This window comes from Mesorhizobium sp. SEMIA396, from assembly GCF_024518615.1.
Classification (GTDB): domain Bacteria; phylum Pseudomonadota; class Alphaproteobacteria; order Rhizobiales; family Rhizobiaceae; genus Mesorhizobium.
Genome location: NZ_JANIFC010000011.1, coordinates 163,752 through 219,781, shown reverse-complemented (window position 1 = coordinate 219,781; position 56,030 = coordinate 163,752). Strand labels below are relative to the sequence as shown.

At 63.1% G+C, this 56,030-nt stretch carries 54 protein-coding genes (2 of these 54 cut by a window edge); 21 read left to right on the top strand and 33 right to left on the bottom strand.

The window, feature by feature from the left end; genetic code table 11:
- Window positions 1-904, top strand: the 3' portion of a protein-coding gene (locus NP503_RS25195; protein ID WP_127267377.1) for a glutathione S-transferase family protein. Its footprint begins 89 nt before the window's first position; only the last 904 of its 993 coding nucleotides appear in the window; the start codon falls outside the window, past its left edge; the stop codon is at window positions 902-904.
- A 1-nt stretch (window position 905) separates the two neighbouring features.
- On the opposite strand, the gene NP503_RS25190 is transcribed toward NP503_RS25195, so the two are convergent.
- The gene (locus NP503_RS25190) at window positions 906-1,400 is read right to left on the bottom strand and encodes an NUDIX domain-containing protein (RefSeq protein ID WP_127267378.1); all 495 of its coding nucleotides are present in this window, start codon (window positions 1,398-1,400) and stop codon (window positions 906-908) included.
- Window positions 1,401-1,453: 53 nt separating this feature from the next.
- Between NP503_RS25190 and NP503_RS25185 the strand changes: the two genes are divergently transcribed.
- Window positions 1,454-2,377: a metallophosphoesterase gene (locus NP503_RS25185; RefSeq protein WP_127267379.1), complete on the top strand. Its 924-nt coding sequence runs from the start codon at window positions 1,454-1,456 to the stop codon at window positions 2,375-2,377.
- On the opposite strand, the gene NP503_RS25180 is transcribed toward NP503_RS25185, so the two are convergent.
- The 4 genes from NP503_RS25180 to leuA all read right to left on the bottom strand — a co-directional run bounded on the left by NP503_RS25180 (window position 2,361) and on the right by leuA (window position 7,793).
- Entirely contained in the window at window positions 2,361-2,978 is a 618-nt protein-coding gene (locus tag NP503_RS25180) for a hypothetical protein (protein ID WP_127267380.1), read from the bottom strand. The genes NP503_RS25185 and NP503_RS25180 overlap by 17 nt on opposite strands.
- 114 nt (window positions 2,979-3,092) lie before the next feature.
- Window positions 3,093-3,896, bottom strand: coding sequence for an alpha/beta fold hydrolase (locus NP503_RS25175; protein ID WP_127267384.1), 804 nt, complete (start codon window positions 3,894-3,896; stop codon window positions 3,093-3,095).
- Between the two features lie 197 nt (window positions 3,897-4,093).
- A complete protein-coding gene (locus NP503_RS25170; RefSeq protein ID WP_127267381.1) occupies window positions 4,094-5,869 on the bottom strand; it encodes a M48 family metallopeptidase in 1,776 nt (591 codons plus the stop codon).
- Between the two features lie 196 nt (window positions 5,870-6,065).
- On the bottom strand, window positions 6,066-7,793 hold the full coding sequence (leuA, locus tag NP503_RS25165; protein ID WP_127267382.1) for a 2-isopropylmalate synthase: 1,728 nt from the start codon (window positions 7,791-7,793) through the stop codon (window positions 6,066-6,068).
- Between the two features lie 423 nt (window positions 7,794-8,216).
- Between leuA and NP503_RS25160 the strand changes: the two genes are divergently transcribed.
- Both NP503_RS25160 and NP503_RS25155 read left to right on the top strand, forming a co-directional pair.
- Window positions 8,217-9,383 carry an ATP-grasp domain-containing protein gene (locus tag NP503_RS25160; RefSeq protein WP_127271680.1) on the top strand — a complete coding sequence of 389 codons (1,167 nt, stop codon included), beginning with the start codon at window positions 8,217-8,219 and terminating at the stop codon, window positions 9,381-9,383.
- Window positions 9,384-9,387: 4 nt separating this feature from the next.
- A complete protein-coding gene (locus NP503_RS25155) occupies window positions 9,388-10,164 on the top strand; it encodes an esterase family protein (protein WP_127271710.1) in 777 nt (258 codons plus the stop codon).
- Between the two features lie 23 nt (window positions 10,165-10,187).
- Here the strand turns inward: NP503_RS25155 and NP503_RS25150 are convergent, their stop codons facing one another.
- Window positions 10,188-11,723: an MFS transporter gene (locus NP503_RS25150; protein ID WP_127271712.1), complete on the bottom strand. Its 1,536-nt coding sequence runs from the start codon at window positions 11,721-11,723 to the stop codon at window positions 10,188-10,190.
- Window positions 11,724-11,870: 147 nt separating this feature from the next.
- Here NP503_RS25150 and NP503_RS25145 point away from each other — a divergent pair, with 147 nt between their 5' ends.
- Both NP503_RS25145 and NP503_RS25140 read left to right on the top strand, forming a co-directional pair.
- The gene (locus NP503_RS25145; protein WP_127269787.1) at window positions 11,871-12,764 is read left to right on the top strand and encodes a LysR family transcriptional regulator; all 894 of its coding nucleotides are present in this window, start codon (window positions 11,871-11,873) and stop codon (window positions 12,762-12,764) included.
- A gap of 129 nt (window positions 12,765-12,893) precedes the next feature.
- Window positions 12,894-13,973 carry a siderophore-interacting protein gene (locus NP503_RS25140; protein WP_127269789.1) on the top strand — a complete coding sequence of 360 codons (1,080 nt, stop codon included), beginning with the start codon at window positions 12,894-12,896 and terminating at the stop codon, window positions 13,971-13,973.
- Window positions 13,974-13,980: 7 nt separating this feature from the next.
- Here the strand turns inward: NP503_RS25140 and NP503_RS25135 are convergent, their stop codons facing one another.
- The 6 genes from NP503_RS25135 to NP503_RS25110 all read right to left on the bottom strand — a co-directional run bounded on the left by NP503_RS25135 (window position 13,981) and on the right by NP503_RS25110 (window position 17,708).
- Window positions 13,981-15,084 carry an AbrB family transcriptional regulator gene (locus NP503_RS25135; RefSeq protein ID WP_127271715.1) on the bottom strand — a complete coding sequence of 368 codons (1,104 nt, stop codon included), beginning with the start codon at window positions 15,082-15,084 and terminating at the stop codon, window positions 13,981-13,983.
- Window positions 15,085-15,179: 95 nt separating this feature from the next.
- The gene (locus tag NP503_RS25130; protein ID WP_127270551.1) at window positions 15,180-15,566 is read right to left on the bottom strand and encodes a type II toxin-antitoxin system VapC family toxin; all 387 of its coding nucleotides are present in this window, start codon (window positions 15,564-15,566) and stop codon (window positions 15,180-15,182) included.
- Window positions 15,563-15,808, bottom strand: a complete 246-nt coding sequence (locus NP503_RS25125) for a type II toxin-antitoxin system Phd/YefM family antitoxin (protein ID WP_056595839.1) — start codon at window positions 15,806-15,808, stop codon at window positions 15,563-15,565. Before NP503_RS25125 ends, NP503_RS25130 begins: the two co-directional genes overlap by 4 nt.
- Before the next feature lie 161 nt (window positions 15,809-15,969).
- Complete coding sequence (locus NP503_RS25120) at window positions 15,970-16,278, bottom strand: putative quinol monooxygenase (protein WP_023809886.1); 309 nt, start codon at window positions 16,276-16,278, stop codon at window positions 15,970-15,972.
- A gap of 63 nt (window positions 16,279-16,341) precedes the next feature.
- The gene (locus NP503_RS25115; RefSeq protein WP_127270549.1) at window positions 16,342-17,121 is read right to left on the bottom strand and encodes an SDR family NAD(P)-dependent oxidoreductase; all 780 of its coding nucleotides are present in this window, start codon (window positions 17,119-17,121) and stop codon (window positions 16,342-16,344) included.
- A gap of 149 nt (window positions 17,122-17,270) precedes the next feature.
- Entirely contained in the window at window positions 17,271-17,708 is a 438-nt protein-coding gene (locus NP503_RS25110; protein WP_127270547.1) for a DsrE family protein, read from the bottom strand.
- Between the two features lie 102 nt (window positions 17,709-17,810).
- Between NP503_RS25110 and NP503_RS25105 the strand changes: the two genes are divergently transcribed.
- Window positions 17,811-18,914 carry a hypothetical protein gene (locus tag NP503_RS25105; RefSeq protein WP_127271717.1) on the top strand — a complete coding sequence of 368 codons (1,104 nt, stop codon included), beginning with the start codon at window positions 17,811-17,813 and terminating at the stop codon, window positions 18,912-18,914.
- Window positions 18,915-18,933: 19 nt separating this feature from the next.
- Window positions 18,934-19,140 (top strand): antitoxin, encoded by a 207-nt coding sequence (locus NP503_RS25100; RefSeq protein WP_032808618.1) that lies wholly within the window; start codon window positions 18,934-18,936, stop codon window positions 19,138-19,140.
- 199 nt (window positions 19,141-19,339) lie between these two features.
- Here NP503_RS25100 and NP503_RS25095 read toward each other — a convergent pair whose 3' ends face one another.
- Both NP503_RS25095 and NP503_RS25090 read right to left on the bottom strand, forming a co-directional pair.
- Window positions 19,340-20,287: a cation diffusion facilitator family transporter gene (locus tag NP503_RS25095; RefSeq protein WP_127271270.1), complete on the bottom strand. Its 948-nt coding sequence runs from the start codon at window positions 20,285-20,287 to the stop codon at window positions 19,340-19,342.
- A gap of 5 nt (window positions 20,288-20,292) precedes the next feature.
- The gene (locus NP503_RS25090) at window positions 20,293-22,482 is read right to left on the bottom strand and encodes an anthranilate synthase (RefSeq protein ID WP_127271719.1); all 2,190 of its coding nucleotides are present in this window, start codon (window positions 22,480-22,482) and stop codon (window positions 20,293-20,295) included.
- Window positions 22,483-22,521: 39 nt separating this feature from the next.
- Here NP503_RS25090 and NP503_RS25085 point away from each other — a divergent pair, with 39 nt between their 5' ends.
- Together NP503_RS25085 and NP503_RS25080 are read left to right on the top strand one after the other, a co-directional pair.
- Window positions 22,522-22,698, top strand: a complete 177-nt coding sequence (locus NP503_RS25085; RefSeq protein WP_164767439.1) for a hypothetical protein — start codon at window positions 22,522-22,524, stop codon at window positions 22,696-22,698.
- A gap of 103 nt (window positions 22,699-22,801) precedes the next feature.
- Complete coding sequence (locus NP503_RS25080; RefSeq protein ID WP_127273278.1) at window positions 22,802-23,572, top strand: isocitrate lyase/phosphoenolpyruvate mutase family protein; 771 nt, start codon at window positions 22,802-22,804, stop codon at window positions 23,570-23,572.
- 1 nt (window position 23,573) lies between these two features.
- On the opposite strand, the gene NP503_RS25075 is transcribed toward NP503_RS25080, so the two are convergent.
- The 4 genes from NP503_RS25075 to NP503_RS25060 all read right to left on the bottom strand — a co-directional run bounded on the left by NP503_RS25075 (window position 23,574) and on the right by NP503_RS25060 (window position 27,848).
- Window positions 23,574-24,629: a succinylglutamate desuccinylase/aspartoacylase family protein gene (locus NP503_RS25075; protein WP_127272312.1), complete on the bottom strand. Its 1,056-nt coding sequence runs from the start codon at window positions 24,627-24,629 to the stop codon at window positions 23,574-23,576.
- An 86-nt stretch (window positions 24,630-24,715) separates the two neighbouring features.
- Window positions 24,716-25,888 (bottom strand): MFS transporter, encoded by a 1,173-nt coding sequence (locus tag NP503_RS25070; RefSeq protein ID WP_127272313.1) that lies wholly within the window; start codon window positions 25,886-25,888, stop codon window positions 24,716-24,718.
- A gap of 125 nt (window positions 25,889-26,013) precedes the next feature.
- Complete coding sequence (locus NP503_RS25065; RefSeq protein WP_127272314.1) at window positions 26,014-27,390, bottom strand: FAD-containing oxidoreductase; 1,377 nt, start codon at window positions 27,388-27,390, stop codon at window positions 26,014-26,016.
- Entirely contained in the window at window positions 27,387-27,848 is a 462-nt protein-coding gene (locus tag NP503_RS25060; RefSeq protein WP_127266540.1) for a DUF4126 domain-containing protein, read from the bottom strand. The genes NP503_RS25065 and NP503_RS25060 overlap by 4 nt, the downstream gene beginning before the upstream one ends.
- 141 nt (window positions 27,849-27,989) lie before the next feature.
- On the opposite strand from NP503_RS25060, the gene NP503_RS25055 reads away from it, so the two are divergent.
- Window positions 27,990-28,547: a sugar O-acetyltransferase gene (locus NP503_RS25055; protein WP_127266541.1), complete on the top strand. Its 558-nt coding sequence runs from the start codon at window positions 27,990-27,992 to the stop codon at window positions 28,545-28,547.
- Window positions 28,548-28,552: 5 nt separating this feature from the next.
- Here the strand turns inward: NP503_RS25055 and NP503_RS25050 are convergent, their stop codons facing one another.
- Window positions 28,553-29,548 carry a GlxA family transcriptional regulator gene (locus NP503_RS25050; protein ID WP_127266542.1) on the bottom strand — a complete coding sequence of 332 codons (996 nt, stop codon included), beginning with the start codon at window positions 29,546-29,548 and terminating at the stop codon, window positions 28,553-28,555.
- A 127-nt stretch (window positions 29,549-29,675) separates the two neighbouring features.
- Here NP503_RS25050 and NP503_RS25045 point away from each other — a divergent pair, with 127 nt between their 5' ends.
- On the top strand, window positions 29,676-30,320 hold the full coding sequence (locus NP503_RS25045) for a cysteine hydrolase family protein (protein WP_127266543.1): 645 nt from the start codon (window positions 29,676-29,678) through the stop codon (window positions 30,318-30,320).
- Between the two features lie 66 nt (window positions 30,321-30,386).
- Here NP503_RS25045 and NP503_RS25040 read toward each other — a convergent pair whose 3' ends face one another.
- The 9 genes from NP503_RS25040 to NP503_RS25000 all read right to left on the bottom strand — a co-directional run bounded on the left by NP503_RS25040 (window position 30,387) and on the right by NP503_RS25000 (window position 41,315).
- The gene (locus NP503_RS25040) at window positions 30,387-32,066 is read right to left on the bottom strand and encodes a formate--tetrahydrofolate ligase (protein ID WP_127266544.1); all 1,680 of its coding nucleotides are present in this window, start codon (window positions 32,064-32,066) and stop codon (window positions 30,387-30,389) included.
- Window positions 32,067-32,379: 313 nt separating this feature from the next.
- Window positions 32,380-33,504 carry a DUF2333 family protein gene (locus tag NP503_RS25035; protein WP_127266545.1) on the bottom strand — a complete coding sequence of 375 codons (1,125 nt, stop codon included), beginning with the start codon at window positions 33,502-33,504 and terminating at the stop codon, window positions 32,380-32,382.
- A gap of 105 nt (window positions 33,505-33,609) precedes the next feature.
- Entirely contained in the window at window positions 33,610-34,914 is a 1,305-nt protein-coding gene (locus NP503_RS25030; protein ID WP_127272315.1) for a DUF6638 family protein, read from the bottom strand.
- A 67-nt stretch (window positions 34,915-34,981) separates the two neighbouring features.
- Window positions 34,982-35,392: an endonuclease domain-containing protein gene (locus NP503_RS25025; protein ID WP_127302072.1), complete on the bottom strand. Its 411-nt coding sequence runs from the start codon at window positions 35,390-35,392 to the stop codon at window positions 34,982-34,984.
- 69 nt (window positions 35,393-35,461) lie between these two features.
- Entirely contained in the window at window positions 35,462-37,372 is a 1,911-nt protein-coding gene (locus NP503_RS25020; protein ID WP_127266547.1) for an ATP-binding protein, read from the bottom strand.
- 24 nt (window positions 37,373-37,396) lie between these two features.
- Window positions 37,397-38,542, bottom strand: coding sequence for a hypothetical protein (locus tag NP503_RS25015; RefSeq protein WP_127266548.1), 1,146 nt, complete (start codon window positions 38,540-38,542; stop codon window positions 37,397-37,399).
- A gap of 31 nt (window positions 38,543-38,573) precedes the next feature.
- Window positions 38,574-39,662, bottom strand: a complete 1,089-nt coding sequence (locus tag NP503_RS25010) for a hypothetical protein (RefSeq protein WP_127266549.1) — start codon at window positions 39,660-39,662, stop codon at window positions 38,574-38,576.
- Between the two features lie 311 nt (window positions 39,663-39,973).
- Complete coding sequence (locus NP503_RS25005; protein WP_127266550.1) at window positions 39,974-40,363, bottom strand: cytochrome c family protein; 390 nt, start codon at window positions 40,361-40,363, stop codon at window positions 39,974-39,976.
- A gap of 94 nt (window positions 40,364-40,457) precedes the next feature.
- Window positions 40,458-41,315, bottom strand: a complete 858-nt coding sequence (locus tag NP503_RS25000; RefSeq protein WP_127266551.1) for a LysR substrate-binding domain-containing protein — start codon at window positions 41,313-41,315, stop codon at window positions 40,458-40,460.
- Between the two features lie 97 nt (window positions 41,316-41,412).
- On the opposite strand from NP503_RS25000, the gene NP503_RS24995 reads away from it, so the two are divergent.
- Entirely contained in the window at window positions 41,413-42,309 is an 897-nt protein-coding gene (locus NP503_RS24995) for a DMT family transporter (protein WP_127266552.1), read from the top strand.
- Between the two features lie 69 nt (window positions 42,310-42,378).
- Here the strand turns inward: NP503_RS24995 and NP503_RS24990 are convergent, their stop codons facing one another.
- On the bottom strand, window positions 42,379-42,990 hold the full coding sequence (locus NP503_RS24990) for a thymidine kinase (RefSeq protein ID WP_127266553.1): 612 nt from the start codon (window positions 42,988-42,990) through the stop codon (window positions 42,379-42,381).
- Window positions 42,991-43,248: 258 nt separating this feature from the next.
- Here NP503_RS24990 and NP503_RS24985 point away from each other — a divergent pair, with 258 nt between their 5' ends.
- The 4 genes from NP503_RS24985 to NP503_RS24970 all read left to right on the top strand — a co-directional run bounded on the left by NP503_RS24985 (window position 43,249) and on the right by NP503_RS24970 (window position 46,973).
- Window positions 43,249-44,184 carry a choline ABC transporter substrate-binding protein gene (locus NP503_RS24985; RefSeq protein ID WP_127266554.1) on the top strand — a complete coding sequence of 312 codons (936 nt, stop codon included), beginning with the start codon at window positions 43,249-43,251 and terminating at the stop codon, window positions 44,182-44,184.
- Window positions 44,185-44,307: 123 nt separating this feature from the next.
- On the top strand, window positions 44,308-45,162 hold the full coding sequence (choW, locus tag NP503_RS24980) for a choline ABC transporter permease subunit (RefSeq protein ID WP_127266555.1): 855 nt from the start codon (window positions 44,308-44,310) through the stop codon (window positions 45,160-45,162).
- A complete protein-coding gene (choV, locus tag NP503_RS24975) occupies window positions 45,159-46,340 on the top strand; it encodes a choline ABC transporter ATP-binding protein (protein WP_127266556.1) in 1,182 nt (393 codons plus the stop codon). The genes choW and choV overlap by 4 nt, the downstream gene beginning before the upstream one ends.
- Before the next feature lie 93 nt (window positions 46,341-46,433).
- Window positions 46,434-46,973 (top strand): hypothetical protein, encoded by a 540-nt coding sequence (locus NP503_RS24970; protein WP_236382896.1) that lies wholly within the window; start codon window positions 46,434-46,436, stop codon window positions 46,971-46,973.
- Window positions 46,974-47,075: 102 nt separating this feature from the next.
- On the opposite strand, the gene NP503_RS24965 is transcribed toward NP503_RS24970, so the two are convergent.
- Both NP503_RS24965 and NP503_RS24960 read right to left on the bottom strand, forming a co-directional pair.
- Window positions 47,076-48,482, bottom strand: coding sequence for an ATP-binding protein (locus NP503_RS24965; RefSeq protein ID WP_127266558.1), 1,407 nt, complete (start codon window positions 48,480-48,482; stop codon window positions 47,076-47,078).
- Window positions 48,479-49,195, bottom strand: coding sequence for a response regulator (locus tag NP503_RS24960; RefSeq protein WP_127266559.1), 717 nt, complete (start codon window positions 49,193-49,195; stop codon window positions 48,479-48,481). The genes NP503_RS24965 and NP503_RS24960 overlap by 4 nt, the downstream gene beginning before the upstream one ends.
- 252 nt (window positions 49,196-49,447) lie before the next feature.
- Between NP503_RS24960 and NP503_RS24955 the strand changes: the two genes are divergently transcribed.
- The 4 genes from NP503_RS24955 to clpS all read left to right on the top strand — a co-directional run bounded on the left by NP503_RS24955 (window position 49,448) and on the right by clpS (window position 51,107).
- Entirely contained in the window at window positions 49,448-49,750 is a 303-nt protein-coding gene (locus tag NP503_RS24955) for a hypothetical protein (protein WP_127266560.1), read from the top strand.
- 39 nt (window positions 49,751-49,789) lie between these two features.
- Entirely contained in the window at window positions 49,790-50,023 is a 234-nt protein-coding gene (locus tag NP503_RS24950; RefSeq protein WP_013529962.1) for a hypothetical protein, read from the top strand.
- Window positions 50,024-50,195: 172 nt separating this feature from the next.
- On the top strand, window positions 50,196-50,561 hold the full coding sequence (locus tag NP503_RS24945) for a hypothetical protein (RefSeq protein ID WP_127266561.1): 366 nt from the start codon (window positions 50,196-50,198) through the stop codon (window positions 50,559-50,561).
- A gap of 240 nt (window positions 50,562-50,801) precedes the next feature.
- Window positions 50,802-51,107: an ATP-dependent Clp protease adapter ClpS gene (clpS, locus tag NP503_RS24940; protein WP_127266562.1), complete on the top strand. Its 306-nt coding sequence runs from the start codon at window positions 50,802-50,804 to the stop codon at window positions 51,105-51,107.
- A 2-nt stretch (window positions 51,108-51,109) separates the two neighbouring features.
- Here clpS and NP503_RS24935 read toward each other — a convergent pair whose 3' ends face one another.
- Together NP503_RS24935 and NP503_RS24930 are read right to left on the bottom strand one after the other, a co-directional pair.
- On the bottom strand, window positions 51,110-53,188 hold the full coding sequence (locus NP503_RS24935; protein ID WP_127266563.1) for a hypothetical protein: 2,079 nt from the start codon (window positions 53,186-53,188) through the stop codon (window positions 51,110-51,112).
- A 63-nt stretch (window positions 53,189-53,251) separates the two neighbouring features.
- On the bottom strand, window positions 53,252-56,030 hold the 3' portion of the coding sequence (locus NP503_RS24930) for a DUF4159 domain-containing protein (RefSeq protein WP_127271984.1). It continues 44 nt past the right edge of the window; the window shows 2,779 of its 2,823 coding nt (coding positions 45-2,823); the start codon falls outside the window, past its right edge; it ends in the stop codon at window positions 53,252-53,254.

Below are 56,030 nucleotides of genomic sequence, written 5' to 3'. Positions count from 1 at the left end.
GCGCGACTGGGTCACCGTTGACGGGGCGCCTGCCGAAGGCCGGACGCGTGGTTTCAACGCCGAGCCCGGCCGCTATCACCTCTATGTCTCGCTTGCCTGTCCGTGGGCCCACCGGACGTTGATCTTTCGCGCGCTGAAGAAGCTGGAAGGCGTCATATCGGTGTCGGTGGTGCATCATTTCATGGGCGCCAACGGCTGGACGTTCGTGGCTGAGGACGGCGCCACGGGCGACATGCTCTATGGCCTCGACTTCCTGCACCAGATCTATGCCAAGGCCGATCCCGCCTATTCGGGCCGGGTGACTGTGCCGGTGCTGTGGGACAAAAAGGAGCAGACCATCGTCTCCAACGAGTCTTCCGAAATCATCCGCATGCTGAATTCAGCCTTCGACGAATGGGGCGACGCCAGCCTCGATTTCTATCCGAAGGCATTGCGCGGCGAGATCGATCGCATCAATGCGCTGGTCTATCCCGCGGTCAACAACGGCGTCTATCGCGCCGGCTTCGCCACCACGCAACGCGCTTATGAAGAGGCGTTCGGTGAAGTGTTCACAGCGCTGGATGCGCTGGAGGAGCGGCTGTCGAAGCAGCGCTATCTCGTCGGCGATCGTATCACCGAAGCCGACTGGCGGCTGTTCACCACGCTGGTGCGCTTCGATCCGGTGTATGTCGGCCACTTCAAATGCAATCTGCGCCGTATCGCCGACTACCCGAACCTGTCCAACTATCTGCGTGATCTCTACCAGGTGCCTGGTGTGGCCGGGACGGTGAACATGCATCATATCAAGGCGCACTATTACGGCAGCCACCAGACGATCAATCCGACGCGGATCGTGCCTGTCGGACCGGATCTGGATTATGCCGCATGGCACGACCGGGCGCGCTTCGAGAAAGCGGCAGCCTGATCTACCAGTAGGGCGAGGGCTGCTCGCCGTCAAAAACCTCGGCGATCCGGCGCAGCGTCGCCGGCGTCGTGCCCTGCGGCAAGCGGTCGAGCGGGAAGAAGCCGGCTTCGGCGATTTCGTGATCCGGCCGCTTCGGCGCCGTCTGGCTGAAATGCTCGAGCAAATAAAAGCCGACATGGTCGCGGCGGCTGGAGCGGCGGTTGAAATGCATCGATTTGAACACCGGCGGGGCGGTGAGAGCGATGTTGCCTTCCTCGGCCAGTTCACGGGCCAGTGCCTCGTTCATCGTCTCGCCGACTTCGACGCCGCCGCCGGGCAGCTGCCAGCCTGGTACGTAGGTATGGCGAATGAGGAAGACGGACTTGGACGCCCTGTCGTGGATCAGGCCGCGCACGCCAAGCGTCATCGGCCTCCGCAGCACGAAATAGAGATGGAACAGCCTGGCCCTCAAACCTGGCCAGCCGGTCTGGCGGAAGGCATCTTCAGGGCTCGTCATTGATAGCGAAACCGTGGGTGGAAAGCCGTGCGCGGGTCGCCTATGAAGGTTGTATGTTCAGGCTCGCGCATATTTCCGATGTCCATCTGGGGCCGCTCCCCGATGTATCCTATCGCGATCTCGCCTCCAAGCGCGTGCTCGGCTATGTCAACTGGCAGCGCAACCGCCGCCGCCATATGCATGATGCGGTCATCGACACGATCGTCGCCGACATCAAGGCGAACACGCCTGACCACCTCGCCGTCACCGGCGACCTGGTCAATCTGGCGCTCGACGGCGAGATCGAGATGGCCAGGCACTGGCTGGAGACGCTGGCACCGCCGCATGATGTTTCGGTCGTTCCGGGCAATCACGACGCCTATGTGCCAGGCGCCTTCGACAAGGTCTGCCGATCCTGGGCGGCGTGGATGAGCGGCGACGGCGTCAACACGCCGGTCGATCGTAACGCATTTCCCTATTTGCGCGTGCGCGGCAACGTCGCGCTGATCGGTGTCTCGACGGCGCGCGCCACGGCACCCTTCATGGCCAATGGTTTCTTCATGGAAGGCCAAGCGAAGCGGCTCGGCAAAATCCTCGGGGATACCGCCGGACAGGGGCTGTTTCGCGCCATCATGATCCATCATCCGCCGGTGCGCGGCGCGGTCCCGCAGCACAAGCGGCTGTTCGGCATCGCCCGCTTCAACAAGATCATTCGCCATCACGGCGCCGACCTTGTGCTGCACGGCCATTCGCATCTGCCGTCGCTGTTCTTCATCGGCGGTCGCGGCGTCAGGATCCCGGCGGTCGGTGTCGCTGCCGCCGGCCAGGCGCCGGGCGGCAAGAACCCGGCGGCGCAGTACAATCTGTTCGACATTGACGGCGAGAAGGGCAATTGGCGGATCCGGCTGACACGGCGCGGCCTGACCGGGCCGTCCATACCGCCATCCGATCTGCAGACGGTGGAGCTTGGCGCCGAGGCCGCTATGGCCGCAAATTGACAACCATGGCCACGATGCGGTCCCAGAACAGGACGACCGACACCACAAGGCCGACCAGTGCGCCGGCAGCGACCAGGCCAAGCCCGGACAGAAGGGCCGACCAGCGTTTGCCGCGCTCCGTTGCGCGCAGCGGCGGTTCGGCTTCCGGCACATACGCACGTTTCAGGCCGGCGACGGCGGGTTCGACGCCGCCTTCCAGCATCCTCTGACGCTCGACGATGCGCTCGGCGACATAGCGTGTCACGGAATCGGCAACCGGCTTCATCTCGGTGGATTCGGCAAGCACCACCCGGCCGATACGGGTGTCCTTGAGGAAGCGATAGGTCCGGCGGTCGCGCCCCATGGCGACATGGCTGATGGCGTCGATCCACAGGCGCGGCTGCAAGCCGGACGAGACGACAAAGTCGAAATTGTCCATATCGGCCGGAACATCGGCAAAAACCGGTGCCAGTTCGGCGGCGAGCAGATCGAGACGCATGCGATGCGCCTCGCGCATGTCGACGACGACGTCGTCGCGGTCGGCGAAGGCATTTTTGACATCACGGATGGCATCGGACAGTTTCTTGGACTGGTCGATGGTCTTCTCGCCTGCTTCCTTCATCGGCGTCCGCCTCGTAGGTTTGGTTAACACCGGGTTAACACAGCCGCCGGCAAAATGCACTGGCGAGATCGACGGCCCCGGGGTGTCCAGGAAGGTTGTCGTGCGCGAAAAAGGTCAGCTGGCTGCGGCGGCGAATTTCTGGCGGTGTGGCCTGGCGCGACGATTGGTGTTGCGGCGAATGATCTCGGCAACAAGGTCGGGGGCTTCCTCAGCCAGCATATGGCCGGCCTCCAGCACGTGGTGCACGTGAAAATGCGCCGGCAGGTCATCCGCCTGGGTAAAGGGCAGCACCGCATCGCTGATTCCCCATGCCACCATCACCGGCATGTTCAGTCCATCGAGGCGATCGTGCGGGATGACGCCTTGCCGACCGTCCACGGTCATGGCGGCTGCGATCTCGACGAGCTTTTCGAGTTGGCCGGGTCGCCTGCGCATTTCCCAAAGGGTGTCCACCGTATGTTCGAGCGGCGGGGCTGATGGTCCCGACATGACGGCGAGGCAGGAGCGGATCTCGGACCGATCCGCGGCTTCGGCATAGCGGCGCAACAGCGGTCCATTGATTTCGGGGCCAAGGCCGCCCGGCGCCAGAAGCGTCAGCGAGGCTATCTTTTCGGGCTCGGCCAGCGCCATCAGCGCCGCCACGGCACCGCCCATCGAGTGGCCCACGAGATGAACGCGCTTCAGGCGGCGCTCCGAGAGATCGGCGAGCACGGCCTTGGCTGCCACCCTGGCGGGACCGGCGGCGGGAAAATCGAGCGACAACCCGTGCCCAGGCAGATCATAGGCCAGCGTATGCGTGGAAGGCGTCAGGGCGGAAATCACCTCGTGCCATACATCATGGCAGCCGCCGAAACCGTGCAGCAGGACGATGGCCTTCGAGCCAACACCCTCTTCGGCGGCAAAAAGTGATGCGGTCATGAAAGCTGATTTTTTGTTATTGCAGAATGCGCGACACCCAATGGTGGCTGAATTGCTCCTAGTCCAACGTGATGACCAGTAAAATTTTCGCGATTTGTACGGTTGTGTACAGAACCTGGCGACCAATCGGCAATCTGCGATGGAGCGCAGGAAATCCATCGGGACGCGGCGCAGCCAGTGCGCGGACGTCGATGGTGTCAGCTTGGGCTGCCGAGCCCGGCAGCGCGGAGTGCCTGGACCAGCCGGTCGGTCAGGTCGGCCGGATATTTCCGCTCGACGAAAGTCGCCCGCGGATCGGCGGCAAATTTGGGGAACTCGGTGGTCAGTTGTTTCAGCAGCGTGCTCACCAGATGATCCTGTCCGGCAGCCTTGGCGCCGACCAGCCGCGCCGCCAGATAGTGTGATTTCGTTGCCGTCGTTCTCAATGCCATGCTGGCCGCGACCGCCTTGTTCATGTCGCCGAGCATGAACTCACCGACGAACAGCCCGTAATCCCACCATGTCGGGTGCCCGCTGAAGGTCTCCACCGCATGATCGAGGATCGGCGTTCCTTCAGCATATCGTCCGGCGAAGATCAGCCCGTAGCCGTAAGCGGCGGCCATGCCGAGATCGTAGGGGTTGAGTTCATAGGCCTTGCGCATCCAGCGGATCGCTTCGTCCGTATTGCCGAGGCGCGAACTGACATAGCCGTAGGAGCGATGCGCATAAGGGCTGGTCGGACCCATCTGCACGCCGCGATGGGCAAACTCGACGGCTGTCTCAATCGTCGCATTGGGCGGATAGGCGTAATGATCGGACACCGCCTCGAGATGCAGGGAAGCAAGCTCCGAATAGACGAGCGAGGACTTGGTTCCACCATTGGCCAGCTTCTCGAGGCATCGGTAGGCTGCCTCATGGGTCCTGGCGTTCTGGTCGAGGTAATATTTGCCGTTGAGCAGCAGGCATTGCGTCAGACCGTTTGGCGTGCCGGTCTGCTCGATATAGTTGTAGATGGTGCCGGAGGCGGGGAGTGCCGAGCTAAGCATATCGGCGATACGGTCTTCGACCGCTGCAGGTGCGCTGTCGGCGGGGGTGAGATTGCGCGATAGAAGCACCCGTCCGGACGCCATGCTTTGCAGTTCTATGGTGATGTCGCCCGCGTCCGGTCCAGATAGGACGTCGAATATGAAGCTCGTCGCGTCGTCGGCCGGATCGCCGACGGTGTCGCGGCCGATGAAGTCAATCGTATCGAAGCCACTCAGGCCGGCGCGCAGCGATGCGGCGACACGGCTGGCGTCGGGGCCGTCAGCCTTGAGTCCGATATAGACTTGCGGCAGAGCGTCAGCCCTTGCCGATGCCGTGATGCTTGCAGTTGCGCCAGCGATCTCCGGCATTGCCGAGATGTCGCCGCCTGCCAGCAAGGCAGTGCTGCCCTGGCGAAGGATCAGTACGCCCAGCATGGCGATGACCAAGGCGATCGCCATCCAGAAAAAGCGGAGATGGCGCGCCACCGAGGGGGCAGGCGAAGACGGTACGGAAGCCAGAGACATCGCCTCCAGCATGCCCGTGCCGGCTTCGTTTGACCGATCGGTGGATGCGGCGCCGTCCAGCCTGAGTTCGGGAACAGACTCGGCAATATCCGGCAGGCGGATCGCGTTCAATTCATAGGCAGGAACATAGCCGCCGCGCGGAATGGCGATGCGGACCGGCTCGGCAATTCCCTCATTGGCAAAATAGTGCTGCAGAAGCTCGCGCAGCCTGCCTGCCTGCACACGCACCACGGCATCGGTGGACGGATCGAAGTCGCCGTCCTTGCCGAAAACATCCATGGCAATGGAAAAGCCCTTGAGCCTGTCGGCTTCGCCGGCCTGTTCACGTTCGACAAGATAACGCAGCAGCTTGCGCGCGCGTTCGGATCGGCCGAACGTTTGGCTGGCAAGCAGTCGCTCCAGTGTCTCGCGCACTGCGGGGGCGGCAGGCGTGGCATGCTGCAAGTGTCGATCCTCTCGAAGTCGGCACAGGTTGAGGCGCGATCATATAGGTCCCGCACCACCACACAAGTATACACCCCGTTATGCGATCACGTACCCACCGGATAATTCCGCGGTGGTTAATGGCCCGAAAGATCGGAACCGATCACCAGATTGGGACGGTTCCGATCTTTGTTCCCGCCGGGCGTCAGCCGGCTTTTTAACCGACGATACGGTTCGCGGCAGACATCACTGCTTCCAGCGAGGCAGCGACGATGTTGGTGTTGATGCCGGCGCCGAACAGCTTGCCCTGGGGATATTCCATCTCGACATAGGAAATGGCCGACGCGTTCGAGCCGCGCTGCATCGAGTGCTCGGAATAGTCGAGCACCGACATCTCGACACCGACATGGAGCGACAGCGCATTGACGAAGCCATCGATCGGGCCGGTACCCGTGCCTGTAATCGTCACTTCCTTGCCGTTGTCGAGGATGACCGCCTCGACGACGCGCCGGCCCTTGATCTCGGTGCTGGGATAGGTGTGGTGATCGAGGAATTTCAGCCGCGCGCCGGGCTGGTCGACATAGGTCTCGATAAAGCGCTCGTAGATGCGCCTGGCCGGCACTTCCTTGCCCTCGGCATCGGTGATCGCCTGGATTTCCTGGCTGAACTCGATCTGCAGATTGCGCGGCAGGTTGAGGCCGTAATCTGCCTGCAGCACATAGGCGATGCCGCCCTTGCCGGACTGCGAATTGATGCGGATGATGGCTTCGTAGCTGCGTCCGACATCGGCCGGGTCGATCGGCAGATAGGGCACTTCCCACAGGCTCGTATTGGCCTTCTTCAGCGCCTTCATGCCCTTGTTGATGGCATCCTGGTGCGAACCGGAAAAGGCGGTGTAGACGAGTTCGCCGACATAGGGATGGCGCTCGGGGATCTTCAACTGGTTCGAATATTCGTAGACGTCCTTCATCCGGTTGATGTCGGAGCAATCGATCAAGGGATCGACACCTTGCGTGTACATGTTCAGCGCCAGCGTGACGATGTCGACATTGCCGGTGCGCTCGCCATTGCCGAACAGCGTGCCTTCGACGCGGTCGGCGCCGGCCATCAGGCCGAGCTCGGTGGTGGCTATGCCGGTGCCGCGGTCATTGTGCGGATGCAGCGAGACCAGCAGGTTTTCCCGGTTGTCGAGGTTGCGGCACATCCACTCGATGCGGTCGGCATAGATGTTGGGGGTCGACATCTCGACCGTCGAGGGCAGGTTGACGATCAGCTTGTTGTCCGCCGTCGGCCTGACGATCTCGGTGACGGCGTTGCAGATCTCCAGCGCCACTTCGAGTTCGGTGCCGGTAAAGCTTTCCGGCGAATACTCGAAACGAAAGCCTCCGCCGGCCTTGGCCGCCATGTCGGTGATCATCTTGGCGGCGTCGGTGGCGATGCGCTTGATGCCGCCGACGTCTTTTTCGAAGACGACGCGACGCTGCAGCTCGCTGGTCGAATTGTAGAAATGGACGATCGGGTTGGTGGCGCCCTTCAGCGCCTCGAAGGTGCGGGTGATCAGCTCCGGCCGGCACTGCACCAGCACCTGCAGCGAGACATCGGCGGGCACGTCGCCTTCCTCGATGCACCAGCGGGCAAAGTCGAAATCGGTCTGCGAGGCCGACGGGAAGCCGATCTCGATCTCCTTGAAGCCCATGTCGAGCAGCAGGCCGAACATGCGTGCCTTGCGCTCATGGCCCATCGGATCGATCAGCGCCTGGTTGCCGTCGCGCAAGTCAACCGAGCACCAGATCGGCGCCTTGTCGATCACCTTCGAAGGCCAGGTCCGGTCGGTGAGGCCGACGGTCGGATAGGGCTGATATTTGCGAGCCGCGTCGGGCATCCCTTTGGCCGAATCCGTGTCGGCTACCGCGGCATCGGAGCGGATTTCTTCTCGTGCGTTCATCGTCGGTTCTCCCGGCGGCTCATGGATCCACCTTCGGTGGATTGATGGCGAGCGGCGCCTTTACCAGAATTTCGTTCGCTTGATGTGATTGCCAAGGAGCATGCGCTTGCGCGGCGGTTCGACCGCCGGGCGCTCCTTCAGCGAACCCGGCGATCGCCGATAAGGCCGAGAAGAAGCAGGGTCGAAGCCAGCGCGCGCACGGCCTCGCCGGAAAAACCGGTCGAACGGGAAGCGTTGGTGGCGCGCGTGTTCATGGCGGTTCTCTTACAGGAGCCGCTTGTGAGAGGCAAGTGGGGGCCGCGTGGCGGGCCGTGATCTGTCGGATGTTGTCCCGAACATGCGCGCTCTTCCCCACGCGCGGCAAATGCGCCAGACTCGGGCATCGACAGGGTTTCGATGCCCCTGTCGCGGGAGGGGTCGTTCATGAATTTCGTGTTCTTCTCGCCGCATTTTCCCGCCAACGGCGCGGATTTCTGCGACCGTTTGAAGAAGGCCGGGGCCAGGGTGCTCGGTATCGGCGACGCGCCCTATGACGCGCTCGACGCCAAGCTGAAAGCAGCCCTTTCGGAATATTACCGCGTCGCCAACATGGAAGACTACGATCCGGTGTTTCGGGCGATGGGGCATTTCGTCCATAAATGGGGCCGTATCGACCGTTTTGAATCGCTCAACGAACATTGGCTTGAGCTGGAAGCCAACATACGCACCGACTTCAACATCTACGGCACCAAGCTCGATTTCGTGAAGAACCTGAAGCGCAAGAGCCGCATGCGTGCCTTCTTCCGCAAGAGCGGCGTCGACACCATCGCGCAGCGCAAATGCTCCGACCGTGCCGGGGCCATGACTTTCATCCGGCGCGTCGGCTACCCCGTCGTGGTCAAGCCCGACAGCGGTTCCGGCGCATCGAACACCTTCAAGATCTCCAACGCCAAAGAGCTCGACCAGTTCTTCCGGGACAAGCCCGAGGACGTGACCTTCGTCATGGAGCAGTTCATCGAGGGGCTGGTGGTGACCTTCGACGGGCTGGTCAACCGCGACGGCGAGGTGGTGCTGGCGGCCAGCCACCGCTACGACCAGAGCGTCATGGAGGTGGTCAACAAGGACCGCCATATGAGCTACACCTGCTTTCCCAGGATCAGCCCGGCGGTCGAGGAGGCCGGCCGCAAGATCCTGAAAGCATTCGACGTGCGCGAACGCTTCTTCCACATCGAGCTGTTCGAGACCAAGGACGACCGGGTCATCGCGCTGGAGGTCAACATGCGCCCGCCCGGCGCCTGGATGACCGATGCGATCAACTACACGTTCGACATCGATGTCTACGCGGCATGGGCCGACATGGTGGTCAGGGATGCCGCCGGCGGCCCTTACGAGGGGAAGTATTTCACCGCCTATGCCAGCCGCAAGCGACGCCTCCACTATTTGCACAGCCATGAGGACGTGCTAGCCGCGCAGCGTGACAAGATCGTCCACCATCAGGCCATCGAAGAGGTTTTCAGCCGCGCCATGGGAAATTACGCCTACCAGATGCGCTCGAAGGACGAAGCAGCGTTGCGTGCAGCGGTCGCGTACATCCACGCTGAAAAGGCGTGAGGCGATGGACATTTCCTATCACAAGAATTTCTCGAGCCAGCTCGGCCGCGACATGGAATACAAGCGCTACGGCCATGCCGGCCGGCCGGTGGTGGTGTTCCCGACCTCGCAGGGCCGGTTCTACCAGTTCGAGGATTCCGGCGGGGTGGGCGCACTGGCCGAATTCATCGACACCGGCCGCATCCAGCTGTTCACGGTCGACGGCGTCGATTCTGAATCCTTCTTCGACAAGCATGCCGACGCCGCCCACCGCATCGCCCGCCACGAGGCCTATTTCCGCTATGTGCGCGAGGAGGCGCTGCCGGACTTCCTGTCCACAGCCGAGCAGGCCAATGGCGGGCGCAAGCTGAAGCCGCTGTTCTCGGGCTGTTCGATGGGCGGCTATCACTCGTCGAACTTCGTCTTCCGCTTTCCTGAACTCGCCAGCGGCGTCATTGCCCTGTCGGGCGTCTATTCGGCGCGCGACTTCTTCGGCAAAGCGCTCGAGGGCGACATTTTCTACAACTCGCCGCTCGACTATCTGCCCGGCATCGTCGATCCCAAACTGCTGGCCCGGCTGAAGGCGCTCAGGCTGATCTTCTGCTGCGGCCAGGGCGCCTGGGAAGAGCGGATGCTGGTCGAGACGCGCAAGTTGGAACAGATCCTGCGCGACAAATCCATTCCCGCCTGGGTCGATTATTGGGGCGGCGATGTCAGCCACGACTGGCCATGGTGGCACAAGCAACTGGTCTATTTCTTCGGCCGTTGGCTGGATGAGGACCTGATGCACAGGCTCGACTGACAGCGGGGCTCGTCCGCTGACAGCTACCCTTCCTGGCCTGCCGGCAGAGCGACGGTCTCGTGTTCCGACGCCGATCCGCGACGCAGGCCAAGGAAGACGACGATGGCGGTCATGACGGTGATTGCCGCCAGCACGATCAGCAGCCTGTCGAACGCCGCCTCGTAGGCCTGGACCAGAACAATGGCTCCAGCCTGGGGCAGATGTTGTGCTGCTTCGCCGAGATTGCCGGTCACCAGCAGTTGGGCTGCCGCTGCTGCCTGCGTCGAAGATGCCGTTCCCTGTGCGGCGAGATGCGCGGCGGTAAAGCCGGAAAGGGTCGCCATGACGATCGCCAGCGCCACGCCCTCGCAAGCGACGCGGGTGGTGTTGAAGATGCCGACCGCCATGCCGGCGCGCTCTCTCGGCACGACACTGACGGCGAGCCCGTCCATCAATCCCCAAGGCAAAGCGATGCCGACGCCGATCAGCATCAGCGGCGCCACCAGCGCACTATCGACCGGTGGTGTCAGGCTTAGCCAGACAAGCCCGGCGGCAGCGACGAGCAGGCCGACGCCGCAGATCGTGGCCGGCGCGATCCAGCGCGCCAGCTGTCCGGCGAGCATCGGCAGGATCAGCAGCGGGCCTGATAGGCAGATCATCAATTGCCCGGCCTTGATCTCGCTCATACCCTCGATGCCGATGAAGCGGATCGGCAACAGGACGAGCAGGACGACGAAGGCGTAAGCGGGTGCCGCAGCCAGAAACTGGACGCCGACGAAGCGGGGATAGGCAAACAGCGTGAGATCGAGCATCGGCCGTTGTGCTCGCCGCTCGACAACGACGAAGGCGACAAAACAGATGGCAGAAGCGGCCAGAAGGGAGACGACGAGGGGATCGGCCCAGCCGCTCTGCGGGGCCTGGAGCACGCCATAGGTCAGCGACGCCAGCGCGATCGTGAAGGTGCCGGCTCCCGCCCAATCTAGGCCCGTCGCATCCGGGTCGCGCGATTCCCTGATGGTGCGCAGGCCGAGCATGGCGGCGGCAATCGCGAGTGCTGCAACCAGAAGAAAGATCGACCGCCAGCCGAATGCAGAGATGAGCAGGCCCGACGCGATTGGGCCGAAGGCGAGGCCGATACCGAAACTGGTGCCGAGGAAGCTGAAGGCGCGCAGCCGCAACGGCCCTTCGAATTCCTGGGCAAGTGCCGAGGCGCCGCCAGCGAAGGCGGCCGCACTGCCGATACCCTGCGCGGCGCGGAAAATGTCGAACCAGATGATGTCCGGCGCCAGCATCGCGCCCAGCGACGCCAGGACATAGAGGGAGAGGCCGACGAGGAAGAGGCGCTTGCGCCCATGATTGTCGGCCAGAGCGCCCGACGCCATCAGGGTGGCGCCGAAGGTCAGCATGAAGGCGTTTGTCACCCAGTTGAGCTCGATCGGACTGCCGCCGAGATCGGCCGCGATACGCGACAGAGCGACGGCCGGACCGGTGAAGGTCAAGGGCATCGTCATCGCGGCAAGGCACACGGACAAGAGCACGAGCCATCTCTCGGCAGAGCCGGTTGTGGTCCTGGAAGTCATGGATTTCCCTATCTGAAACAGTACTCGCCGGTGGCCCGCGCCATTGCGGAGCCGGTCGTGATGACAAGATAGGTCGTCGGCATTTCAGGAAAAATGGTGTTATATCTCCTGGTATATCGGACTGAAACGCTCGAATGGAATGACGCAATGGATCGTCTCAACGGGCTCCTGGCCTTCGCCCGCACCGCCGAATTCGGCAGTTTCGTCGCCGCCGGGCGGGCGCTTGGCATCTCGGCTTCCGCTGTCGGCAAAAGTGTCGCCCGGCTCGAGCAGGAACTCGGCGTGCGGCTCCTGCAGCGCAGCACGCGGCGCATTGGCCTGACGGAAGAGGGCAAGCTGTTCAACGAGCGGGTGCGCCGCATCCTCGACGACATCGACGATGCCGAGGCGATGCTGTCGCAGACACGGGAAACACCGCGTGGGCGGCTGCGCATATCCACCCCGATCGTCACCTATCATCTGCTGCTGCCGGTGCTGTCGGAGTTCATGGCACGCTATCCCGAGATCGAGCTCGACATCGATTTCAACGACCGGATCGTCGACGTCATCGACGAGGGTATCGATGTCGCGATCCGCAGCGGCGAACTGCCGGATTCGCGCCTTGTGTCGAGACCCGTTGCGCCCTTTCGCATGCTGCTGTGCGCGGCGCCCTCCTACCTGGACCGCCATGGCGCCCCCAGCGTGCCGGCTGATCTCATCAGACATTTCGGCATAAACTTCCGCTTCCTGAACAGCGGCAGGCTGCTGGAGTGGCCGTTCACTACCGGAAGCGCCGAACCGCAGATCCGCTCGATGCTGACCTGCAACAACATGGAAGCCTTGAAGGGCGCCACGCTCGCCGGCCTCGGCATAGCTTGCATGCCGGATTTCCTGGTGCGCGAGGCGCTGCACGAAGACAGGCTGCGTACCGTCCTCGATGGTCATGTCGACGGCCGTGGCCAGTTCCGGATGCTGTGGCCCTCCAATCGCCATCTGTCGCCGAAGGTGCGCGTCTTCGTTGATTTCCTTCCCGAGCGACTTGCTGCGACAAGCGGCTCGTAGCCAACTCATCGAATAAATATGATTATTATTGTCATGTTTATGTGGAAACATCGGAGCGGCTGTGGCATGCCGCTGACGGTGAGGGTGCCGCGCGGCGCCTTGCCCGAACCGTTTCGAAGGACTTGAGCGATGGACCAACTTAGCGCGCAAACCCGGATCAGCGACGCGGCGATCAGATCGGTGATGGACCGGCTGCGCGCAGAGCACAGCGAATTCGAGATCGACACTGGCGTTGCCGACCAGTGGGAGCTCCGCCTCTACTACGGCTCGTTGAGCGCTACGCTCGATGATGAAAGCGTGCTGATCCGCGTCGCGGCGACAGACGAAACCTGCCTGTCCTACATGAAGATGACGGTCGCCGGCCATGTCGCCGAACATCTCGGCACGACCAAGGGCATCCATTGGCAAGGCGACGGCAGCGACGCCGGTACTCCGGTCTTCTTCCGCGAGATCACGGTGATGTCGTCGACGCGGATATCGGCGCATATGCAGCGCCTGCGCTTCGCCGGCAAGGATCTCGGCCGATTTAGCCATGGCGGCCTGCACATGCGGCTGCTGCTGCCGCCGCCTGGCCGCCGGCTGGTTTGGCCGACGATGGGCGCTGACGGCTTGATCGTCTGGCCTTCTGGCGACGATGCGCTTGCTGTGCGGGTCTACACGATCCGGGCGCTGGATGCCGCAAGCGGTTGGCTCGATGTCGATTTCGTGTTGCACCCCGGCCAGAACACGCCCGCCGCCACATTCGCGCAAAACGCACGGGCGGGAGACGTCATCGGCATGATCGGACCCGGCGGCGGCGACGCCCCGGTGGCGCAGACCTTGCTTCTGCTCGGCGACGACACCGCGCTGCCCGCCATCGGCAGGATTTTGGAGCATCTGCCGCCATCAACACGTGCCGAGGCGCTGATCGAGGTCGATAGCCCGGATGACCGAATAGCGCTGGCGCAAGGGGACAATATCGACATCACCTGGCTTTACCGGCGCGGCCTCGAGGCCGGCACCGCGGGCCTATTGTCGACCGCCTTGCGTGAGCGCAATCACATGGCGCTTGCCGACGGCCTGTACGTCTGGGCAAGTTGCGAATTCGGCGATTTCCGGGAGATACGCAAGATCGTGCGCAAGCAGTGGGGCCTGCCGCGCGACCGGCACCTGGTTACGGCCTACTGGCGTCGGGATGCGCATAGCGTGGGCGAGGGCGGCGAGGACTAGTCGCTGCTTATTGCCTGACGCTTCTGGCCACCAGCCGAGCGACGCTCGGGCCGACCAGCAGCACGATCAGGAAGCGTGCCGATTGCAGGGCCATGACGAAGGAGATGTCGACGTTCTGCGCGGCGGCGGCGATGATGGCGATGCTGTCCATGCCGCCGGGGCTGGTCGCCAGATAGGCGGTCAGCGGATCGATGCCCAGGAGATGGCTGATCAGGAAGGCAAGGCCGCCGCAAAAGGCGATCAGCGCCACGATCGAGGCGATGATCTGCGGCAATGCGCGCGTTGCATGGCGCAGGATCGCCGTTGTGAAGTTCAGGCCGATCGACCAGCCGACCATGGCGTAGCTGACGGCCAGCAGCCATTGCGGCAATTGCATCTCCACGCCCAAGCCAAGATGGACGACGGTGCCGAAGATAAAGGTGCCGAGGAAGAAGGGCGAGGGCAGCCGGAAAATCTTTCCCGACAGGCCGCCAACCAGCGCGATGCCGATGGTGGCGGCGAAGGCCTGGCGGTCGATCGGCGGAAACCAGACGATGGGCGGGATTTCGACGCCCGAGGTGTCGACCCACATCTTGGCAACGAGTGCTGCGGTCATCGAGACGAATATGACGCGCAGATATTGCATGAAAGCGACGAGGCGCTGGTCGGCACCGAAGGCACCGGCCATCAGCACCATGGCGGTGGCCGCACCCGGCGACGAGCCCCAGACGGCGGTGGTGCCGGGCAGGATGCGCCAGCGGCTGATCAGCCAGCCGAGCAGGCTGGAGGCAGTGACGGTCGCCACCACGACGCCTAAAAACAGCGGCCATTCCTGGTAGAAGACCGGAAAGATGTCGGCCGAGATCGAGCTGGCGACGAGGCAGCCGACGATCGCCTGGGCGGCGCCAAACAGAAGACGCGGCACACGCACCGTGGCGCCATTGGTGCCGGCGACGATGGCCGCCAGCATCGGTCCGATCAGCAACGCCGCCGGCAGGGTGGCGAGTTCCAGCGCGCCGGCAAACAGCAGGGAAACAACCAGCAGGGCAAGCCACTGCCAGAGCTTGCGCATCCGCGCCATGCGCTCGAGTGTGGGCAGGTCCGGGGATGGCTGCTCGGCCGAGGAATCCATGTTTCGGTCTTAGACTTGAAGCGGGACGATGCGAACCCCCGCTTTGCCGAAAAAGGAAGCTGTGTGGCGCGCGAGTCACGCAGTTTACCAAGGTGTCAGAGCTTTCGGATAGGACCGGGATAACGGGCGACAAGATCGTCCATCGTCAGCAAGGTAATCCCCTCAATGGTTGCCTGGGCGACCAGGATTCGATCGAAGGGATCCTTGTGGATCGCCGGAAGTCCGTCGATGGCGAGGGCATGTTCACTGGTGATCGGCAAGTCGTGATAGCCATTGTCGAATAGGCCTCGCCGGAGCAAACGGGGATCGACCTGGAAATCATCCCGTCCCAGTCCTCGTTTGATTGCGATCTCCCAAAGGCTGGCGGGACTGAACAGCAATTCGTTCTCGGGGTCCTCAATCTCGGCGAGAGCCGCAGGTGTTAGCCGATCCGGTTCGCCAGCCGCCCACAGCAGCAAATGGGTGTCGAGTAGCAGTTTCAAGTGTTGACACCGAACAGTTGCTCAATCTCCTCGCCACCCATGCGGTCGAAATCGTCGGGAACGGAAAACTGGCCGGCCATAAAACCGACCCTTCGCGCCTGCGACGAGGCCGGCTGATCGATAGGCACGACTTTCACCAATGGTTTGCCCGCCTTGGCGATGATGAACGGCTCACCTTTGGCAGCTCGGTCAACGAGACGTGAAAGATTGGTCTTCGCATTGTGGATGTTCACGGTCTGCATCGCAGGTTTCTCCAAGTGGACTTAGTCCACAGAGCTTAGTCCATTTTCAGAGAATTACAAGTGGAGCGCGATGACTGGCAAAACCCGGGGTCGAGATTGTTCACCTGTCGATATTGCACCCTGGAGTGCGAACCTCGCCTCGGCATCAAGCCGTGGGCGGATCACCCCGTCTTGCCGTCAGCCAGCCCGAAGCCGCCGACGGGATGGGTCTCGACCTGGAATTCGAAGCCGGCGATGAATGGCCGCGCCTTGGCGATCGCCGCCTGGACTTCGGGAAGCTGCAGCGAGGCCTTGTGACTTTCGGCGTCGGTCCACACTTCGGTGACCCAGATCGCGTCGGCATCGGCGGGGTCGCGGGCGATGATATAGCTCAGGCAGCCTGGCAGGGCGCCTGTACTGTCGCGCAGAAGGTCCATGACCGCGTCGCGCTGGCCGCGCGCCGCCCGCATCTTGCCGATCAGTCCGTACATTCCGTTGTCTCCCTTTGAGGTTTTCGACAAGAACATGCAGACCGCCAGTATGCCGGTAGCCGTTCAAGGCATCAACTGGCCGCCATTCACCTCGATCACCTGGCCGGTGATGTAGCCGCTGAGAAGGTCCGAAGAGAGGAACAGATAGGCGCCGACGCAATCCTGCGCCGTGCCGGCGCGTCCCTGCGGAATGGTGGCGACCATGCCCTTCATCTGCTCGTCGGTCGAATAGCGCTCGTGGAACGGGGTGAGAATGGTTCCGGGCGCTACCGCGTTGACGCGGATGCCGAAGCCGATCAGTTCCTTGGCCATGCCGCGCGTCACATTGGAGACGAAGGCCTTGGCCGAGCCGTAAAGCCCGGCGCCGCCGCCGGCGCCGTTGCGCGCGGCGATCGAGGAGGTGTTGACGATGAAGCCGCCCTGTTTCTTCAGCCACGGGATCGCCTTGCGCGAAGCAGTCAGCACCGAGCGCGCATTGAGGTCCATCACAGCGTCGTAATGCGCCTCGGTCTGCTCGGCATAAGGGATGCGGCCAAGCATGCCGCCGGCATTGTTGACCAGCCCGTCGAGGCGGCCGAAATATTGCGCGCTGTCTTCGACGACGCGCTCGACATCGGCGGCAACGGAAAAATCGCCCTGAACGAGAAACACCTCGCCGCCCTTGTCGGCAATCGTCAGGCCGAGCTTCTCGGCGGCGTCTTGACTCGAATTGTAGTGCAGCGCCACCTTGCATTTCTGCGCTGCATAGGCCAGCGCGAGCGCCGCTCCGATGCCGGTCGACGCACCGGTGACCAGCACTGCCTTGCCGGCAAGATCGGGTATGCTGAGTGTGGTGGCTGGCACGGTTCTTCCTCCGGGAGGTCTGCCTGTCCTTCGTAGGCCCTTGCCACCCCGGTGTTCAAGCCTTTGAGCAATTCAAGGAAACGTGTGGAGCGGTTTCCCGGCAAAGCGAGTAGCGCTTTCCCTCGGGAATTTGCGCCCAACAAACCGCTCTACGGATGCAGATAGGCGTAACCCTGGCCTTGCAGTTCGGCGAGTTTGACGACGCCGCCCTTGTCGGCGGCATGAAACCCGGCGAGCAGGTCGGGGAGCGAAATATCCATGCCTTGCATGGTGTTGGCGCAGGCATGGGGTTCCAGCCCCTGCCGCACCAGGCCGGCGAAGCGCCCGGAAATCGCGGCCGATATGCCTTTCGACTTGAAGGCCGCGAGCGCGGGACCATGCACGACCAGCACGATGTCGACATTGCCGCCGGTGCCCTCATAGTGGTTCTTGATGTTGCCGAGCACGAAATTGACCTTGTCGGTGTCGCTCAAGTGGTAGGCGACTTTTTGCCTTGCGGGCTCGGTGGCGGCTGCCTGTGCTGCCCGCAAACCGAGAAGCGTTCCGGTTCCGGCAAGAACCGCGCGGAACATATCGCGCCGACGCATGGAATCCTCCTCCGCTTGGCGGCCCGCCGCGAATTGCGTGGCTGCGGCCGCAATACTAGCATAAATTGGCGTTGCGTCCTGTCGATGCGGAGGAGAGATCACATGGCGTTCAGGGCAGGGGAATGGAAGACAGTCGCCGGCGCCGGGTTTGGCGCGGCGCTGCTTGGCTTGCTTGCCGGATCGGCCTCCGCCGACGATGCGCTGAAGCTCACCGAACTCAGTCCGAACGGCGCTGATGCCTGTTTCGGCCGCGTCTATGATGCGGGGCATCTCAAGGCGCACCCGAAGCAGAAGGTGACGCGGATCTTCTTCTACTACGGCCATGATCCGGTCAGCCGGCCGAACGAGGAACCGACCGTGAATTCCGACACGTCCTACAATGCTTTCATCGCCACCACCGTGCGCGGCGCCAAGTCGCCGGAATGGGCCGGCGGCTGGTGCAATCATGCGTCAGAGGACGGCAAGACAGGCCCGGTTCATTGCGGCATGGAATGCGACCGGACGCTTGCGTCGCTGAAGGTCGACGACAAGGGCCGGCTGTTCCTCTCGGATCTGCAGCCCGACATCTATCTCGATGCCGGTTCGGAAGAAGAGCTTGGCGCTGCGGAATATAGCAGGCAGGCACTCGGCAAGGATGACGACAATTTTCGCCTCGACCCGATCCCAGCGGCGACCTGCAAGGCGGAGTTCGCGCGCATCGATCCGGTCGACCCGGCGCTAGGCCCGCCGCTGCGCGAGCGGCTGAAGCCGGACCAGGCCTTCTGCTATGGGCGCGACTACGATGCAGCGCATCTCGGCTCGCACCCCGATCAACTCACCCGGTCGATCCGGGTTTTCCGCGGCAAGGTAGAGCTGGCGTCCTTCGCCTCGGGTGGCGACGCCGCCAACTGGCCAGACGGCGCCGACATTGCCGTTACCGTCACCACACGGCAGAAATCGGCTGAGGTTACGCAGACCTATTCCTGCCAGGGCGAAGCCGATCAGTGGCGCTGCGCGGCCAGTTCGAAGATGAGCGATTCTTCCTGCGACATCGCGCAGAAGGAGATTTTCCTCAAGCGTGGCGCCAATGGCACGATGATGCTGGCCAACCCCAACAGCGCGCTCGCGATCGTCGACCTGTGTTCGAAGGCCGCCGACGGCAAGACGAAATCCGACGACAAGGTCTACCGGCTGCAGCCAATGCCGCAATCGGCCTGCTCGCCTTGAGCTTCAATGGAGGGCGCGAATGGATAAGGCAAAAGTCTTTTGGTCTGGCGGATCGCAAGCAGTACGCATGCCGAAGAAATACCGTTTCGATACCGGCGAGATTTCAATCCGTCGCGAGGGCCGAGCGGTCGTTCTCGAACCGCTTGCGCAGGATTGGGTCTGGCTCGACAGTTTGACCGGGCCACTTGACGACGATTTTGTTGAGGCAGCTTTGGAAGGCCGATAGAGACTGGCGGCGCAGACCATAGGATCCATGCGTGACATCTGAGCGCTGCTGCGGTGCAGAATTCTGTTCCGCTGCACTCTACGAAGGTCGCGGCATGGATCCTCGGGTCTCCGCGACGGAGCTTCGCTCCTGCTTCGCCCGTGGATGACGAAGTCGAGAAGCTTCGGTTAATTTTCCCAAGTCGCTACAGGAAATCGCCTCAGGCGAACGGCACGGCCGTCGTGCCCTTCGGCAGCTTGGCCTCGTCGTCGGGCTCGACATGGATGGTGACGCGCACCGAGGGGATTTCGGCCTTCAGCGCGTCCTCGATGCGGTCGCAGATGACATGGCTGGCGCCGACCGACATGTCTGCGTCGACGACCAGATGAAACTCGATGAAGGTGGCGCGGCCGGCGATGCGCGTCTTGAGGTCGTGCACCTCGAGCGCGCCCTTGCAATTGGCCGAGATGACGTCACGGATGCGCATGTGTTCCTGGGTGTCGACGGCGCGGTCCATCAGGCCGTTCATCGACGAGCCTATGACATGCCAGCCCTGCCACAGGATGTTCAAAGCCACGAGGACGGCAAGTGCGGGGTCAAGGATCTGCCAACCGGTCAGGATCGCTCCGACCAGGCCGCCGAAGACGCCGATCGAGGTGACCACGTCGGTCATGATGTGGTTGCCGTCGGCAACCAGCGCCGGTGATTTCTCCGCCCTGCCGGCGCGGATCAACGTCCAGGCCCAGAAGGCGTTGATGACCGTAGCGACGCCGTTGACGGCAAGACCTTCCCAGGGCTGTTCGAGCGGTGCCGGGGTCTGCCAGTGGCGCCAGACCTCGTTGAGGATCAAAAGGGCGGCGAGCACGATCAGCACGCCTTCCAGCACCGCCGAGAAATACTCGGCCTTGTGATGGCCGAAAGGGTGGTCCTGGTCGGCCGGCTTGTGGCTGACCTGGATCGCCCAGAAGGCTGCAACCGAGGCAATGACGTTGACGATCGATTCCAAGGCGTCCGAGTAGAGCGCCACCGAGCCGGTGACGTACCAGGCGGCAGCCTTCAGCGCGAGCACGACAAAAGCGACGATAATCGACCAGAAGGCAAGATTGGCGATTTTGCGCTTCGCGGCCGCCTTGGCCGCGGTCGCCATCGTGTTCTCGGCTTCAGCCATGATCGTCAGGCGGCCTTTTCCTTGGCCTTGCGGGGCAAGTGGGCGACGATGTTCTCGATGATGCGCATGCCGGCATTGTGGCCGAGCGTCATGATCGATTCCGGGTGGAACTGTACCGCGGCGATAGGCTCCTTGCGGTGTTCGAAGGCCATGATTATGCCGTCCTCGGTCTCGGCTGTGACGATGAAATCGTCGGGCAGGCGCACCGGATCGGCAAAGATCGAGTGGTAGCGGCCGACGGTCACTTCCTTGGGCAGGCCCGAGAAGATGATGCCGGGCTTGGAGACCCGGATGCGCGACGGCTTGCCGTGCATCGGTATGTGCAGCTGCCGCAGTTCGCCGCCATAGGCCTCCGCCAATGCCTGCAGGCCAAGGCAGACGCCGAAGATCGGCAGTTCGCGGGCGCGCGCCTTCTTGATGGTTGCGGCGCAATCGAAGTCCTTCGGCGTGCCGGGGCCGGGCGACAGCACGACGAGATCGGGTTTCAGCCGGTCGAAGACTTCCTCAGGCACCGGCGAGCGAACGGTCGAGACGTTGGCGCCGGTCTGGCGGAAATAATTGGCCAGCGTGTGGACGAAACTATCCTCGTGGTCGACCAGCAGGATGTTGACGCCGTCGCCGACGCGCGCGGTGGTTCGCTCGGTGCTGGCGGAATTGCCTGTCTTGGCGTCGCGGATGGCGGAGAGCATGGCGGATGCCTTCAGTTCGGTTTCTGCTTCTTCTTCCTCGGGAATGCTGTCGAACAGCAATGTGGCGCCGGCCCGCACTTCGGCAATGCCGTCCTTGATACGGATGGTGCGGAGCGTCAGGCCGGTGTTCATGTCACCGTTGAAATTGACCATGCCGATCGCACCGCCATACCAGGCGCGCGGGCTCTTCTCGTTCTGTTCGATGAAGCGCATGGCCCACAGTTTCGGCGCGCCGGTGACGGTGACCGCCCAGGCATGCGACAGGAAGGCATCGAAGGCATCCATGCCTTCGCGCAGCCGGCCTTCGATGTGGTCGACCGTGTGGATCAGGCGCGAATACATTTCGATCTGCCGACGGCCAATGACGCGCACCGAACCCGGCTCGCAGACCCGCGACTTGTCGTTGCGATCGACGTCCGAGCACATGGTCAGCTCGGATTCGTCCTTCTTCGAGTTGAGCAGTTTCAGGATCTGCTCTGAGTCGGAAATGGCGTCGTCGCCGCGCTTGATGGTGCCTGAGATCGGGCAGGTCTCGACGCGGCGGCCGTTGACGCGCACGAACATTTCCGGCGAGGCGCCGATCAGATATTCGCCTTCGCCCAGATTGATGAAGAAGGAATAGGGCGACGGATTGATGGCTTTCAGCTTGCGCGAAATCTCGGATGGCTGCGTCTCGCAGCGCTCGTAGAACATCTGGCCGGGCACGACCTCGAACAGGTCGCCGCGCTTGAACGAATCCATCGCCTTGCGCACCAGATCCGCGTATTCGCCCGGTTCATGGTCGCCGCGCGGCGGGATGCGGTCAGGGCTCTTGAACGGCTCGGCGATTTCGTCGCGCGGCAGCCCTTCGGTCGAAAAACCCTCGCCGGCATAGTCATAGCGGTCGGTCCAGGCCTTGGCGGAATAATGGTCGACGACCAGGATCTCGTCGGGCAGGAAAAGCACCAGGTCGCGCTGGCTTGGCTTGCGCTCGAGCTTGTAGTCGACCGGGTCGAACTGGAAGGCGAGGTCGTAGCCGAAAGCGCCGTAGAGACCGAGATTGGCGTCTTCCTCGGTCCTGAACAGAGCGGTGATGGCGCGCAGCACCGTGAAGACTGAAGGGACGCGGCTGCGCTCCTCCTCGGTGAAGACACGGCCGGGCTTGGCGACATCGAGGCGGATGAGTGTCTTCGACGTCTCGGCGATGGTGACATCCGCCTGGCTGGCGAGCGCCTTGCCGATGACCGGCAGCAGCGCCTCGCCACGGCGGTTCAGCGCCTCGATGCGCATGGCACGGCCGCGCGCCGAGACGACCAGTGGCGGATCGATGATGGCGGTGTCCCAGCGCGTGTAGCGGCCGGGATATTCATAGTTCGAGGAAAATACAGCGCCGCGGCGCGAATTCAGGCCGTCAACGTAAGCGTCGATCGCGCCCGCATAGGGCCGGTCGTGGCGCGCGCGCGTGATGGTGATGCCACCCGCGGTCACGAAACTTTCCGCGCCGTTTTCCAGAAGCTTTATCGTCATTGCCGTCTCCATCAGCGTCTTGGGGCAACGGACCCGGGAATGGCTTGGAAAAAACAAATGGCCGCCCGGACTTTCCGTTGCGGCCACCCTCTCTTTTCACGCGCACGTGTTCGAACAGGCCGCTGTCAGCAGGCCCACCACCAAATGGTCTTGATCGAACGCATGTTCATGGCGAAAATCCATAGCCGCGAAAAACCGGATGCGCAACTGATTTGAAAAGCCTGTCCGGTGGCCGCCGCTTCAGCGTCTCATGGCACATCGCCAGGGCGGACAGTGCCGCTTAGACTGTTCCTCTAACAGCAGGAGACGGGAAAACACCATGACCGAGCAGATCGAGCGTGCGCGGACGTTCCATTCCCTCCACGTCAAGGGAAACCCGATCGTTCTCTACAACGTCTGGGATCCGGGTTCGGCCAAGATCGTCGAGAAAGCGGGCGCCAAGGCGATCGCCACCGGAAGCTGGCCGGTGGCTGCCGCGTTCGGCTATGCCGATGGCGAGAAAATCCCGCTGGAGCTGGCGCTCGACAACATCAAGCGCATCGTCACTGCCGTCGACCTGCCGGTGACCATGGACCTCGAGGGCGGCTACGGCGTCGATCCGGAGATTGTGGCTCGCACGGTGACGTTGGCGCTACGGGCCGGCGCTATCGGTTTCAATTTCGAAGACCAGGTTGTCGGCGGCACCGGCCTGCACGACATTTCTGTTCAGGTAAAACGCATCGAAGCTGCGGCAGCGGCCGTCAAGGCCTCCGGCATACCGGCGTTCATCAACGCCCGAACCGACATCTTCCTCAAGGCGAAACCGGATGCGCATGACGACGTCCTGCTCGACCAGGCCATCGAGCGCGCGCAGGCCTTCGAAAAAGCCGGCGCACACGGCTTCTTTGCGCCGGGTCTTGGCGATGAGGACCTGATCGAGACGCTTTGCAAGGCAATCGCGTTGCCGGTCAACATCATTGCGCTGGGGCACGTGCCGCCGCGCCAGCGGCTGGCCGAACTCGGCGTCGCCCGCATCAGCCACGGCCCGGTGCCTTACCGGCAGATGGCGGAATGGCTGGAGGCGAAGGCGCGACTGGCTATTTCGGGTTAAGTCAGTCCTCCAGCGTTCCCGACCGGGCGTCGGTGCTCTTCCTGTCGCCGACCAGCTTCAGAAGATCCTCGCCGGCGCGGATGATGCGGCGCGAGCGGCGGGTCAGGATGATGCCGTCCTGCGGCGCGAACACCTCGGTGCGGCCGTCGGCTTCACCCGGTGCATGGACGATGGTGGCGAGGCGCGCGCCCCTGGCGACGCGGTCGCCGGGTTTCACGTCGTAGAGCACGGCACCGGCCCGTGGCGCCGGCATCATGTCGATGTTTTCCAATGGCGCCACGAAGCCGGTGAAAGGACCCGGCGCGGGCAGGGTGCTATCGGCGATCACGCCGCGCGCCACCAACAGCCGGTAGAGGCCGTCGGCGTCGGCGGCGGCCAGGGCACCGTCGACATCGAGGATGCCGCGATATTCGACGGTGGTGGCGACGCGGCGGTCGAGCTTGGCCACATCGGCGGGGACGTTCTGGTAGGGCATGATCGAGGCGCCCTCGAAGGTGCCGTCGGTGTCCTCGCTCCACAGCACGACCGCGTCGACGCCCATGGCGGCGGCGCAATCGGCCATGGCAGGCCACAGGCTGGTGTGGACGTAGAGGTAGGCGAGGCCCTCGTCATCGCAGTGCAGGTCGAGCACGATGTCATGGCCGAGCGAGAGCTGCACCAGCCGCGTCTTCAGCCGCTGGTCGACGCTGCCAAGGGTGGTGTCGGGCAAGAGCGCTGTGTCGGGCGCGGTGAGTAGCGGAAAGCCGCGGTTGAAATTGGTGCGCGTGCCCAGATGGAAGCGGCCCTGATGCTCGCCGAAATGATATTGCGCCCGGCCGATCGGATTGGCCCAGGGCACGACGGTGAGATTGCCCTTGATGCGGCCTTCGGCCTCCGCTTTGGCAAGCATCGGCATCAGCGCGTCGATGGCGACGACGCCCGGCAACTCGCCGGCATGGAGTGCCGCCTGTAGGTATGCCGAAGGAGCAGCCTTGTCGGAACCAGTGAAGCGGAACAGCGGGAATTCGTAGGAAACCCCTTCGCTTTCGCCGGCGATGCGCTCGATCGATTTCTGCATGACTTCCTCCATCAAGAGCGAGAGACATGCGATTTGAAGGCGCCGATGTCGATTGGTCCAGCCCGCCGCGCTATGGGCGCAAGAGGCTATTCAGCCGGAAGCGGGATGACCGGCGCGCGCCGGTCCAGCGCCTGCGACAGCACGGCGACGGTGACCGCCAACAAAGCGAGTGCTGCGCCGACCAGCGGCAAATTGGCATAGGAAACACCGGCGGAAAGGGCAACGCCGCCGATCCAGGCGCCGCTGGCATTGCCGACATTGAAGGCGCCCTGGTTCAGCGTGGCGGCGAGGTTCGGTCCCTCGGAGGCCGCCTCGACGACCCGGATCTGCAGCGGCGGCACGACGACGAAGATGAGCAGGCCCCACAGGAAGACGATGCCGACGGCAACGCTGGCGATTGCGCCGAACTGCCTGAAGCCAACGAAAAGCAGGGCCATCAGCAGCAGCGTGCCGATCACTGTCGGCATCAGTTTCCAGTCGGCCAGTCTGCCGCCGATAATGTTGCCGATGGTCATGCCCGCGCCGAACAGCAGCAGAACCCACGTGACTGCCGAGGTCGACAAGCCCGATACCTCGGTGAGGTAGGGTTTGATGTAGGTGAAGACGGTGAACAGGCTTGCGGAGGTCAGCGCCGCGATCAGCATGGCCAGCCAGACCTGCAGCTTGCCCAGCACGCGCAGCTCGCCGCGCAGGCCGCCACCGCTTGGCTGGGCGACATCGGACGGCACCAGCCAGGCGATCGCTGCCACCGAGATCAGGCCGATACCGACCACGGCAACGAAGGTGGAGCGCCAGCCGAACGCTTCGCCAAGTGCGGTTCCGGCGGGAACACCCAGGATGTTGGACAGCGTCAGCCCGGCGAACATCAGCGCGATGGCGCTGGCGCGTTTGTTGCGCGGCACCAGGCTGGCGGCAACGACCGAGCCGATGCCGAAGAAGGCGCCATGGCCGAAAGCGGTGAAAACGCGCGCGGCCATCAGCGTCCAGTAGTTGGGCGAGATGGCGCAAAACAGATTGCCGATGACGAACAGGACGGCCAGCCCGACCAGCACAGGCTTACGCGGCAAATGCGCGGTGGCCATCGCCACGATCGGCGCGCCGAAGACGACGCCCAGCGCATATCCGGTAACCAGCAGGCCGGCAGAAGGGATCGATACGCCGAGGTCGGCTGCGACCTCGGGCAGCAGGCCCATGATCACGAATTCGGTGGTACCGATGCAGAAGGACGCAATGGCAAGCGCAAGGATCGGCAAGGGCATGGGGCGTCCAGACTGAATCGGTTCAAATTGAGACTGCGCGAAGGACGCCACCGTGCGCAAGCTGCATTGCTGCATCGCAGCGATGCAGAAAAGGAAGAGCTTTGAAATGGGTCGCTAACAGGCTGTCAAACCAGCGGCTTCAATTCCTGGGCAATGGTTGGCAACAGCTCCGAGACATTCGGGTGGATGTGCACGGCACGCGCCAGCGTGTCGACGGGCGCCTTGGCGTACATCAGGTCGAGTACGCTATGGATAACCTCGTCGCCGCCGGGGCCGAGCACCGAGCAGCCGAGGATCTGCCTGGTGTCGGCGTCGACCAGGATCCTCATGAAGCCCTGCGTCTCGCCCTTTTCGATAGCGCGGCCGACGCGGGTCATCGGCCGCTGGCCGACCAGCGCGCGACGGCCGGATTTCTTCACCGCGGCCTCGGTCATGCCGCAGCGGCCGAGCGGTGGGTCGATGTAGAGCGCATAGGCTTCGATGCGATCACTGACCTTGCGCGGATCGTTGTCCAGCAGGTTGGCGGCGACGATCTCGTAGTCGTTGTAGGAGGTGTGGGTGAAGGCGCCCCTGCCGTTGCAGTCGCCCATCGCCCAGATGCCGGGCACGCTGCTGCGCAACTGGTCGTCTACAGAGACGAAGCCGCGCTTGTCGACCTCCACGCCAGCCCTCTCCAGGCCGAGGTCATCGGTGTTGGGCGTCCGCCCCAGAGCCAGCAGCACGTGCGAGCCGACCGCCGGCGGTTTGCCGGCGGAGAAGGTTACGGCAATGTCCTGGCCCTGTCTGGCGAAAGCGATGTCGTCGGCGCCGACATGGACCGTGATGCCCTCGTTTTCGAGGATCGACAGGATGGCGGCGGAGACATCCTCGTCCTCGCGGCCGGTCAGGCGTGGGCTCTTCTCGATGACGGTAACTTCGCTACCGAAGCGGCGGAACATCTGTGCGAATTCGAGCGAGATGTAGCTGCCGCCGACGACGATGAGATGGCGCGGCAGCACGTCGAGATCCATCATCGAGGAATTGGTCAGATAGTCGATGTCGTGGATGCCAGGCAGGTCTGGGACCGAGGCTCGGCCGCCGGTGTTGAGGAAGATCTTTTCGGCGGTCAGCAGATCGTCGCCGACGCGCACCGTGTTGGCGGATTCGAAACGCGCATGGCCGCGATAGAGGGTGCATTTGTCCATGCCGGCAATCCAGGTCTCGAGATTGGTGCGGGCGTCGATCGTCACCTTGTCCTTGCGCGCCTTGATCCTGGCATAGTCGACGCCGACGGGGCCACTGAGCGTCACGCCATAGTCGGCGGCGCGGCGCGCAAGATGCGCGGCGTAGGCGCTGGCGACCATGGTCTTGGTCGGCATGCAGCCGGTGTTGACGCAGGTGCCGCCGACCAGCTTGCGCTCGATCAGCGCCACGCTCATGCCGGCGGCCGTCAGTCGGCCGGCCAGCGGAGGGCCAGCCTGTCCGGCACCGATGATGATGGCGTCGAAGGTTTTCGTCGTCATGCCACCGCCGCTACGATCAGCAGGCCGCCGATGATCGCCACCGCGTCCTCGATGAAGGCGGCGGGCGGATCCTTGCCGAAGGCGGCTGCGAGCCGGCCGCGAGCTTCAGCGCCGCCCAGCGTGCCGATGACGGCGCCGATGGCGCCGGCAATCAAGCCGCCGATGGTGGCACCGCCTGTCGCGCCGATCACCGCGCCGGTGAAGGCGCCCATGACGATGCGGGCGCCGAATTGCTGCGGCACTTTACGGCTCGGCGTCGACGGCAACTGGTCGGTGACCAGTTCGACGATGGCCAGGATGGTGAAGATGCCGACAGCCGCCCAGTGACTCATGAAGCTCGCCCAGGTGCCGGCAACCGGCAGCCAGCCGAGATAAGCGCCCCAGGCAACGGCAGCCGGCGCCGTCATGGCGCGAAGACCGGCAACGACGCCGATCAGAAGTGCGAGAATGTAGAGCATGGTCGATCCCCCTCGATCACCGGGCCAGGACGGCCTTGAGACGCAGGCTACCATAGGTCCAATATTTGACCAGTACTTGCATCGGCGCTTTTCTGTTGGCCGCACTTGTGCTTTTGAAGGACGTGAACTGGAGACCGCGTCATAGCCGAAAGCGAGCGCGTGAAGATGGCGGCCGGCGAATGGTACACCTGCCTCGATGATGAGCTGGAGTCCTTGCGTGTGGTAGCGCGTGACGCGGTGTTCGAGCACAATTGCCTGCCGCCGCGGCAGCGCGGCAATCTCGGGTCGGGCTTGAAAGCTTTACTCGGCAACGCCGGCGAGGGTGCCCGCATCGAGGCGCCGTTTCACTGCGCCTATGGTTTCAACATCTTTCTCGGCGACGGCGTCTTCCTCAATGCCGGCTGCACCATCCTCGACACGGCGAGTGTGCGCATCGGCAAGGGAACGCTGCTCGGTCCCAATGTGCAGATTTATTGCGCCGAGCATCACAAGGAGGTCGCTGGGCGGCAAGCTGGACTGGAGATCGCCAAGCCGGTCGAGATCGGCGCCAATGCGTGGATCGGCGGCTCAGCCGTCATCCTTGGCGGCGTCAGCATCGGTGAAGGTGCCATCGTCGGCGCCGGCGCGGTGGTGACGCGCGACGTGGCTGCGAACACCACGGTGGTCGGCAATCCGGCACATCAGGTCAAGCGGGACTGAATAGATCAGGACGACAGAACGTACGTCATGCGCTCGCCCTGGTCGGTCCTTCTGGAGAATTCGCGCCGATATTGCGCCGGCGATGTCCTCAGCCTTGCGGCGAAATGCTGGCGCAGCGAGGTGGCGCTGCCGAAGCCGGCTTCGAAGGCGACCATGTCCATCGACTTTTCGGTCGCCTCCAGCAACCGTTGAGCCAGTTCTATCCGTTGGCTGGTCAGCCAATCGCCGAAACTGGTGCCGATCGATTTTTGGAAGCGGCGGGTAAAGGTGCGCCGGGTCAGGCCGGCGGCCTCGGCGACGCTATCCAGGCTATGCGTCTCTCCGAGCGCCGCGCGAACCGCGTCGAGGGCTTGGGTGAACCGGTCGGCGTCTGCGCTTCTTTCCACCGGATGCTCGATGAATTGCGCCTGGCCGCCCTGCCGATGCGGAGAAAGGACGATCTGGCGGGCGAGCCGCAGTGCCGCTTCCGCGCCGTAGCGGGCGCGCACGATGTGGAGACAGCAGTCCAGACCGGCGGCGACGCCGGCCGAGGTCACGATGTCACCATTGTCGACATAGAGCACCGAGGCATCGACGGCGACGTCGGGGTGGAGTTTCTGCAACTGTTCGGAATAGGCCCAGTGCGTCGCGGCACGACGGCCCGAAAGCAGCCCGGCCGCGGCAATGGCGAAGGTTCCAAGGCACAGGCCGACGATCAAGGCGCCGCGTTGGTGCGCCCGGCGCAACGCCTCCATCAGCGGCGGCGATGCCGGTTCGCCGAGATGATGCCAGCTTGGAATGATGACGATATCGGCGCCGTCGAGCCCTTCGAGCCCATGCGGCGCGGCAATTGTCAGTCCGGCCTCGGTGTGGATCGGGCCGGGCTTGACCGCGCAGATGCGGAAGTCGAAGCGCGGCAGGCCAAGCGCCGTCCTGTCCTCTGCGAAGACCAGGCACGGTACGGAAAGGTGGAACGGGCTGATGCCGTCGAAGGCGAGTACGGCAATGATCGGGTCGGTCATGGGTGCTTCCGGCAGTTGAATGCGGATTGTCCCAATTCTTTCGAATGATGTCAATCGGGCCACTTTCGACTGTCGCGGAGTCCGCCTATTTTCGGTCCATCACATTCAAGCCGGAAAGGAAAACACCATGTCTGACCCAGCCAACACCACGCCACGCCGGGCGCTGATCGTCGTCGATGTGCAGAACGATTATGATGGCGGCAGTCTTGCCATCCAGCATCCGCCGTTCCGCGACAGCGTCGTCCATGTGGCGCGGGCGATGGATGCAGCGACTGCTGCCGGCATCAAGGTGGTGGTCGTCAAGCAGATGGCGCCCGAGACATCGCCGATCTTCGCCGGGGGAAGCCATGGCGGCGAACTGCATCCCGAAATCGCCAGGCGTGGGCGCGACCATTATGTCGAAAAGAACCTGCCCTCCGCCTTCACCGGCACCGACCTCGAGGACTGGCTGCGCGCCAACGCCATCGATACGATCACGGTGGTCGGCTACATGACGCACAATTGCGACCTGTCGACCATCATCCACGCCGTGCATATGGGCTTTGCCGTCGAGTTCCTGTCGGATGCGACCGGATCGGTGCCTTACGCCAACAGCGCCGGCTACGCCTCGGCCGAGGAGATCCACCGCGTGGTCACGATCATCCTGCAGTCGCGCTTTGCCGCCGTGCTCAAGACCGCCGAATGGGTCGAGTGCCTGAAGACCGGCGCGCTGCCGGAACGCGACACCATCTTCGGCTCCAACCAGCGGGCGCTGTCACGCAGCGCCGCGTAGGGACTATCTGAAAACAGAAAGGGCGCCGCATCGCTGCGGCGCCCTTTCTGTTCGAATAGAAGGATTCTAGAACAGGCCTTCGATCTGGCCCATCTCGTTGAGGAAGATCTTTTCCGAGGACGGCGCCCTCGGTAGGCCGGGCATGGTCATGACCTCGCCGCAGATGATGACGACGAAGCCCGCACCTGCCGAAAGCCTGACCTCGCGCACCGGCACCGTGTGGCCGGTCGGCGCGCCGCGCAGGTTCGGGTCGGTCGAGAACGAGTACTGCGTCTTGGCCATGCACACCGGCAGGTGGCCGTATCCGGCGTCTTCCCAGGCCTTGAGCTGGTCGCGCACCGACTTGTCGGCGATCGCTTCCGAGCCGCGATAGATACGCTGGACGATGGTGTTGATCTTCTCGAACAGCGGCATCGCATCGGGATAGAGCGGCGCGAACTGCGAAGCACCGGATTCGGCCAGTGCCACCACCTTGTTGGCGAGATCCTCGATGCCGGCCGAGCCGTGCGCCCAGTGCTTGCACAGCATCGCCTCTTCGCCCATCGAGGCGACATAGTCCTTCATCGCCTGGATTTCGGCGTCGGTGTCGGAGTAGAAGTGGTTGATCGCAACCACCGCCGGCACGCCGAACTGGCGGATATTCTCGATGTGGCGGCCGAGGTTGGCGCAGCCCTTCTTCACCGCCTCGACGTTCTCCTTGCCGAGGTCTTCCTTCTTGACGCCGCCATTCATCTTCATGGCGCGCACGGTGGCGACAATGACGGCCGCCGCCGGTTTGAGGCCTGCCTTGCGGCACTTGATGTCGAAGAACTTTTCAGCACCCAGGTCGGCGCCGAAGCCGGCTTCGGTGACGACGTAGTCGGCGAGCTTGAGCGCCGTCGTGGTGGCGACGACCGAGTTGCAGCCATGCGCGATGTTGGCGAACGGGCCGCCATGCACGAAGGCCGGGTTGTTCTCCAGCGTCTGCACCAGGTTAGGCTGCATGGCGTCCTTGAGCAACACGGCCATGGCGCCGTCGGCCTTGAGGTCGCGGGCATAGACGGCCGACTTGTCGCGGCGATAGGCGACGATGATGTCGCCGAGGCGCTTTTCCAGGTCCTTCAGATCGGTCGACAGGCACAGGATAGCCATCACTTCCGAAGCAACGGTGATGTCGAAGCCGCCCTCGCGCGGGAAACCGTTGGCGACGCCGCCGAGCGAGCAGATGATCTCGCGCAGCGCCCGGTCGTTCATGTCCATGACGCGGCGCCAGACGACGCGGCGGGTGTCGATGCCGAGCTCATTGCCCCAGTAGATGTGGTTGTCGATCAGCGCCGAAAGCAGATTGTGCGCCGTGGTGATGGCGTGGAAGTCGCCGGTGAAGTGGAGGTTCATGTCTTCCATCGGCACGACCTGCGCATAGCCGCCGCCGGCGGCACCGCCCTTGACGCCGAAATTCGGGCCGAGCGAGGCCTCGCGGATGCAGACGATCGCCTTCTTGCCGATGCGGTTCAGGCCGTCGCCAAGGCCGACCGTAGTCGTGGTCTTGCCTTCGCCGGCCGGCGTCGGGTTGATGGCGGTTACGAGGATCAGCTTGCCGTCCTTGTTGCCCTTCACCGACTTGATGAATTCGGCTGATATCTTGGCCTTGTCGTGGCCGTAGGGCAGCAGGTGTTCGGTCGGAATGCCGATCTTCTGGCCGATCTCCTGGATCTGCTTTTTCCTGGCGCCGCGCGCGATCTCGATGTCGGACTTCACTTCGGCCATGACGGCTTTCCTCTGGATTGGACGGTGGAGGGGACGGGTTTGATCTTACTGGCAAGCAGGTTGGAACCGGGCGCGGGCATGTTCTAACCCTGTCGCTGCCACGGCGTCAACTTGTATGCAACTATGTTTCCTCTGGAGAAAGTTCCTCTGCGGACCGGCCGACCTGTCGTCGGTTCTTCCCGGCTCCGTTGCCGCGCCGTATAGAAGCCAGAGGACGCGCCGTTCCGCCGTCTCAAAACAGCCGCACAATGCACGGAATGCGACAGAGGCGACGGCGCAAATTCGCCATCGCCTGGTCCCTAATGGAACAGCGCTACTGCGTCAGAACGTTGCTGATTTCGACCATGTTGGAGCGCACCCTGAGCACATAGAAGCCCATCGTCGTCAGATGCGTCGGCAACAGCCAGCCATCCTCGCGGCCATTGGCGATGATGAAGGGCTGGATGCGCAGCGCCGAAACGAACTGCGAGTCCATCGTGTCCCACAGGTTCTGCAGATGCTTTTCCTTGATGACGTCCTCGAAGTCGGCCTGGGCTCCCTTCATCAGGCCGTAATAGCCGTAGAGCTGGCCATAGGCGAACCAGTAGCGGTCGTCGGCGCGGAAGTCGAACCAGCCATTGTTGTGGTTCTCGGCGCGTTCCTTGAGGATCGCCGAGGTCGAGCCGATGTCGGACGAGATGCGGTCGATATACTGTTTCAGATTGTCGGCGCGGGCGTCGAATGTCGCCTGGCAGGTGGCAAGGCGGGCGTTGAAGGAACGCAGCATGCGCACGGCGTCGCGATAGTAGCTTGGCGTCGGCGTCTTGGGGCCGAACGGGTTCAGGCCGAAATACCAGGTCTCTTCGTCGAACTGAAGGTTGCCGCGGGCATTCTGCAGATCGCTGTCGATCTGCGAGGTGGTGCGGACGCGGCCGAGATTGTCGGCAAGTTCGGTCGCCGTGCGCCGCACCGCCTGGTTGATGCCGCGCTGGAAGGAGGCCTTGTTGTCCATCCACGGCGTGTGGTCCCAGTCGATGCCGAACAGGCCCAGCTTGTAGAGGATCATCGACGAGATCCAGGCATTCTGGTTGACGTTGAAGTCGGTCAGGTCAGCGGCGATCTGGGCTATACCAGAGTTGCCGCAGGTCTTGGCGGTGTCCGTGCCGGCGCCGGCGGCGACCTGTTCGCCGGCGGAGACATTGCGCTTCTCGAAGGTGTATGTGTCGGGATAGTTCGGGTTGAAATTGTTCCACCACTGGGTGGCGTAGAAGAAATTGGCATAGAGGCCGATCAGCACCAGCAGAGCGAGGCCGACCGCCGCCTTGAGGATCCAGCCGCGCTGCGTATACCAGCGTCCGGCCCACAGGAACGGCCACAGGACGACACCGATCAGGAGGCCGATGCCGCGGCCGATCCACTGGAAAATACGGGTGAAGAAATTCACGATCGGATCGAGCATGGCTGTGTCACCCCCTCAAAGCATGATGCCAAAAAGTTGCAGACTTTTTGGATAACATCATACGCCAAAACAAGAAGTTAGAACGAAATAACGGTTCATTTCGTTCTAGTCAGTCAGGCCGTAGAGGCGTGTGCGAAACGCCACCTTGTCCTTCAAATATGTGGTTTTGAGAACGTCCACAACATGCGATCGCCAGGCGTCGCTGAAGCCGTCATAGTCCTTGTAGAAGCCGTCCTTGTTGAAGATGTAGCGCGAGACGAAGTCCGACGGCACGAAATCCGAGATCAGCCGGTTGGTCAGCCAGGCGTCGGGGTGGTCTGGCTTGGCGCGGATCACCAGGAAACGCTGCTGCGGGAAGACATCCTCGATCTTCAGGTGGCCAAGCTGGGCGATCTCGCGCTTGGCGGCGTTGAGGAAAGGAAAATTGCCGTCCCTGGTGATCAGGTCGGCATGGCTCTGGATCCAGGTCTGCAGCCAGACCTTGTCGACATTGGTCAAATTGCGGTTCGGCTCGGCGTCGCGGATCAGCGCGCGCACCACCATCTCGGCCCGGTGCTCGAGATAGCCCGAGGTCTCGACCCAGGAGGCACGCGGCAGCTCGATGCGGCCGGTGGTGGCGAGGAACTTGAACACCTTGTCGGCGTCGTTGATCGAGAGATAGCTGACCTGCCACGGCCGCGAGCGGCGAAAACCGGGGGCGGCCGGATCGCTGATCACCGTCGTCACATCCGGATCGACGAACACGTAGAGGCCGCCGAAATGGCTGGTCCAGTAGGCGTTGTGTCGGAAGATCACCTGGTCGGGTACCAGCGCGTTCTCGCGGATGTCGCCGCAGATCTTGGCGAGCTCGACCATGCGGGTCAGCATGGCGTTGTCGCGCCAGGCATCTGGCTCCTGCTTCAGCCGGTCGACGAGCTTGCCGAGTTCGGCTGCCTTGCCCAGCACATCCTCGGCCGACAGCACCTTGAATTCGACCTGACTGATCGACAGCAAGTCCTCGATGTCGTTGACCTTGGGAATGGAATCCTCGATCTCGCCGTAGATGACGTCTTTGATCGTCAGCGCATCGATGGCGCGCCGGTTCCTGGACATGAACTCGAACATCAGTTGCGAGGTGTTGGAGAAGGCGGTGTGCACCACCGGCAGGTCAATCTGCGACGGCGTCAGGATGATGAAACGGCGGTTGACCTCATTGGGATCGAGATAGTCATAATCATCGCATTCCTCGGCCACTTCGGGCGAGAAGCCGGTGCGGTCGATCTGGAAGCTCTTCAGTTTCGTCGGCTTCAAGCCGAACGCGGCCAGCGCCTTGTTGTAGCGCTGGATGAGGTGCGGCTCGTCGACCGTCAACAGCCGGCCATAGATCAGCTCGTTGTCGCGCAGGAGATCGGGTTTCTTGGCGGGGCTCATCTTCCCTTCTCCCCGTTTACGGGGAGAAGGTGCCCGAAGGGCGGACGAGGGGCGGCGCAGACGCTCATCATCTTTCCTCCGACGTTGAAGCTGGCAAAAACTTCACATCGACAGCAATCATTTTCCGATCGAGTCGACCATCCAGCGCAGCAACAATCGTATCCAGCACGCTCTTACGGCTCGTCAAAACATCAGCGTGCCAAACCCTCAACACCGACCAGCCGTTCCTGTTCATCGTCTCATCCCTGTATCGATCGTGGGGCCGATTTGCATGCTGACTTCCATCGACTTCCACAACCAGATTAGCCTCACGGCAGGCGAAGTCTGCGAAATATGGGCCGACCGGGAGCTGACGGACAAACTTGTGGCCATTCAGCCGCCTTCCACGCACTTCGTGCCACAGCCATTCCTCGGCATCATTCTCGACTTTCCGAAGCTGCCGGGCCCTTGCTACCTTTGGCTCATTACTGCCTCGCACAGCGCTGCCCCTCATCCGCCCTTCGGGCACCTTCTCCCCGTGAACGGGGAGAAGGAAGAGGTGCCAGGCTCACGCATTCCATAGCCCCTTTTTCTTCATCTCCTCCATCTCGCGCGCGGCTCGCTCGCGCAGGCGGGCGTCGCGCAGCAGCTTTTGCACGGCGGAGTCGTCGGACTTGTCGGAATAGCGGAACTCCGAGTCGGCATAGCGGTTGATCTCCTGCATGACCATGTCCATCGAGAACGGCCCGCGCAGTTCCTCGATCATCGCTTTCTTCTCGTCGTAGCCCTTGTGCATGAAGACTTCCGGCTTCTCGAACCAGTCGTCGGGAAGCTCGATGTCCATGGCGCGCATCTTGATGGCGTCGGTGACGTTCTTGATGGCGCGGCCGGTGAAGCGGGGCTCGGCATCCTTGATCAGGTGCAGATAGGTGCCGATGTCGGCCATCGATTTCGGCGCGCCGTTCTCCTTCATGTAGCGTTCGTAGACCTTCATCAGCCCGTCTTCTTGCGGCTTCTCGTGCTCCTCATAGGCTTCGGTCACGGCGCGCTGGATTTCCTGCGCGGCGTAGAGATCGTGGTCGCCGAGCGGGATCTTGTGGTTTTTTCCCGCCAGCAGGACAAAAATGTCGATGTAGTCGTTGCGGCTCTGGGGCCCGTCGACCAGCCAGCGGGCGCCGGCGCGCTGGCGCAGCGCGTCGTCGACATTTTCGGGATAGTTGGAGAACATGCCGAACGAGCAGTTGCCGCGCACCACGGTCGCGGCACCGGCGAAGGCATCCATCAAGACGCCGGTGATTTCCTGCTGGCCGGCCGAGGCGCGGTCGTCTGAGCGGCGCGCCGCCACCTGGTCGATGTCGTCGATGGTGCCGAAGCCGATGACGCGCGGGTTCAGCACATTGTTGATGAACTGGCGGCAGTTCTGGCCTGATTTGCCCTGATAGGACGAGATCTGGTCGACGCCGAAATTCTCGTAGGCAAAGGGATAGCCGGCGACCTGGCAATAGCCGTTGACGAGGCCGGCGATCATCTGGATCAGCGTCGTCTTGCCGGTGCCGGGGGCGCCGTCGCCGATGAAGGTGAACAGGAAGCCGCCGAGTTCGACGAACGGATTGAGTTCGCGCTCGAAGTCGTAGGCCATCAGCATCTTGGCGAGCTTGACCGACTGGTATTTGGCGATGTGGTTGCCGACGACCTCTTCCGGCTTCTTGAATGTCATCACCAGCGGTTTTGAACGCTTGCCCGGCGCGACGTCGAAACCATCGAGGGTGAAATCGTCGGCATCGATACGGATATGCGCGTTCTCGAACGGGCCGATGCCGTCGAAGCGGCCCTTGCGGGCCAGAAGCCCGTCGATGGCGACGCGGGCGAAGGCGCGCGCCCTTGTCATCAGGTCGGCGTCGTCGGACGATCCCGAGATCGCCTTGTCGAGGCCTGCCAGGATCGACTTCACCGCATCCTGCGGCGTGTCGAACAGGAAGTCCGGTTCGGGACTATCGTTGGGCGCCTCGCCGTCGCTGTCGATCAGCTGGAACAGGTAGGAGGCGAGGCTGAAGGCCGAAATGTAAGCCGAGGCCGACAGAAGCTTCTTGAAGGTGGACGCCTCGTCGCCCTCGAGCGGCGCGCGGGTGTTCTTGGCCTGCAGACTTTCAAGGTCCGAGCCCTCGGCAAAGACGTCCGATATTGCCAGCGCGATCGCCGTGCCGCGCCGGGCGCGAAACAACAGCGTGTGCTGCGGGATGGTCAGCAGCTGGTCGTCGGGATGAACGGCGCCGACGGTCTTCGACAGCTCGACCTCGCGCGTGCGGCGCACCGAACCGACCGAGACGGTCGAAACGAAGCGGCGATTGGTGCCGGCAAGTGCTGTGCCGGAGGAGCTAGACGGGTCCTCCAGCACGACGACACGGGTGATGAAGCTCTGCGCGGTAGCGCGGTGCTTCTCGATGGCGGCTTCCGGGATGGTGGTCAGGCCGGTATCCATGAAGGGTGCTCCGTGGTGTGACGGTCAGACGTCTGAGATGACCTGTCCGTTCGACAGAATGTGAACCTTGTAGCCGGCAAAGATCTTCTGCGCCTCGCCGGCGGCGTAGAGCGCCTGATAGGCCTCGTGCGGGATCAGCGCATGGTTTTCGTAGCTCGACACGCCCTGGCGCGCGGCTTCCAGATCGTCGGTATTGATGAAGAATTCCTGCGTCGTCTTCTCGCTGGAAAACAGCCCCTTGCGGCCGGGTTTCTCGGCCTTGGAATAGACCTCCTGGATGGTCCAGGTCAGCAGCCAGGCATTTTCGGGCTTGCGCACCTTGGCCAGGACTTCGGTCACCGTCGAATTGTTGTCGGTGATGCCAGCCGAATAGAACGGGCCGAGCACGACGCGGCGCAGCTGCTTGGGATGCAGCGGCTCGAAATCCTTGTCGAGATTGACCGCGATGGTCGCCGGCGACAGCGTGTAGGCGGAGTTCTTCTCGGTGAAATCGTCGAAACGGTGGGCAAGCTCGGGATTGAGCAGGCCATCGACCGGCAGAGGAATGTCGATCGTCTCGTTCAGCTTGCCGTTTCTGTCGACGAGCTGGCGGATCATCGTTTCGGACGAATCCTCCACCGTCACCATGTAGACCAGAGGCAGGTTGGCGCTGCCGTCGAACGTCGCCCAGTGGACGAGATAATAGGGCCGCCCCGTCTTCGGATTGACCGAGACCTTGGCCGTTTGCGCCAGGGTGAACGGGCCGAACGTGTTCTCGCTTTTCACGTCCTCGAGATAAAGCCGCTCGGCTATCGACTTCTGCAGCGCCGCGGGGAATTCCTTGTGGCGCAGGATGAAGTCGGCCATTTCCTCGCGCAACTCGCCGGCGAGCGGAATGTTGGCAAGCCGCGCGTCGGCCTGGCGTCGGTCGTTTTCCAGTTCGAGCAGGTTCTGGAACACCGGAAATCCGCTTTCGGCGCGCGAAATGCGGAATGTGTCCATGAAGCCGAGCCGGTTGCGCCAGCAGGAAAACGACTTGTCGAGCCTGGCGATGTGTTCGGCGACGATCTTGGCGACGATGCCGTGCCGGTAGAGCGGCGAGCGATCGTCGCGCATGAACACTTCAAGGCCGCTGAGCGCGGCCGTGATGGCGGAAAAATACCGTGCCGCCGCTTCGTTTTCGGGGGTCATGCCTGGTCGCTCGCGGGCAGTGCTGTCACCCTTAAGACTGCACGTAGTTAGCCGAATTGTGCTTCTTCAGCACCTCGTCGAAGCGGCGGGCGAAGGCATCGTCGGCCAGCTTCTTGCGGCGCTGGATATCGGCGGTGGCGACCATGTTCTTCTCGTGCATCTCAAGCAGGTCACCGATGTGCTTTTGCGAAGCAGCACCGATACCGGCCATGGTTTCCTCGGCGGTGTTGTCGACCTGGCTGCCCAGCGTGTTGATCTTGTGGGCGACGTCCTGCTGAGCTGCGGTCTTCAGCGAATCTTCCAGCGCCTTGTAGAGTACGATGCGCTGCTCGGTATCGATGGTCAGCTTGTTGATCAGCGTCGATTGCGCGGCGATCTGGTTGTTGAGCGAATCGACGAAGGTCTGGAACATCGAGGTGTAGCGCTCGAGCGTCTGGCTCTCGGCCAGCAGTTCCTGCTCCTTGGCCTGCTTTTCGTTGTATTCCGTCGCCAGCTTGGAGCGTTCGCCTTCGAGCTGCGTGCGGTCCTTCTGGCTGGTCGAAGCGGCGATCTTGTTTTCGATGTCGAGCAGCATCGGGTTGAGCTCCTCGATGCGCTTCTGCACGGCTTCGAGGTTGGTCATGGTGGTCTTGCGGCGCTCGATCACCTGCGACAGGCTGGTTTCCGAGGTCTTGTAGCGTTGGTCGAGAACCTCTTTCTGCGCCTTCAATATGCCGACGATGGTGTCGGATTTGACCAGCAGTTCCTGCAGATTGCCGGCCAGCGACATGTTGCGAACGCGGTCGGTGCGCATGCGCTGCTTGCTCTGGCTGGAGAAGATGCCAATGAATTTTTCCCAGCCGGTGTAGTTCTTCATGCTCTCGAACTCGGCGCCGAAGACGTTGGTGGCGTCCTCCAGCCCGATGATCAGGTCGGCAATGTTGCCTTCCATCACCTTCTGCTGCTTCAGCACATCCTCGATGCGGGCGTTCTCGAGGTCGAAATTGGCGTCGCCGATCTTCTTGTCTGATGTGGCAAGCGTATCAAGCATGGTGCCGGATTGCTCGATCTTGGAGCGCATGTCCTGCACGACCTGCTTGGTCTTGGCAATTTCGGCGTCGAAATTCTGCAATGTCGCCATTGGGGCCTCCCGCTTCGGCATGACGTCGCTGGTCGCGAACAGCGGCGAATATATGTGGGGCATCAGGGGATTGAAAGACGTGAAGACAAGGGCGGCGTGAAAACAAAAAAATTCGTCAGGGTCTTGAAAGCCAGTGAAGGCTTGGGCTTAGCGTGATTAGCTTGCCGACCAGCCATAGTTCAGCTGTCATTGAACTTTCATGCGGCAAGGCGAAGGCGCACGGATGCCTTTGTATTGGGCAAACCACCGAAGCAATCGCGGCCGCGATATGCGACGAGAAAGCCGGTTTTACAGAGCTGGCGAACAGCGGCTCAGGGTTTGGGATCGGCTTTCAGATAGGCGATGACATTGGCGATGTCGTCGTCCTTGGTCAGGCCGGCAAACGCCATCTTGTTGCCGGGCACTTTCAGCTTGGGTGCCCTGAGATACTCGGCGAGATTGGCTTCATCCCAGACCAGGCCGGCGGCGCCGGCACTCTTCATCGCCTCGGAATAGCGGCCAAGATAACTCTCGGCGCTACCGGCGGTGCGGCCAACGACGCCCAACAGATGCGGACCGACCTTGTCGCGGTCGGTGGCTGCTTCATGGCAGGCCATGCACCGGTTGAAGGCCTTCTTGCCCAGGGCCGGGTCGCCGCCGGCATGGGCCACAAGCGAGCTGGCAAGGAGAAGGATGCTGGCGGACGAAGCGGCTCGAAACATGCTGCCCCCGGAGAGTTCTGGCTGGCGGCCTTATAGTACCGAGGCTTTAACAAACGCTGCATCGCGGCGGGATTGCGGAAGACAGGCCCGCGAGTCAGGCCTGTTGTGCCAGATCGCGGCGCAGGAAATCATTCAGCCGCTCGACCGCCTGGGTCGTCGACAGCGGGTTGCGCAGGATGCCGATTTCGAGGTCCGGCAGCACCGGCAGCCCTTCATTGCCGCCGACGATGCGCAGCGATGGCGGTACGCTGCGCATCGCAAGGCCAGCCACCGCGAGCCCGGCCTGGACGACGGCGATCAGGCCAAGCAGAGAGGCGCTTGAATAGGTACAGCGATAGGAGCGGTCGGCATCGCCAAGCGCCTGCAGGACATTCATCCTGGCGGCGCAGCCCGGTTCGAACAAGGCGACCGGAAGCGGGTCGGCCTCCCAGGCGACATGGTTGGGCGAGGCGACCCAGACGAAGCGTTCCAGCCGGATCACCTCAAGCGGCTGCTCCGGCAAGCGGGTGATGATCGCCAGATCCAGCCGCCCCTCCGCCAGCGTCTTCACCAGCGCGGTCGACTGTTCGCAGATCAACTCCACCGTCACCAGGGGATGCTCCGCCGCGAATCGTGAGAGCACGGGCGGCAGGAGGAAGGCGGCATAGTCGTCGGGCACCCCCAAGCGGACGCTGCCTGTCTCCTTGGGCCGGGTGACGCTTGCCCAGGCTTCATCCGACAGTTTCAGCAACCGGCGCGCATAGATCAGGAAATCCTCGCCGATCGCATTGGGAGTGACGGTTCTGGGACCACGCACCAGAAGCTGGTTGCCGACCATCTCCTCCAGCCGCTGCATCTGCATGCTGACCGCCGACTGGCTGCGGCCGACCCGAGGTGCTGCATTGGAAAGGCTGCCGCTCTCGACGACGGCGACGAAGGTTTTCAGCAGGTTGAGATCGAGTGGCGTGGCCATGGTGCTATCAGCATATCGAATAGATCATTCCAAATCTATTCGCTTGTTTGAAGGTGGCGCCAGTGACCAGATGGTTGGGATCGCTGGGAACCACCACATGACGGACGCCTCGACAGCCCGCTTCCCGGCCGCGAGCCTTGCTCTGGCAATGGTGATCGCAGGCACGGTCGGCGCCTTCGCCACGGAATCGGGGCTGCATCCCGTCACCGTCGTCTTCTGGCGATGTGTGTTCGGCGCGATCTTCCTTCTCATATGGTGCCTGTTGCGCGGCTACCTGCCGGATCGGACGCTGTTGCCGTCCCGGCTTGCCCTTGCAGCACTTGCCGGCGTGTGCATGGTGCTGAGCTGGACAGCCTTCTTCGCCGGCTTCGCCATGACGTCGATCGCCACGACGACGATTATCTACCATATCCAGCCGTTCTTCGTGGTCCTGATCGGCGTGGTTTTCCTAAGGGAACGCATCTCGCCCGACCAACTGCTGTGGATGCTCGGTGCGTTTCTCGGCGTCGTGCTGGCCAGCGGCCTCGTTTTCGCGCACGGTCATGCCGATGCCAACTGGGTGCCGGGCATTGCGCTGACGCTGGGCGGCGCACTGCTCTATGCCGTTACAACGATCCTAGCCAAAGGCCTGGGCCAGCAGCGCGCCGAAATCACGGTACTCTGCCAAACGGTGGTGGGGGTCGTCATGCTCGCCCCGTTCGCCGGCGTCGGCCAACATATTGCGCCTGCATCATGGGGCTGGCTGCTCGGCATCGGCGTGCTGCACACTGGCATCGCCTACGTGTTGATGAATTCGGCCTTCCCACGCCTGACGACACCGGTGATCGGCGTCATCACCTTCATCTACCCGGTCGTCGCCATCATCGTCGACTGGGCTATCTATGGGCATCCGCTCGGACCGGCGCAGGCAGCCGGCATGGCACTGATTGCGCTGGCAACGCTTGGTGTGCGGCTTGGCTGGCGGTTTCCAAGACGGCGTGTCTCGACCGTGTGAGCCCGAAGCAATTCCAGGGAAAGCACATAGCGCTTCCCCTGGAATTGCTCCAATAACCAAGAGACAGAGTCAGCCTTTGATAAAGCCGATGAAATCGTCTGGCGTGGCGCGGCCCATCTCTTCCTCCCAGTGGCGGCGGCAGAGCGAGACATAGACATCCTTGCCGATTGCCACCTGCTCGCCCTGGCGAGCCACCTTGCCATCGGGGCCGAGGCGCACGACCATCGTCGCCTTGCGGCCGCATCGGCAGATGGTGCGCACTTCGCGCAAATCGTCGGCGATGGCCAGCAGCGCGCGCGAGCCGGAAAACAGCTTGCCCTGGAAATCGGTGCGCAGGCCGTAGCACATGACCGGGATGTTCAACCGGTCGGCGATGCGGGCGAGCTGCCAGACCTGCTCCTCCTCGAGGAACTGCGCCTCGTCGACGAAGACGCAATGCACTGACGTATGCGCGTGATGCTCGGTGACGCGGGCGAACAGATCGTCGCCATCGCGGAACATCTCGGCTTCCGTCTCCAGGCCGATGCGCGACGAGATCAGGCCGGTGTCGCCCTTGCGGTAGTGGCCGGCGACGAACAGCATCGTGCCCATGCCGCGCTCGCGATAATTGTAAGAGGCCTGCAAGAGCATCGTCGTCTTGCCGGCGTTCATGGTCGCATAGTGAAAGTAGAGCTTGGCCATGCCGCTCTTTTAAGCCGACTTGCCCTGATACGGGGAGGGGCGGTCGCCCGCATTCCCCTGAAAAAGCCGGCCCGTCTTCGAAAAAACCGTCCGGCATGGCAAAAGCGCCTGATGTGTCGCTGATTGGCCAGCCCGCGCCGTTGATCGCGATTGTCTTAATGCTTGAAACCACACCAGAATGGTGTTTGGCTGACGAAACAAGGCGGGCATAGAAACCGTAGCTACGCTTCGCCAAAGAATCACAATGGGAGACTGTCTATGTCGCGTATGAACTCTTTCGTCGCCGGCCTCGGTCTGGCGGCTTTTTTGTCCACCAGCGCTGCCTTTGCCGGCGATCCGGCGAGCTGCAAGGCGGTGCGCCTTTCCGATGTCGGCTGGACCGACATCCAGGCGACGACCGGCATCGCCTCCGTGCTGCTGACCGCGCTCGGCTATGAGCCGCAGACGATCCAGCTGTCGGTGCCGGTGACCATGGCGTCGCTGAAGAACAAGGATCTCGACGTGTTCCTCGGCAACTGGATGCCGTCGATGACCAACGACATCAAGGACTATACCGCCGATGGCTCGGTCGAGACGATCAGCACCAACCTGACCGGCGCCGGCTACGGTATCGTCGTGCCGACCTATGTCGCTGACGCCGGCGTGAAATCGCTGACCGATATCGGCAAGTTCAAGGACAAGTTCAACGGCAAGATCTATGGCATCGAGGCCGGCAATGACGGCAACCGCATCATCCTCGACATGATCAAGAACCCGAAAGACAACCTCGAAGGCTTCGAGCTGGTCGAATCCTCGGAGGCCGGGATGCTGACGCAGGCCGAGCAGTCGATGAAGAGCAATGAATGGATCGCCTTCCTCGGCTGGACGCCGCATCCGGTGATGGGTGCCATGAAGATCACCTATCTCGATGGCATGGGCGACAGCGGCTTCGGCGCCGCCACTGTCCATACCAATGTGCGCAAGGGTTACACCACCGAGTGCCCGAATGCCGGCAAGTTCATCGCCAACCTGAAGTTCAATCTCGATATGGAAGGCGAGATAATGGACGCGATCCTCAAGGGCGCTGACGCCAATACGGCTGCGACCGACTGGCTCAAGAAGCATCCGGACGCGGTTGCTCCGTGGATTGCCGGCGTGACCACTTTCGATGGCGGCGACGCCGCTGCAGCCGTGAAGACTGCGCTCGGAAGCTGAGCAGGTCTTGCGTTCGGCGTGACCGATCAAGAAGGGCAGTCACTGTAGAAAGGGCTGCCCTTTTTCATATCCTGTGACAAGATGACCGTCCGGCAAGGACGGCGACTGCCAAAGAGGGGCAAGATGGATCCGATTTCAAAATTCTTTGTCAGTTATAAAATCCCCATAGGCGAGTGGGGCAAAGCGTTCTTCACCTTCCTTACCGACAATTTCAACACCTTCTTCCGCGGCCTCTCCGGCGGCTTGAATTTCCTGCTCGATGGAGTGGTCGACACGCTGCTGTTGGTACCGCCGGTCCTTCTCATCGCGCTGATTGCACTGCTTGCCTATTATCTGCAGCGATCGAGAGGCTTGGCGGTGGCTGTCTTTCTCGGGTTGCTGTTCATCCTCAACCAGAACCTCTGGAAGCAGACGGTAGAGACACTGGTGCTGGTGGTTGCCGCCGCCGCCGCCTCGATGGCCATCGGTGTGCCACTCGGTATCTGGGCGGCGCACAAGCCGAAGGTCTATCGCGTCATGCTGCCGGTGCTCGATTTGATGCAGACGCTGCCGACCTTCGTCTACCTCATCCCGGTGCTGACGCTGTTCGGCCTCGGCAATGCGCCCGGCCTCATCGTCACCATCATCTTCGTCATCCCGACCGCGGTTCGTCTCACGCATCTCGGCGTCGTCTCGGTGCCGAAGTCGATCGTCGAGGCCGGCGAGGCGTTCGGCGCCACCAAGAGCCAGTTGCTGTGGAAGGTGGAGCTGCCCTCGGCGCTGCCCACCATCATGGCCGGTCTGACGCAGTGCATCATGCTGTCGCTATCGATGGTGGTGTTTGCCGCACTGATCGGCGCGGGCGGCCTCGGCACCGAAATCAACCGGGCGCTGGGTTCGCGCAAGATCGACCTCGGGCTTGAGGCGGGCCTCGCCATCGTCGTTTTGGCCATCGTGCTCGACCGGATGACCCGCATCGCCGTTGGAGGCAAGAAATGACCGTCGCCGTCGATTTCCGGAACGTCGATATCGTCTTCGGCGCCGACCAGGCCGGATCGCTGAAGATGATCGACGCCGGAGCCAGCCGCGCCGAGATCCTCGAAAAGACCGGCAATGTACTGGGTTGCGCCGGCGCCAGCCTGACCGTGAACGAGGGCGAAATCTCCGTGCTGATGGGTCTCTCCGGTTCGGGCAAGTCGACATTGCTGCGGGCGGTCAACCGGCTCAACGTGGTGTCGCGCGGCCAGGTGCTGGTCAAGGATGGCGACAAAACCGTCGACGTCGTCACCTGCGACGAGGCGACCCTGCGGCGCCTGCGCCAGAAACAGGTGGCGATGGTGTTCCAGCAGTTCGGCCTTTTGCCCTGGCGCACGGTGGAGGAGAATGTCGGTCTCGGCCTCGAACTCGCCGGCGTACCGGAAGCCGAGCGCAAGGAGCGCGTGCAACGCCAGCTCAAGCTGGTCAATCTCGACCAGTGGTCGAAGAAATACGCGCATGAGCTGTCGGGCGGCATGCAGCAGCGCGTCGGCCTGGCGCGGGCCTTCGCCACCGAGGCGCCGATCCTGCTGATGGACGAGCCGTTCTCGGCGCTCGACCCGCTGATCCGCACCAAGCTGCAGGACGAATTGCTGCAGCTCCAGGCCGAATTGAAGAAGACCATCATCTTCGTCAGCCACGACCTTGAGGAGGCGCTGAAGATTGGCTCCCACATCACCATCATGGAGGGCGGGCGCATCGTGCAAACCGGCGCGCCGGAGGACATCGTGCTGCGGCCTGCCAACGACTATGTCCGCGACTTCATCGCCAATGTGAACCCGCTGTCGGTGCTGACCGCCTGGAACGTGATGCGCGACCGTCGCGATCTGGAGCACGGCAAGGATGGCTGGGTGTGGCTCGACCGCCGCAAGACGACGCGCTTCAAGATCGATGAGCATGGGCTGGTGGCGGCGGCCGAACGCGATGGCAAGCCGGCGGTCTGGGTGTCGTGCGCCGACGTCGAAGGCCAATCCGAGGAAGCCGCGCAAGTGTTCTGGGCCAATCCGGGCACTTCGCTGAAAACCGTGATGCTGGCCATGCACCGTTCGCAGACCGCTCCCGTGGCGCTGTTCGACGACCAGTCGCGCTTCGTCGGCGCCATCGGTATCCGCGACGTGCTGAGCGCGGTGCTGCGGCGGTAACCTTCGCCGTCAATTCAGCCCATAGGGCGGTTTAGTGTTTTCGAGGGAACAGCCGGGTCGCATAATTGAGGTTGAGGAATGCGAAACGCGACGGTGGCTGCACTCATATACGAGTTTCTATTCGACGTTTACCGGCTAATCGACGCCGAGCGAGAGCACAACGAGTGGCTGCCAGACGAACATAGTGTGGTGCGTGAAGCCTTCTTTCACAGTTACATCAGCTGCTGGGAGTGGAGTACCTCGGTGCTGGAGGAGGTCGGCGCCACCAAGACCCTCCAGCTGCCGCACATTAGGCAAGACCCGAACAGGCGCAGTCCGTACAGCTACCCTTTAATGACCTTGGACGACTGTCGCGTTGCAGACTTTTTAGAGTTCGAGACATTCGACAATTATTGCTATGCAATGTTCACCTTTTACCAATTGATCGGTCAAACTTCGCGTGAGAACGAGGTCAATCTGGCCGTTCGGTCTCCCCGGTTCTTGGAGGCAGTCGCATCCAAGGACGATGTCTTCCTGATCGAGGACATTCATTGCGTTAAATTTAGACGAGATCGCTTCGAGGAAAAGGTGATGACGCGTTGGGACGAGATGCAACTTCGCATATTTCGACGCAAGGACGGCGTACTGAAATAGGCAACCAGCCTATCCACCGCTCGTTGACCTATGCTGGTTGAAGTTGAGAGCAGACCGACGAAGAACCGGCTAACGAAACTGCCCTGTCATCTTGTGGCAGCCTTATGCCGCCAGCGGCAGGCGCAGCTGCGTTAGCAGGCCACCGCCCGGGTTGTTAGACAGGCTGATCTCGCCGCCGGCGGCGCGCGCGATGTTGCGGGCAATGGTCAGGCCGAGGCCCAGACCGCCGGTCTGGCGGTTGCGCGATTGTTCGAGGCGCACGAACGAGCCGAACACGGCGTCGATCTGTGCCTGCGGTATCCCGGGCCCTTCATCGCGGATGGTGAGCAGGATCATGTCTTCCGACCGGCGCAGCGTAAGATGCGCCTTCTTGCCGTAGGTGACCGCGTTCTGCACCAGATTGGTGACACAGCGCTTGAGCGCGACCGGCCGCGCCATGCAGATCAGCCCGCGCGAACGGGTCTCGTCGTCGAACGATACGTCGTCATAGCCGTCGGCGATCGATTCCACGAGCGACCAGAAATCGATGCGTTCGTTCTTTTCCTCCGTCACTTCGAAGGTGGCGAAGTCGATCACCGAGCTGGCGATGCCCTCGACATCGGCGAGGTCGTGCGCCAATGCCTCGCGGACCGCCGATTTGCGCAACAGCTCCAGGCGCAGGCGCATCCTGGTCATCGGCGTGCGCAGATCATGCGCCAATGCCGCCGCCAGATGTTCGCGGTCCTCGACATATTCGCGCAACCTTGCCTGCATGGCGTTAATCGCCTTAGCGGCGGCACGGACCTCGCGGCTGCCGCTCTCGGCGATCGGCGGGCTCTTTAGATCCTTGCCGATCCGGTTCACGGCGGTTTCCATCATCCGGTAGGGCGCCGTCAGCCGGCGCAGCGACCAGATCGACATGATCACCACCAGCCCTGCGATCAGCGAATAGAGCGGCAGGCTGTCGAAGCTCAGGATCGGGCCGACCGGCGTGATCGGCTCGGTGAAGTTCAGCCATTGGCCGTCGGCGAAGCGCAGCGAGGCCGTCAGCTTGTCGCTCTGGGCGAAGTCGGCGGCCAATACCAGAAGGTCGCGCTCGACCTGGCCGATGTCGGGTCCCGGGGCCGTGCCGTCCGCGTCATCGGCCTCGCGCGTCGCCGGATCGCGGCGTACGCGTGCATCGGTGATGCCGAATTTCGACAGCCTGCCGACGAGGATGTCTTCGAGTTCGGCCAGTTCGTCGTCACCGGCGATCGACGAAGTGACCGCCGGTGTGTCCGAAACGGTGAGCGCATAGGTTGAATTGAACAGGCCGCTCGCCGTCGCCTTGCGCTCGTCCGGACTGGCGTCATGCATGAGCTGCACCAGCGAGAAGGCACGGTCGTTGAGCCGGTAGAGGTCGACGACGTCGTTGGCGGCGGCGCGGTCGCGCGATACGATGTAAAGGGTCGCGACCTGGCTGATCAGCAGGCCGGCAATGACGATCAGCAGCACCCAGACAGGCAAGGTCTGCGGCAGGAAACGCCTCATTCGGAGGTCGTCTCGGGCAGGAACTGGTAGCCGCCGCTGCGCACGGTCAGGATCAGCTTGGGCGTTTTGGGGTCGTCTTCCATCTTGCGCCGCAACCGGCTGACCAGGATGTCGATGCTGCGGTCGAAGGAATAGTCGCTGTCGCCGCCGGACAGTTCGATGAGCTGGTCGCGGGTCAGCACGCGCTGCGCGCTCTTGACGAAGGTCTGCAGCAGGTTGAATTCGGCCATGGTCAGCTCGACCCTGACATCGTCGGGTGCGATCAGCCGGCGCCGAGCACAGTCCATCGTCCAGCCGGCGAAGCGGTAGATCTGCTTGGTGGTGGCGCGCTTGGGCTCGGCGGCGCCATTGCGCCTGAGCACGGCGCGGATGCGCGCCAAAAGCTCGCGCGGGTCGAAGGGTTTGGGCACATAGTCGTCGGCGCCCATTTCCAGGCCGACGACGCGATCGGTCGTCTCGGTGACGGCGGTCAGCATGATGATCGGCGTCGAGTACTGGGCGCGCAGGTCGCGGCACAGCTCCAGCCCGCTCTTGCCGGGCAGCATCACGTCAAGGACGATGAGGTCCACCTGGACGCGCCGCAGGATGGTCTCCATCTCGACACCGTCGGCGGCAACCGAGGTGTGCAGGCCCCGCTTCTGGAAGAATTCCTGCAGCAGGTCGCGGATGCCCTTGTCGTCGTCGACGATCAGTATGTGTGCGTCGGATTTCACAGCAGCCCTGTCATTGTTGCCAAGCCCTTCTGTCTTTGATTGCCAAGCCCTTCTGTCACAACCCACACGATAGAATTCAGGCCATATGTTGGCCAGTGGCTATGATGGGTTCACACCGGCTTTCTCAGACACAATCCAGAAACAAAATTCTACAGTTCAGAAAAACTCCTGAAAAATTTCAAGGGCATAACTGGTCTCGTGGCGGTCAGGTCATCGGCTGCGACGCTAGTCTCCGGGTTTACGGATAAACCGATGCCAAGGTTGTCGATCAGTTTGTTGGGTGCGTTGCTGGGCTTCTGCCTGGTCACTGCCGCTGTCGGACAATCGGACGCAAAGGTGACGCTCACAACCCGGAGCGAACGGTGCGCCAATCTCAGCCACCAATTTGATGAAGCCCTCGAAACCCACGCCACGGCAACGCAGGTCACCGCGGCAAAGGCACTTCAGAGAAAGGGCAACCGGTACTGCGCCGCCAAGAAACAGGCGCAGGGCATCCGGATGCTCGCCAATGCTTTGAAGCTGCTTGGAGTGACGCCGAACGACCCGGTTCAGTAACACTCAGAAACTTGACCCGCATAAAAAGGAAACGAAGCCATGAAAAAGTCCATCCTCTCCGCCACCGGTCTCGCCGTCGCTCTGGCTTTCGCGATGCCGGCTCTCGGCAACGCCGCCGCCACCACGACCGCTGCTCCGGCTGCTTCGACGACCACAGCTCCGGCGACTGCCGCTCCGGCCAAGGCTGCTCCGAAGAAGGTCGTCAAGAAGACCGTCAAGAAGCACAAGAAGGCTGCCGAGAAGGCCGTCAAGAAGGACGCCCCGAAGACGTAATCAGGTCCGGCATAAAATGCCGGCTGTTGGCCAAGGACGCTCCAGCTGGTTTCGGCTGGAGCGGCCTTCTTCCTGTCCGAGCGCTGAAGCCCTGACGAAGTCTGGCACCGGCAGCTTCCGCCTCGACTGACACTTAACCCGTTTGCAACGCCGGCCGTGTAGGACAATCCGCATGAAGAAGCGGCTTTCGTCCATTTTGCGCTCGATGGTGATCGGCGGCCTGGTTGCCACCGGCGTCGCCAGGGTGCTGATCCTGTTCACCGCCAGCCCGGTGCCCGATCCGGCCACCGGACGCACCGAGCCTTCGCTGTTCGCGCCGGCGATTTCCACCAACTGGGACTACATCACGCCGGCACAGACCTGGCTGCTGATCGTGCTGACAGGCGCGACGTTGATCTGCGTCGCCGCGTGGCCGATCACGGTCTGGCTGGAACGCCGGGCGGATGCGGGTGGAAACCGCTTTCACCCCGATATCCGGCCCGCCACGACCGCGCGGCAGATTCCCAGCCGCCGCATGTTCGGCCGCCAGGGCCGTTGAACGGCAACCGACACTTTCCCACATGATTGTGAATGGCCGCGTCGGCGGACACTGGTTTTCGCGCGTCGACCAAAATGGACGACCGCTTTCGCTGGTGCCAGAATGGCGGCAGGGTTGCTACGCCAGAGCAATTCACCGTTTCGTGGAAACGGCGAACCGTTCTGATCCTTTGTCTTGACGCAATTCCGGGCGGAAAACCGTTTTACACTTTTCCTGGAATTGCTCTAACTGTCGGTTCCAATGCCTGAAATCACCACAAAACCGCGCGTCCAGGTCAAGCCGCAGATCGAACGGCCAAAGCTCTACAAGGTCATCCTCATCAATGACGATTTCACGCCGCGCGAATTCGTCGTGACGGTGCTGAAGGGTGAGTTCAAACTCAGCGAAGACCAGGCGCATCGGGTGATGATCACCGCGCATCGTCGCGGCGTCTGCGTCGTCGCCGTGTTCACCAGGGATGTCGCCGAGACCAAGGCGACGCGCGCCACCGATGCCGGCAAGGCCAAGGGCTATCCGCTGATGTTCAAGACGGAGCCGGAGGAGTAGCTCTACCGTCCTTCGCGGTACCACATCGAACCCATTGCCAGAAGCAGCAGGCCGAGGCCGAGGAAGCCGCCGAACAGCGGCACGCGCGAGACGGCCTTGAGCACGCTGTCGTCCGTGGTGCGCAGTCCGATCCAGTCGTTGCCGGACGCGGCACCAGCCGAGCGCACAGGCACGATGGAGGGTAGCGTCACGTCGCTGCCAAGGGCTGCGGACGACGCCAGCCGGCGCACGCTGCCGCCGGTGGCTTCAGCCGGCGCCTTCAGCCGGCTTTCGGTGGAAATGACGTCGGCGAATTCCGGGGCGTTGACCGGCCCGACATGGGCGAGCGCGGTGAGGTCGCCATTGGCGACCTGATAGAGGCCGATCTCGCTGGTCTCGACGCTGCCGAGGAAGACGCCGGGCTCGGATTTCTCGAGCTTGACGGTCAAGGTCTTGCCGGATGGGGTGATGATCTGCGCGGGGCCGGGATCGTCGGCCATCGTCTGGCGGCGGATTTCCAGCACCATGCCGCGGCCGTCGGCGGTCAGCCGCTCTTCCTCGAGCTCAGGCTCCTTCATCAGCCAGTGGGCGATGCGCCGGTAGAGCTGGACATGCGGGCCGCCGCCCTCGAAGCCGCGCGCCCACAGCCAGCCCTGATCGGACAGCAGCATGCCGACGCGGCCTTCGCCCTTACGGTCGAGCAACAGCAGCGGCCGGTTGTCGGCGCCCTTCATCACCACTGCGCCTTCGGGATTCTGCACGCCGATGGTGCGGAACCAGCGGCTCCAGTGCGGCGGCTCGGTGGCAGAGCCATCCAGCCCACGCGTCACCGGGTGGCGCTGGCCGAGTTCGGTGAGGCGCGGATAGAAGGCCTTGTCGACCACCTCGCCGGTCGGCATCGCCGGCAGGGCGGACATCAGCGGCGTACGCGCGATCGAGCTTTCGCCGGCATATTCGGGGCCGGCCGCGATCAGCAGCGCGCCGCCCTTTTCGACATATTCGGAGATGTAGTCGTAATAGAGGATCGGCAGCACGTCGCGGTGCTGGTAGCGGTCGAAAATGATGAGGTCGAAATCCTTGATCTTCTCGACGAACAGTTCGCGGGTCGGGAAGGCGATCAGCGATAATTCGTTGATCGGCGTGCCGTCCTGCTTTTCCGGCGGCCGCAGGATGGTGAAATGGACGAGATCGACCGAGGCGTCGGATTTCAGCAGGTTGCGCCAGGTGCGTTCGCCGGCATGCGGCTCGCCGGAGACGAGCAGCACGCGCAAGTTCTCGCGAATGCCGTCGATGAGCGCGATGGCGCGGTTGTTGGTGTCGGTCAGTTCGCCCGGTTCGCGATCGATGGCGAGTTCGACGATGTTGCGGCCGGCGCCCGGAATGGTGACCTGCAACGGCATCGCCTGGCCGACAGTGGCGTGCTCGACCGCGACCTGTTCGCCATTGACCGAAACGCGCACATCGACCGGGCCGGTCTCGTTTTCGGTCGAGACGACGCGGTAGGTCATGTCGAGCGGCTTGCCGACAAGGCCGAAGCGCGGGGCGTTCTCGAAACGTATGCGGCGATCCTTCTCGTGATCGTTGCCGGTTATCAGCGCATGCAGCGGAGCGTTGAAATCGGGCGCTCCCGGGGGGGCGTCATGGACCTCGCCATCTGTGATCATGATGGCGCCGCCGATCCGTGACGGCGGCACGTCGCGGAAGGCGCCTTCAAGCGCGCCGAACAGCCGTGTCTCGGTGCGTTCCTCGGCGGCCTCGGATTTGCCGGCCTCGACGACGCGCACGTCGAACTGCTTGAAGCGGCCAAGCCGCTGCTGCAGCCCGGCCAACGCCTCGTCGGTCTGCTTGGTGCGGTCGCCGATATCCTGGCTCTGGCTGCGGTCGACGACGAGGGCGACAACGCTTTTCAGCGGCTCGCGCTCCTCGTTGAGGAACACCGGGTTGAACAAAGCGGCGGCGAGCGCCAGAAGGGCGATGAAGCGGAAGACCGAACCGCGCTGGCGAAACCACAGGCCGACCAGCGCAAGCAGCGCCAGCGGCACCAGCGCCAAGGTCAGCAGTGGCCAGGAGATCAGCGGTTCGAAGGAGATCGACCAATTCATTCCTTACCCTCCTCTTTTTGGGGAGGGTTTATCCGCGACCGGAGGGCACCAAACAAACTCATTCTACTGCCCCAGCCGTTCGAGCAGTATGGGTACGTGCACCTGGTCGGATTTGTAGTTGCCGGTCAGCATGTACATCATGATGTTGACGCCGGCGCGCAGCGCGTAGATGCGCTGCATCGGGTCAGCCGGCACGGTTGGCAGCAGCGCATCGCCGTTCTCGTCGACCGCCCAGGCGCCAGCGAAATCATTGGCGGTGATCATGATCGGCGAGACGCCATCGCCGGTACGCACCGGCCGGTTCTCGGCGTTGCTGGCGTCGAGCGAGGCCTCGACCCAGAGCGGGCTGCCGGCGAAGCGGCCGGGGAATTCGGGCAGGATGAAGAAGGATTTGGTCAGCACGTGGTCGGACGGTACCGGTTCCAGCGGCGGCACGTTGAGATTGCCGAGGATGTCGCGCAGCCGCTCCGTCGCCGGGCTGGTCGAATCGGCGCCGATGCCGTTGGCGAACTGGTCGCGGGTGTCGAACAGCACCGTGCCGCCTTGCTGCATATAGGCGTCGACGCGGGCGATCGCTGCCTGGCTGGGCATCGGTGCGGCCGGATCGATCGGCCAGTAGATCAGCGGATAGAACGACAGCTCGTCCCGGGAGATGTCCACACCGGCCGGCTCGCCCGGTTCCAGCGCCGTCTTCTCGACCAGGAATCGCGTCAGCCCCTCGAGCCCGGCGCGGCTGATCGAATCGTCGCCCGGCACACCGGTCAGCACATAGGCGATGCGGGTCTTCGAAATCGCCTCGATGGCAATTTCGTCACCCGGCTTGGCGTCGTCGGCGCGGGCAAGGTCGGCATGACCGAACAAGCTACCCAGCGCAATCAGGACGGCGGCGGTGGTTGTCACGGCACCGGCGCGGCGCGGCCGGCGTGAAAACAGGCCGCCCATCCAGAACACCGCCAGCGTATCAAGCAGCATCAGCACCAGGGCGGCCGCGACCAGCGTGCCTTTCAAACTGCGCGATTCGTCAAAGGCATACTGGATCGAGGTGACCGGAACAGTGATTTGCGGGCGCGCCAGGGGCGCCAACTTGCTGTCGGCTTCCAGCAGATTGTGGGCAAATACACCCGTCTCGGAACCATAGAGACCGGGCGGGTTTTCAAAAGTCACCGGCAGCGCGCCAGCGCCCGGTACAAGCGGCCGTGCATCCGGCGTCGGCGGCACCAGCGAGCCGTCGGCTGCAATCATGCGATAGGGCGCCAGCGACGCCGCGGCCGCTTCGGCATTGGCGATGGCCGCGCCCTGGTTGCGCGACAGCTGCACGATGCGGCGCAGCATCTCGACGAAGCTGCCAGAGATCGGCAGGTTCGACCAGGTTGCCTCGGGGGTGACGTGGAACAGCACCAGCGTGCCCTTGCCTTTCTTCAGTCCGGTGACCAGCGGCGTGCCGTCGGCAAGGGCCGCCCAGGTGCGCTCGACGATATCGGGTGTCGGCTCGGCCAGCACCTGCCTGCTGACGGTGACCTCGGTCGGCGGCGCCAGATCGGCGAACGGGCCGGCCTTGGGGAATTCGGTGACCGGCTGCGGCGACGTCCATGACAGCGCGCCGCCGAGCGACCGCTCGCCGGTGCGAAGGCGGACGGGCAGCAAATCGTCGTCATCGCCCGCGGTGGCCAGCCGCGAACCGGCGAAACGCACCAGCGTGCCGCCATTGTCGACCCAATCGACAAGTCTCTGCCGGACCTGTCCGGGAATGGTGCCGATATCGGCCATAACGATCATCGCGGGCTTCTGGTCGAGGATTTGCGGTATGGCGTCGGCAAGATCGGCGCTGGAGGGTTCGACCAGATCGGCGAAGGGCTGCAGCGCCCGCCTGATGTAGTAGAGCGGCGACAAAAGCGGCTGTGCCTGGTCGGCCTCGGCCTGCGACAATAGACCGACGCGCCGCCGCTTGGAGCTTTCGTCGAGGACGCGGACCGCACCAGCCTGCCGCTCGCCGTCGAGCGCGATGGAAGCGAAGTCGTTGCGCAGCTCGAACGGCACCGCCATGGTGCCGGTGGCGGTGGTTTCGCCAGGCGAAAAGGTCAGCGTCGCATCGGCGATGCGGCGGCCCTTGTCATCGAAGGCGCCGGCGGTGACCTGCGCCGGGGCAGGGTCGCCCGGCGCGCGGATGGCGGTCAGTGCAAAGCCGTCGACCTGGTTGTCGGCGGCGGTCAGGCCGGTCAGCGACAGCCTGTCCGCGGTTGCCCAGACGACACGCGCGGCATTTTTCGACAAAAGCGTGTTGAAGGCGGCCTCATCGCCTTTTGCCGCCAGGCCGTCGGCAAGCACGGCGACACTGGCCCCGGGCAAGGTCTCCAGCACGCCGGCGACGCGGGCATAGACGGCGGGCCGGTCGGTCGGGATCGGCCGCGGCTTGGCGGCGCGCAGCCGGTCAAGCGCGGTGGCGGCATCGAACGGGCCGATCTCGGCATTGGCCTTTTCGGCAGTGAAGGCGATGACGACCGGCACGCCGTTGGAGCCGGCATCGTTGATCAGCCGCTCGGCGGTGGCGACGCGTTTGCCCCAGTCTGCGGCACTTGCCCAGTCATTGTCGATGACCAGGGCAAGGGCGGCTCCCTCGGCCGGCAGCTTTTCGCGCGGGTTGAAGACCGGGTCGGCCAATGCCGCGACGATGAGGGCCGCCATCAAGAGCCTGAGCAGTGTCAGCCACCACGGGCTCTGCTGCGGCGTCTCCTCGCGCTTCAGCACGCGGGCCAGGATCTTCAGCGGCGGGAAGATTTCGGTCTGCGGCTTGGGCGGCGTCAGCCTGAGCAGCCACCAGATCACCGGCAGTGCCAGCAGGCCC

Excerpts from the sequence above, each read along its gene's own strand:
- NP503_RS24965 (WP_127266558.1), bottom strand. The coding sequence starts at position 48,482 with ATGAGGCGTTTCCTGCCGCAGACCTTGCCTGTCTGGGTGCTGCTGATC.
- NP503_RS25050 (WP_127266542.1), bottom strand. The coding sequence starts at position 29,548 with ATGACCGACCCGATCATTGCCGTACTCGCCTTCGACGGCATCAGCCCG.
- NP503_RS25155 (WP_127271710.1), top strand. The coding sequence starts at position 9,388 with ATGGACATTTCCTATCACAAGAATTTCTCGAGCCAGCTCGGCCGCGAC.
- NP503_RS25110 (WP_127270547.1), bottom strand. The coding sequence starts at position 17,708 with ATGCGTCGGCGCGATATGTTCCGCGCGGTTCTTGCCGGAACCGGAACG.
- NP503_RS25095 (WP_127271270.1), bottom strand. The coding sequence starts at position 20,287 with ATGGCTGAAGCCGAGAACACGATGGCGACCGCGGCCAAGGCGGCCGCG.
- NP503_RS25080 (WP_127273278.1), top strand. The coding sequence starts at position 22,802 with ATGACCGAGCAGATCGAGCGTGCGCGGACGTTCCATTCCCTCCACGTC.
- NP503_RS25000 (WP_127266551.1), bottom strand. The coding sequence starts at position 41,315 with ATGGCCACGCCACTCGATCTCAACCTGCTGAAAACCTTCGTCGCCGTC.
- clpS (WP_127266562.1), top strand. The coding sequence starts at position 50,802 with ATGCCTGAAATCACCACAAAACCGCGCGTCCAGGTCAAGCCGCAGATC.
- NP503_RS25030 (WP_127272315.1), bottom strand. The coding sequence starts at position 34,914 with ATGAGCCCCGCCAAGAAACCCGATCTCCTGCGCGACAACGAGCTGATC.
- NP503_RS25070 (WP_127272313.1), bottom strand. The coding sequence starts at position 25,888 with ATGCCCTTGCCGATCCTTGCGCTTGCCATTGCGTCCTTCTGCATCGGT.
- NP503_RS25085 (WP_164767439.1), top strand. The coding sequence starts at position 22,522 with ATGGCTTGGAAAAAACAAATGGCCGCCCGGACTTTCCGTTGCGGCCAC.
- choW (WP_127266555.1), top strand. The coding sequence starts at position 44,308 with ATGGATCCGATTTCAAAATTCTTTGTCAGTTATAAAATCCCCATAGGC.
- NP503_RS25190 (WP_127267378.1), bottom strand. The coding sequence starts at position 1,400 with ATGACGAGCCCTGAAGATGCCTTCCGCCAGACCGGCTGGCCAGGTTTG.
- NP503_RS24995 (WP_127266552.1), top strand. The coding sequence starts at position 41,413 with ATGACGGACGCCTCGACAGCCCGCTTCCCGGCCGCGAGCCTTGCTCTG.
- NP503_RS25120 (WP_023809886.1), bottom strand. The coding sequence starts at position 16,278 with ATGTACGGACTGATCGGCAAGATGCGGGCGGCGCGCGGCCAGCGCGAC.
- NP503_RS25005 (WP_127266550.1), bottom strand. The coding sequence starts at position 40,363 with ATGTTTCGAGCCGCTTCGTCCGCCAGCATCCTTCTCCTTGCCAGCTCG.
- NP503_RS24955 (WP_127266560.1), top strand. The coding sequence starts at position 49,448 with ATGCCAAGGTTGTCGATCAGTTTGTTGGGTGCGTTGCTGGGCTTCTGC.
- NP503_RS25045 (WP_127266543.1), top strand. The coding sequence starts at position 29,676 with ATGTCTGACCCAGCCAACACCACGCCACGCCGGGCGCTGATCGTCGTC.
- NP503_RS25015 (WP_127266548.1), bottom strand. The coding sequence starts at position 38,542 with ATGACCCCCGAAAACGAAGCGGCGGCACGGTATTTTTCCGCCATCACG.
- NP503_RS24945 (WP_127266561.1), top strand. The coding sequence starts at position 50,196 with ATGAAGAAGCGGCTTTCGTCCATTTTGCGCTCGATGGTGATCGGCGGC.
- NP503_RS25010 (WP_127266549.1), bottom strand. The coding sequence starts at position 39,662 with ATGGCGACATTGCAGAATTTCGACGCCGAAATTGCCAAGACCAAGCAG.
- NP503_RS25140 (WP_127269789.1), top strand. The coding sequence starts at position 12,894 with ATGGACCAACTTAGCGCGCAAACCCGGATCAGCGACGCGGCGATCAGA.
- NP503_RS24935 (WP_127266563.1), bottom strand. The coding sequence starts at position 53,188 with ATGAATTGGTCGATCTCCTTCGAACCGCTGATCTCCTGGCCACTGCTG.
- NP503_RS25105 (WP_127271717.1), top strand. The coding sequence starts at position 17,811 with ATGGCGTTCAGGGCAGGGGAATGGAAGACAGTCGCCGGCGCCGGGTTT.
- leuA (WP_127267382.1), bottom strand. The coding sequence starts at position 7,793 with ATGAACGCACGAGAAGAAATCCGCTCCGATGCCGCGGTAGCCGACACG.
- NP503_RS25035 (WP_127266545.1), bottom strand. The coding sequence starts at position 33,504 with ATGCTCGATCCGATCGTGAATTTCTTCACCCGTATTTTCCAGTGGATC.
- NP503_RS25160 (WP_127271680.1), top strand. The coding sequence starts at position 8,217 with ATGAATTTCGTGTTCTTCTCGCCGCATTTTCCCGCCAACGGCGCGGAT.
- NP503_RS25145 (WP_127269787.1), top strand. The coding sequence starts at position 11,871 with ATGGATCGTCTCAACGGGCTCCTGGCCTTCGCCCGCACCGCCGAATTC.
- NP503_RS25100 (WP_032808618.1), top strand. The coding sequence starts at position 18,934 with ATGGATAAGGCAAAAGTCTTTTGGTCTGGCGGATCGCAAGCAGTACGC.
- NP503_RS25065 (WP_127272314.1), bottom strand. The coding sequence starts at position 27,390 with ATGACGACGAAAACCTTCGACGCCATCATCATCGGTGCCGGACAGGCT.
- NP503_RS25060 (WP_127266540.1), bottom strand. The coding sequence starts at position 27,848 with ATGCTCTACATTCTCGCACTTCTGATCGGCGTCGTTGCCGGTCTTCGC.
- NP503_RS24985 (WP_127266554.1), top strand. The coding sequence starts at position 43,249 with ATGTCGCGTATGAACTCTTTCGTCGCCGGCCTCGGTCTGGCGGCTTTT.
- NP503_RS25020 (WP_127266547.1), bottom strand. The coding sequence starts at position 37,372 with ATGGATACCGGCCTGACCACCATCCCGGAAGCCGCCATCGAGAAGCAC.
- NP503_RS25125 (WP_056595839.1), bottom strand. The coding sequence starts at position 15,808 with ATGCAGACCGTGAACATCCACAATGCGAAGACCAATCTTTCACGTCTC.
- NP503_RS25185 (WP_127267379.1), top strand. The coding sequence starts at position 1,454 with ATGTTCAGGCTCGCGCATATTTCCGATGTCCATCTGGGGCCGCTCCCC.
- NP503_RS24950 (WP_013529962.1), top strand. The coding sequence starts at position 49,790 with ATGAAAAAGTCCATCCTCTCCGCCACCGGTCTCGCCGTCGCTCTGGCT.
- NP503_RS25175 (WP_127267384.1), bottom strand. The coding sequence starts at position 3,896 with ATGACCGCATCACTTTTTGCCGCCGAAGAGGGTGTTGGCTCGAAGGCC.
- choV (WP_127266556.1), top strand. The coding sequence starts at position 45,159 with ATGACCGTCGCCGTCGATTTCCGGAACGTCGATATCGTCTTCGGCGCC.
- NP503_RS25150 (WP_127271712.1), bottom strand. The coding sequence starts at position 11,723 with ATGACTTCCAGGACCACAACCGGCTCTGCCGAGAGATGGCTCGTGCTC.
- NP503_RS25090 (WP_127271719.1), bottom strand. The coding sequence starts at position 22,482 with ATGACGATAAAGCTTCTGGAAAACGGCGCGGAAAGTTTCGTGACCGCG.
- NP503_RS25135 (WP_127271715.1), bottom strand. The coding sequence starts at position 15,084 with ATGGATTCCTCGGCCGAGCAGCCATCCCCGGACCTGCCCACACTCGAG.
- NP503_RS24990 (WP_127266553.1), bottom strand. The coding sequence starts at position 42,990 with ATGGCCAAGCTCTACTTTCACTATGCGACCATGAACGCCGGCAAGACG.
- NP503_RS25075 (WP_127272312.1), bottom strand. The coding sequence starts at position 24,629 with ATGCAGAAATCGATCGAGCGCATCGCCGGCGAAAGCGAAGGGGTTTCC.
- NP503_RS25040 (WP_127266544.1), bottom strand. The coding sequence starts at position 32,066 with ATGGCCGAAGTGAAGTCCGACATCGAGATCGCGCGCGGCGCCAGGAAA.
- NP503_RS25180 (WP_127267380.1), bottom strand. The coding sequence starts at position 2,978 with ATGAAGGAAGCAGGCGAGAAGACCATCGACCAGTCCAAGAAACTGTCC.